Source organism: Microbacterium sp. EB106-03-03-XG65 (genome assembly GCF_058791955.1).
The window spans coordinates 839483-888273 of the sequence record NZ_JBYTEB010000002.1 but is presented as its reverse complement, the minus strand read 5'-3'; the positions used below and the strand labels follow the sequence as shown (position 1 = coordinate 888273).

At 69.3% G+C, this 48791-nt stretch carries 44 protein-coding genes and 1 rRNA gene; 26 read left to right on the top strand and 19 right to left on the bottom strand.

Annotated features, from left to right (window positions below; translation table 11 throughout):
* Window positions 1-70: ribosomal RNA gene (gene rrf / locus AC3WS6_RS17650) — 5S ribosomal RNA — on the top strand; the annotation flags it as partial.
* Between the two features lie 166 nt (window positions 71-236).
* Here the strand turns inward: rrf and galE are convergent.
* From galE to galT, 3 genes are all read right to left on the bottom strand, one after another.
* Window positions 237-1214 carry a UDP-glucose 4-epimerase GalE gene (galE, locus tag AC3WS6_RS17645; RefSeq protein ID WP_492502309.1) on the bottom strand — a complete coding sequence of 326 codons (978 nt, stop codon included), beginning with the start codon at window positions 1212-1214 and terminating at the stop codon, window positions 237-239.
* Window positions 1215-1351: 137 nt separating this feature from the next.
* Window positions 1352-2530: a galactokinase gene (galK, locus tag AC3WS6_RS17640; RefSeq protein ID WP_492502308.1), complete on the bottom strand. Its 1179-nt coding sequence runs from the start codon at window positions 2528-2530 to the stop codon at window positions 1352-1354.
* On the bottom strand, window positions 2527-3717 hold the full coding sequence (gene galT, locus AC3WS6_RS17635) for a galactose-1-phosphate uridylyltransferase (protein WP_492502330.1): 1191 nt from the start codon (window positions 3715-3717) through the stop codon (window positions 2527-2529). Before galT ends, galK begins: the two co-directional genes overlap by 4 nt.
* Window positions 3718-3884: 167 nt before the next feature.
* Between galT and AC3WS6_RS17630 the strand changes: the two genes are divergently transcribed.
* Complete coding sequence (locus AC3WS6_RS17630; protein ID WP_492502329.1) at window positions 3885-4835, top strand: LacI family DNA-binding transcriptional regulator; 951 nt, start codon at window positions 3885-3887, stop codon at window positions 4833-4835.
* Window positions 4836-5101: 266 nt separating this feature from the next.
* On the opposite strand, the gene AC3WS6_RS17625 is transcribed toward AC3WS6_RS17630, so the two are convergent.
* Both AC3WS6_RS17625 and AC3WS6_RS17620 read right to left on the bottom strand, forming a co-directional pair.
* Window positions 5102-6190: a LacI family DNA-binding transcriptional regulator gene (locus tag AC3WS6_RS17625; RefSeq protein WP_492502307.1), complete on the bottom strand. Its 1089-nt coding sequence runs from the start codon at window positions 6188-6190 to the stop codon at window positions 5102-5104.
* On the bottom strand, window positions 6187-7995 hold the full coding sequence (locus AC3WS6_RS17620; protein ID WP_492502306.1) for a heparinase II/III domain-containing protein: 1809 nt from the start codon (window positions 7993-7995) through the stop codon (window positions 6187-6189). The genes AC3WS6_RS17625 and AC3WS6_RS17620 overlap by 4 nt, the downstream gene beginning before the upstream one ends.
* A gap of 143 nt (window positions 7996-8138) precedes the next feature.
* Here AC3WS6_RS17620 and AC3WS6_RS17615 point away from each other — a divergent pair, with 143 nt between their 5' ends.
* The 12 genes from AC3WS6_RS17615 to AC3WS6_RS17560 all read left to right on the top strand — a co-directional run bounded on the left by AC3WS6_RS17615 (window position 8139) and on the right by AC3WS6_RS17560 (window position 21560).
* Window positions 8139-10088: a DUF2264 domain-containing protein gene (locus tag AC3WS6_RS17615; protein WP_492502305.1), complete on the top strand. Its 1950-nt coding sequence runs from the start codon at window positions 8139-8141 to the stop codon at window positions 10086-10088.
* A 55-nt stretch (window positions 10089-10143) separates the two neighbouring features.
* Window positions 10144-11424 carry an ABC transporter substrate-binding protein gene (locus tag AC3WS6_RS17610; RefSeq protein ID WP_492502304.1) on the top strand — a complete coding sequence of 427 codons (1281 nt, stop codon included), beginning with the start codon at window positions 10144-10146 and terminating at the stop codon, window positions 11422-11424.
* A gap of 70 nt (window positions 11425-11494) precedes the next feature.
* Entirely contained in the window at window positions 11495-12436 is a 942-nt protein-coding gene (locus AC3WS6_RS17605; protein ID WP_492502303.1) for a carbohydrate ABC transporter permease, read from the top strand.
* On the top strand, window positions 12436-13338 hold the full coding sequence (locus AC3WS6_RS17600) for a carbohydrate ABC transporter permease (RefSeq protein ID WP_492502302.1): 903 nt from the start codon (window positions 12436-12438) through the stop codon (window positions 13336-13338). The genes AC3WS6_RS17605 and AC3WS6_RS17600 overlap by 1 nt, the downstream gene beginning before the upstream one ends.
* A gap of 3 nt (window positions 13339-13341) precedes the next feature.
* Window positions 13342-14046, top strand: a complete 705-nt coding sequence (locus tag AC3WS6_RS17595) for a DUF624 domain-containing protein (protein WP_492502301.1) — start codon at window positions 13342-13344, stop codon at window positions 14044-14046.
* A complete protein-coding gene (locus AC3WS6_RS17590; RefSeq protein ID WP_492502300.1) occupies window positions 14043-15017 on the top strand; it encodes a hydroxyacid dehydrogenase in 975 nt (324 codons plus the stop codon). The genes AC3WS6_RS17595 and AC3WS6_RS17590 overlap by 4 nt, the downstream gene beginning before the upstream one ends.
* 198 nt (window positions 15018-15215) lie before the next feature.
* Complete coding sequence (locus AC3WS6_RS17585; protein ID WP_492502299.1) at window positions 15216-16379, top strand: Gfo/Idh/MocA family protein; 1164 nt, start codon at window positions 15216-15218, stop codon at window positions 16377-16379.
* A gap of 2 nt (window positions 16380-16381) precedes the next feature.
* Window positions 16382-17581: a dihydrodipicolinate synthase family protein gene (locus tag AC3WS6_RS17580; protein ID WP_492502298.1), complete on the top strand. Its 1200-nt coding sequence runs from the start codon at window positions 16382-16384 to the stop codon at window positions 17579-17581.
* Window positions 17578-18444 carry a sugar phosphate isomerase/epimerase family protein gene (locus tag AC3WS6_RS17575; RefSeq protein ID WP_492502297.1) on the top strand — a complete coding sequence of 289 codons (867 nt, stop codon included), beginning with the start codon at window positions 17578-17580 and terminating at the stop codon, window positions 18442-18444. The genes AC3WS6_RS17580 and AC3WS6_RS17575 overlap by 4 nt, the downstream gene beginning before the upstream one ends.
* A gap of 79 nt (window positions 18445-18523) precedes the next feature.
* Window positions 18524-19321, top strand: a complete 798-nt coding sequence (locus AC3WS6_RS17570) for a sugar phosphate isomerase/epimerase family protein (RefSeq protein WP_492502296.1) — start codon at window positions 18524-18526, stop codon at window positions 19319-19321.
* Between the two features lie 83 nt (window positions 19322-19404).
* Entirely contained in the window at window positions 19405-20463 is a 1059-nt protein-coding gene (locus AC3WS6_RS17565; protein ID WP_492502295.1) for a LacI family DNA-binding transcriptional regulator, read from the top strand.
* Window positions 20460-21560, top strand: a complete 1101-nt coding sequence (locus AC3WS6_RS17560; RefSeq protein ID WP_492502294.1) for a glycerate kinase — start codon at window positions 20460-20462, stop codon at window positions 21558-21560. The genes AC3WS6_RS17565 and AC3WS6_RS17560 overlap by 4 nt, the downstream gene beginning before the upstream one ends.
* Window positions 21561-21633: 73 nt before the next feature.
* On the opposite strand, the gene pgm is transcribed toward AC3WS6_RS17560, so the two are convergent.
* Window positions 21634-23277: a phosphoglucomutase (alpha-D-glucose-1,6-bisphosphate-dependent) gene (gene pgm, locus AC3WS6_RS17555; protein ID WP_492502293.1), complete on the bottom strand. Its 1644-nt coding sequence runs from the start codon at window positions 23275-23277 to the stop codon at window positions 21634-21636.
* A 61-nt stretch (window positions 23278-23338) separates the two neighbouring features.
* On the opposite strand from pgm, the gene pheA reads away from it, so the two are divergent.
* Complete coding sequence (pheA, locus tag AC3WS6_RS17550) at window positions 23339-24289, top strand: prephenate dehydratase (protein WP_492502292.1); 951 nt, start codon at window positions 23339-23341, stop codon at window positions 24287-24289.
* A gap of 139 nt (window positions 24290-24428) precedes the next feature.
* Here the strand turns inward: pheA and AC3WS6_RS17545 are convergent, their stop codons facing one another.
* The 8 genes from AC3WS6_RS17545 to AC3WS6_RS17510 form a co-directional block, all read right to left on the bottom strand.
* Entirely contained in the window at window positions 24429-24713 is a 285-nt protein-coding gene (locus AC3WS6_RS17545; RefSeq protein WP_492502291.1) for a DUF6457 domain-containing protein, read from the bottom strand.
* Window positions 24710-25387 (bottom strand): molybdenum cofactor guanylyltransferase, encoded by a 678-nt coding sequence (mobA, locus tag AC3WS6_RS17540; protein ID WP_492502290.1) that lies wholly within the window; start codon window positions 25385-25387, stop codon window positions 24710-24712. Before mobA ends, AC3WS6_RS17545 begins: the two co-directional genes overlap by 4 nt.
* Window positions 25384-26649 carry a molybdopterin molybdotransferase MoeA gene (locus tag AC3WS6_RS17535; RefSeq protein ID WP_492502289.1) on the bottom strand — a complete coding sequence of 422 codons (1266 nt, stop codon included), beginning with the start codon at window positions 26647-26649 and terminating at the stop codon, window positions 25384-25386. The genes mobA and AC3WS6_RS17535 overlap by 4 nt, the downstream gene beginning before the upstream one ends.
* A 93-nt stretch (window positions 26650-26742) precedes the next feature.
* Window positions 26743-26952, bottom strand: a complete 210-nt coding sequence (locus AC3WS6_RS17530) for a methyltransferase (protein ID WP_140038123.1) — start codon at window positions 26950-26952, stop codon at window positions 26743-26745.
* 251 nt (window positions 26953-27203) lie between these two features.
* Window positions 27204-28127, bottom strand: coding sequence for a putative endonuclease domain-containing protein (locus tag AC3WS6_RS17525; protein WP_492502288.1), 924 nt, complete (start codon window positions 28125-28127; stop codon window positions 27204-27206).
* Window positions 28128-28352: 225 nt separating this feature from the next.
* Complete coding sequence (locus AC3WS6_RS17520) at window positions 28353-29393, bottom strand: LLM class flavin-dependent oxidoreductase (RefSeq protein ID WP_492502287.1); 1041 nt, start codon at window positions 29391-29393, stop codon at window positions 28353-28355.
* A 64-nt stretch (window positions 29394-29457) separates the two neighbouring features.
* The gene (locus AC3WS6_RS17515) at window positions 29458-29694 is read right to left on the bottom strand and encodes a DUF2795 domain-containing protein (protein WP_492502286.1); all 237 of its coding nucleotides are present in this window, start codon (window positions 29692-29694) and stop codon (window positions 29458-29460) included.
* 61 nt (window positions 29695-29755) lie between these two features.
* Window positions 29756-30178, bottom strand: coding sequence for an Hsp20/alpha crystallin family protein (locus AC3WS6_RS17510; RefSeq protein ID WP_440737082.1), 423 nt, complete (start codon window positions 30176-30178; stop codon window positions 29756-29758).
* Between the two features lie 122 nt (window positions 30179-30300).
* Here AC3WS6_RS17510 and AC3WS6_RS17505 point away from each other — a divergent pair, with 122 nt between their 5' ends.
* Together AC3WS6_RS17505 and AC3WS6_RS17500 are read left to right on the top strand one after the other, a co-directional pair.
* Window positions 30301-30585 carry a MerR family transcriptional regulator gene (locus AC3WS6_RS17505; RefSeq protein ID WP_492502285.1) on the top strand — a complete coding sequence of 95 codons (285 nt, stop codon included), beginning with the start codon at window positions 30301-30303 and terminating at the stop codon, window positions 30583-30585.
* A 65-nt stretch (window positions 30586-30650) separates the two neighbouring features.
* Window positions 30651-32381, top strand: a complete 1731-nt coding sequence (locus tag AC3WS6_RS17500) for a cation:proton antiporter (RefSeq protein ID WP_492502284.1) — start codon at window positions 30651-30653, stop codon at window positions 32379-32381.
* 63 nt (window positions 32382-32444) lie between these two features.
* On the opposite strand, the gene AC3WS6_RS17495 is transcribed toward AC3WS6_RS17500, so the two are convergent.
* The 4 genes from AC3WS6_RS17495 to AC3WS6_RS17480 form a co-directional block, all read right to left on the bottom strand.
* The gene (locus tag AC3WS6_RS17495) at window positions 32445-33872 is read right to left on the bottom strand and encodes a dicarboxylate/amino acid:cation symporter (RefSeq protein ID WP_492502283.1); all 1428 of its coding nucleotides are present in this window, start codon (window positions 33870-33872) and stop codon (window positions 32445-32447) included.
* 126 nt (window positions 33873-33998) lie between these two features.
* Window positions 33999-34229: a helix-turn-helix domain-containing protein gene (locus AC3WS6_RS17490; protein WP_167948538.1), complete on the bottom strand. Its 231-nt coding sequence runs from the start codon at window positions 34227-34229 to the stop codon at window positions 33999-34001.
* A complete protein-coding gene (locus AC3WS6_RS17485) occupies window positions 34226-34870 on the bottom strand; it encodes a DUF2975 domain-containing protein (RefSeq protein WP_492502282.1) in 645 nt (214 codons plus the stop codon). Before AC3WS6_RS17485 ends, AC3WS6_RS17490 begins: the two co-directional genes overlap by 4 nt.
* A complete protein-coding gene (locus tag AC3WS6_RS17480) occupies window positions 34870-35511 on the bottom strand; it encodes a hypothetical protein (RefSeq protein ID WP_492502281.1) in 642 nt (213 codons plus the stop codon). Before AC3WS6_RS17480 ends, AC3WS6_RS17485 begins: the two co-directional genes overlap by 1 nt.
* Before the next feature lie 232 nt (window positions 35512-35743).
* On the opposite strand from AC3WS6_RS17480, the gene AC3WS6_RS17475 reads away from it, so the two are divergent.
* The 4 genes from AC3WS6_RS17475 (at window position 35744) to AC3WS6_RS17460 (ending at window position 40411) form a co-directional block, all read left to right on the top strand.
* Window positions 35744-38272, top strand: coding sequence for an ATP-dependent Clp protease ATP-binding subunit (locus AC3WS6_RS17475; RefSeq protein ID WP_492502280.1), 2529 nt, complete (start codon window positions 35744-35746; stop codon window positions 38270-38272).
* Between the two features lie 264 nt (window positions 38273-38536).
* Window positions 38537-39040, top strand: coding sequence for an amino-acid N-acetyltransferase (locus tag AC3WS6_RS17470; RefSeq protein ID WP_492502279.1), 504 nt, complete (start codon window positions 38537-38539; stop codon window positions 39038-39040).
* Between the two features lie 9 nt (window positions 39041-39049).
* Window positions 39050-39739, top strand: a complete 690-nt coding sequence (locus tag AC3WS6_RS17465) for a hypothetical protein (RefSeq protein ID WP_492502278.1) — start codon at window positions 39050-39052, stop codon at window positions 39737-39739.
* A gap of 261 nt (window positions 39740-40000) precedes the next feature.
* A complete protein-coding gene (locus AC3WS6_RS17460; RefSeq protein WP_492502277.1) occupies window positions 40001-40411 on the top strand; it encodes a dehydrogenase in 411 nt (136 codons plus the stop codon).
* A gap of 241 nt (window positions 40412-40652) precedes the next feature.
* Here AC3WS6_RS17460 and radA read toward each other — a convergent pair whose 3' ends face one another.
* Entirely contained in the window at window positions 40653-42020 is a 1368-nt protein-coding gene (gene radA / locus AC3WS6_RS17455) for a DNA repair protein RadA (protein ID WP_492502276.1), read from the bottom strand.
* Between the two features lie 100 nt (window positions 42021-42120).
* Between radA and AC3WS6_RS17450 the strand changes: the two genes are divergently transcribed.
* The 5 genes from AC3WS6_RS17450 to cydC all read left to right on the top strand — a co-directional run bounded on the left by AC3WS6_RS17450 (window position 42121) and on the right by cydC (window position 48769).
* Entirely contained in the window at window positions 42121-42804 is a 684-nt protein-coding gene (locus AC3WS6_RS17450) for an ArsR family transcriptional regulator (protein WP_492502275.1), read from the top strand.
* Window positions 42805-42911: 107 nt separating this feature from the next.
* Window positions 42912-44327, top strand: a complete 1416-nt coding sequence (locus AC3WS6_RS17445) for a cytochrome ubiquinol oxidase subunit I (protein WP_492502274.1) — start codon at window positions 42912-42914, stop codon at window positions 44325-44327.
* Window positions 44328-44341: 14 nt separating this feature from the next.
* Window positions 44342-45364, top strand: a complete 1023-nt coding sequence (gene cydB / locus AC3WS6_RS17440) for a cytochrome d ubiquinol oxidase subunit II (RefSeq protein ID WP_492502273.1) — start codon at window positions 44342-44344, stop codon at window positions 45362-45364.
* 109 nt (window positions 45365-45473) lie between these two features.
* The gene (gene cydD, locus AC3WS6_RS17435) at window positions 45474-47096 is read left to right on the top strand and encodes a thiol reductant ABC exporter subunit CydD (RefSeq protein WP_492502272.1); all 1623 of its coding nucleotides are present in this window, start codon (window positions 45474-45476) and stop codon (window positions 47094-47096) included.
* A 5-nt stretch (window positions 47097-47101) separates the two neighbouring features.
* On the top strand, window positions 47102-48769 hold the full coding sequence (gene cydC / locus AC3WS6_RS17430; protein WP_492502271.1) for a thiol reductant ABC exporter subunit CydC: 1668 nt from the start codon (window positions 47102-47104) through the stop codon (window positions 48767-48769).
* The last annotated feature ends 22 nt before the right edge of the window (window positions 48770-48791 follow it).

Below are 48791 nucleotides of genomic sequence, written 5' to 3'. Positions count from 1 at the left end.
GGAAGCTAAGCCTCACAGCGCCGATGGTACTGCAGGGGGGACCCTGTGGGAGAGTAGGACACCGCCGGACTTCTTTTCAAACAGAAAAGCCACCCAATGTTGGGTGGCTTTTCTGCGTTAACGCGATCGCTGCGACTGCGACTGTGGTGCAGCTGCAGCGGCGGTGCGTGTCGACAACACATAAAGGGCCCTTCCTCTCGCGAGGAAGGGCCCTTTATCGTCGTGGACTCAGCAGCTCACGACGCGTTGCGTCGTGCTTCCCAGCCGGTGCGCACCATCTCGTCGACCGAGTAGCGCATCTTCCAGTCGAGGTCGCGGGCTGCGAGTTCACCGGTTGCGACGATGCGGTCGGGGTCGCCTGCGCGTCGGGGGCCGATCTCGGGCGTGAAGTCGATACCGGTGACCCGGGCCACGGCATCCATGATCTGCTTCACGCTCAGGCCGTCACCGGAACCGAGGTTGTATGCCGGCTCGATCGACTCTCCCGCGGCGAGGCGCTGCGCCGCGGCGACGTGAGCGGCGGCGATGTCGCCGACATGGACGTAGTCACGCACGTTCGTGCCGTCTTCGGTGTCGTAGTCGTCGCCGTTGATGCGCGGAGTCTTTCCCGCCAGCAGCGCCTCGAACACGATCGGGAAGAGGTTGTGGGGGCTCACGTCATAGACCGTCGGGTCGGCAGAGCCCACGACGTTGAAGTAGCGCAGCGAGGTGTGGCGCAGCGGCCGTTCGGTCTCTGCGGTCGCGACCGCCTGGTCGCGCAGCAGCCATTCGCCGATGAGCTTGGATTCGCCGTAGGGGCTCGCGGGCCTCTTCTCGGTGCCCTCGACGACGAGCGGCACATCAGGAGTGCCGAACACGGCGGCAGACGAGGAGAAGACGATGTTGCTGACCCCCGCGGCTTCCATGGCCTCGAGGATCACGCGGGTGCCTTCGACGTTCTGCGCATAGGTGTGCAGAGGGCGCTGAACCGAGACGCCGGCGTACTTGAATCCTGCGACATGGATCACGCCTTCGGCGTCGTGGTCGCGCAGCGTCTTCTCGACGAGTTCACGATCGAGGATGCTCCCCGTGACGAACGGCACTCCCTCGGGAACGAATGACGCGACCCCACTCGAGAGGTCGTCGAGGATGACCGGGGCGAGCCCCGCATCCGCCAATGCTCGTACGACGTGCGATCCGATGTAGCCGGCGCCGCCGGTGACGATCCAGGACATGCTGCTCCTCAGGTGTTGGAGTGTTCAGTATCTCAGGACAGCGCGGCGGGTCGCTGGCCGTCGGATCGACACGGCGTCGATCTGTGGACAGTCCGACACGCGTCGTCCGACGACTGACCCGCAGCCGGCGCTGCGGGTCAGTCGTCGCGGTGCGCGCCCGCTGCCGCGGAGACCGTGAAGATCACGGGGGCGGCGAAACCGGCGTGGGCGAAGGCATCGGCGACAGCATCCGAGACCTGCGCGACCGAGTCCTGCTCGATGAGTGCGATCGCGGCGCCGCCGAAGCCGCCGCCGGTCATGCGCGCTCCGAGAGCGCCGGCTGTCAGTGCGGCTTCCACCGCGGTGTCGAGTTCGGGCACCGAGATCTCGAAGTCGTCGCGCATGGAGGCATGCGACGCCACCAGGAGGTCGCCGATGGCGCGCGCACCCTGTGCGCGAAGGCGCTCGACGGTGTCGAGCACGCGCTGATTCTCGGTGACGACGTGGCGTACGCGACGGAATGTCACATCGTCCATGAGTTCCTGGGCGCGCGGGAGGTCGTCGACCGACACATCTCGCAGGCTCGATTCGCCCATGATCGCGGCGCCTCGCTCGCACGCCGCGCGTCGCTCGCCGTAGCCGCCGGTGGAGTGCGCGTGCTTCACGCGAGTGTCGATCACGAGGATCGCGAGCCCCGCCTCGGCCATGCCCAGCGGCACGAGCGCCGTCTCGAGTGACCGGCAGTCCAGGAAGATCGCGGCATCCGGCTCTCCGAGCATCGAGGCCATCTGGTCCATGATGCCCGTGGGGGCGCCGACGGCCTCGTTCTCGGCACGGCGGCCGATGCGAGCGAGGGCCCTGCGATCGAGCCCGGCATCCCACAGATCGTTCAGCGCAGAGGCGGTCGCGCCTTCGATCGCGGCGGATGAGGAGAGCCCTGCGCCGACCGGCACATCGGAGGCGATGGCGATGTCGAGTCCGCTCCCGGCGGCGCCGGCCTGACGCAGAGCCCAGGCGACGCCCAGCGGGTAGGCAGCCCACTCGGGTACGGCGGGAGTCGCGCCGCTCGGAGTGGGGAAGAGATCGTCGAGTTCGCTGAGCGAGACCTCGACAGGAGCATCCGCGAACGTCGATGCGACCCGGATGCGTGCGTCGTCGCGCCGTGCGACCGCGGCGACCGTGCGGTGGGGGATGGCGAACGGCAGAACGAAGCCGTCGTTGTAGTCGGTGTGCTCGCCGATGAGGTTCACGCGTCCCGGTGCAGACCAGATTCCGTCGGGGGTGCGACCGGTCAGGTCGGTGAACAGGGCGCGCGCGGAGTCGTGTGCGGTGGTCATGCGGATGCCTCTCCTGCGTCGATCTGAGCGTTGTCGGATGCGTGTGCGCGGGCGATGGCCTCGCGGATGCGGGCGGCGCCCTGTTCGGGGGTGACCTCTGCGGCCCACGCCCACATGGCGGCTTCGGAGCCCGCCAGGAACTTGAGCTTGTCTGCGGCGCGTCGAGGACTCGTGAGCTGCAGGTGCAGACGCACGCTCTCGCGGCCGACGTTGACGGGAGCCTGGTGCCAGGCGGCGATGTAGGGGGTCGGGGTGTCGTAGAGCGCATCGACCCCGCGGAGAAGACGAAGGTAGAGGGGCGCGAGCTCGTCACGCTCGGCATCCGTCGTGGCGGCGAAGTCGGGCACATGGCGGTGCGGCATCAGGTGCACTTCGAGAGGCCAACGGGCGGCGAAGGGCACGAACGCGGTCCAGTGCTCGCCACGGAAGACGACGCGTTCCGAGGCCTGCTCGAACTCCAGGATGCGCTGGAAGAGATCGGGTGCGGTGCGGTCGATCGAGTCGAGCACGCGATTCGTGCGCGGAGTCACATATGGGTAGGCGTAGATCTGGCCGTGCGGATGCGGCAGAGTCACGCCGATCGCCTCGCCGCGGTTCTCGAACGGGAAGATCTGCTCGATGCCCGGAAGCTGGGAGAGCGCTGCGGTGCGGTCGGCCCACGCCTCGATCACGGTGCGGGCGCGGGTGACGGACTGGGTGCCGAAGGATCCGGTGTGCTCGGGGCTGAAGCACACGACCTCGCAGCGACCGACCGACGTGCGCGTGCGGCCGAGGCCGAGGGCCGCGAGGTCGTCGAGTCCGCGCGGGGGGTTGCTCGCAGCCGGCGCGATGCCGATCGCCTCCGCGAGGGCGGGGCCGAAGGCGGGCGAGCGGTTCTCGAACACCGCGACGTCATAGCGCGACGGGACTTCGGAAGGGTTGGTCGGCGACTGCGGGGCGAGCGGGTCGGCGTCGGCGCTCGGCATCATGACGCGGTTCTGCCGGTTGGCGGCGACGGTGATCCAGTCGCCGGTCAGCACATCGAGTCGCATCGAGGCGGTGTCGCCCCGGGGGTCGAGGGTGCGCGCGTCGACCGCGCGTTCGGCGCCCAGCGTCGTGTCGGGATCGTCGAAGTAGATGAGCTCACGGCCGTCGGCGAGCGTCGTCGCTCGCTTCGTGATTCCGGCGGAGAGGGTCCCGGTGCGCATCTCGGAGGATTCGTGCGTGTTCACGTAAACATGGTACGCACACTGCCGTGGTAACGTCAACATTGCTGAGTTGTGGACGCGAGACGGAGGTGCCTGCGGTGGAGGACGACCTGCTGCACGACATCGAGCCGACACGGCGCCGGCGTCCGTCATCCGGACGCGTCTCGATGGCGATGGTCGCCTCACGCGCGGGGGTCTCGGGGCAGACCGTGTCGCGCGTCGTCAACGACAGCCCCCGCGTCGATCCCGTCACGCGCGAGCGCGTCGAGAAAGCGATGGTCGAGCTCGGATATCGCCCGCATCGCGCCGCTCGAGCGCTGCGCACCGGCCGCTCGCAGACCATCGGACTCGTCGTCACGACACTCGCCACGGTCGGCAACTCGCGGATGCTGCAGGCGACCGCCGAGGCCGCCGCCGAGCGAGGCTACGCCCTCACCCTCGTGACAGCGGGCGACAGTGTCGCCGACGCCTTCGAACGCTTGGCCGAGCAGGAGGTCGACGGCGCGATCGTGCTCAATGAGGCATCCGCGCTCGTGCCGGCTGCCGAACGGCCCGCGGGGCTGCGCCTCGTGGTCGTCGATGCTCCGGGGACGGCAGACCTCGCCGTGGTGCACAGCGACCACGTCGGCGGTGCGGCCGCCGCGACCGCACATCTGCTGAGCCTCGGGCATGAGACGGTGCACCACCTCGCGGGGCCGGCCGATTCGTTCGCCGCCGCCGAGCGCGAGCGCGGCTGGCGCGAGACCCTCGTCGCCGCGGGCATCGAACCGCCGGTGATCGCGCGCGGCGACTGGTCGGCTGAAGCCGGGTTCGCGGCGGGACAGGCGTTGGGCGCAGCATCCGCCGTCTTCTGCGCCAACGACCAGATGGCGCTCGGGTTGCTGCGCGCGCTCGCCGAGGCTGGTCGACGGGTGCCCGAGGACGTCAGCGTGATCGGATTCGACGACGTGCCGGATGCCGCGAACTACCGCCCGCCGCTCACCACGATCCGTCAGGACTTCACCGCGCTCGCGCACCGAGCCGTCGAGTCGCTCGTCGCCGAGATCGAAGGAACGCCCGGCGTCGACGCATCCGCAGTCGTGCCGACGCTGTTGATCACGCGCGCCAGCACGCGCTGAACGGTCCGCTGCGCCGATCGGTTCTGCGCATCCGGGGGCATGCGGGGGCCGGTGCGGGGCGCGGTGCGGGGTCACTTCTGCATGCGGGGGCCGGTGCGGGGCGCGGTGCGGGGTCACTTCTGCATCCGGGGCGCGGTGCGGGGTCAAAAACGCACGGGAAACGGCCCTTTCGGATGCTCTTTTGGCCCCGCCTGGTGCGGGACTGGTGCGGGAGGTGCGGAACGGATGCGGGGCGGATGCAGAAGCGAATTTGCGACCGAGCCGGGTCAGGCGGGCGCTGCCGACGACTCCCGGGCGTTCATCGTGGGACTCAGCACCACGCGGTGCACCGGACGCGTCGGATCTTCGATGCGTCGGGCGAGGAGGTCGATCGCCGCAGCTCCGACGGCGGCGCGCGGCGGGCTGACCGCGCTGAGCGCCGGGGTGAAGAGCTGTGCCACCTCGTCGTCGTAGGCGACGACGGAGAGGTCCTCGGGGATCGAGAGTCCGCGGTTCAGCGCGATGTCGATGAAGGCCATCGCCTCGGGGTCGGAGTGGATGAGCAGCCCGGTCACCCCGGCGTCGAGTGCGGTGTCGATGGCGGCATTGACGGCCGAGGCGAATCCGGGTCCGTTGCGATCGGGGAACAGGCTCTCGAAGTGCTCCGACGGTGCGAGCCCGAGCTCTTCGCACGCGGTCGCCCATCCCGTGACGATCTTGCGGCCCGTCGGAGACTCGCGCGACAGGATGAGGCCGATGCGTCGATGGCCGAGACCCGCGAGGTGGCGCGCGGCGAGCACAGCGCCGAGCGCGTGATCGGTCGTGACGTTCTCGACGGGCGCGCGGTCGGGGAGCACGACGGCGTCGCGCTCGACGAAGACCGAGGGGATGCCGGAGGCGTCGAGCCACTGCACGACGTCTTGTGCATGCGTCACGTCCGGATTCGGGGCGACGATGAGTCCGCGGATGTCGTCGGCGGCGAGGAGGCGCTCCAGCACCGGTCGCTCGTCCTGCAGCTCGTACGAGGCGCCGCGCAGCACCAGGCGCAGGCCGCGCTTGCGGGCCTCGGCCTCCATGCCGCGCACGACTCCCGGCCAGTAGTACGCGAGTGACGGCACCAGCACGCCGATCGCGCCTCCTGTGCGGACGGGCGGATGCTCGTGTGCACCGGGATCCTGCGGAGCCACTGCTCCGCCGTGCACGCGCTCGAGACGCCCCTCTTCTTCGAGCTGCTGCAGGTCGCGACGCAGTGTGACGGGAGCGACGCCGAGCTCTTCCGTGAGGCGTGAGACGCGCACGATCCCATCTCGCTCGAGTGCCGCGAGGATGTGCGCGTGACGCGCGGGCGCCAGCGGAGCGTGCTGCTGATCGGTCATCGGTCGTCCTCGCTGTCGCCCGTCGCCGGGGTGACGTCGTCTCTTTCTACCCTGATCCACGCGTGATCGTGCGCGCTGACGTCGAGTTCGAGTCGGGTGAGTCGTGCGCCCCACACTTCGCTCAGCATCGGGTCGTCGAGCGTCCGCTCGGTCACAGCCACCCGGATGCCGGACGGCCAGCGGATGATGACGGGTGCGGCGCCGTCGAGAGGCACGACCCGCACGCTGTCGTCGCCCTGCGGGGTCACGTCACCCGCGATCATGAGGTTGAGCACGGTTCGCAGGCCGGCTGCCGAGACGGCGCCCCATCGGTCGGACACCTGAACGACGCCCTCGGTGCGGTCGAGCGCGGCCGTTCGTCGCCACGTCAGGTCGTCGAGCTCGTAGGCGGCATCCAAGTCGAGCGACAGCGACGACACCGCATCCGTGACGGACACCTCGACCGCGGCGGCCGCGCGATCCCGACCCGGAGACTGGTCGACGCCCGCGATCGTGGGGGTGTTGTGCCACGCGCTCTGCATGGTCCAGATCGCATAGCGCTCGGGTCCGAACGTGGCCTGCGTATACGTCGGCCGCCCGGGATCGACGACCACCGGCACGCCGTCGGAGGTGACGATGAACGAGCCGACGTCGTTGTGGTTGTGATGCTCGGCGTTGTGACCGCCCTTGACGACCAGGCCGAGTCCCGCGGCCGACCCCGCGTGCGCGCGGGCGAGGAGCACCTGCGTCGACGGCAGCCACACGTCGCGGGGCAGGGGAGGAGTGGCCGGCTCGGCGGCGAGCCAGTCGGCATCCGTCAGCTCGCGCACGAGTCTCCCGAGGCCGGCCTCTTCCGACGGCGCCGCCCCGCGGTGGGAGGCGGCGTGTGCCGCGGCATCCGCATCGCCCACGCGCCGGGCGGCGCGGTGCAGCGCATGCCAGGGGACCTGCGTCTGAGGACGCGCCTGCCCGTCGGCGAGGTTCGCGTACCACTCGCCGCCGAGGTGGCACCGATGCGGGAAGGCGACCGTCTCACGCACGGACAGGAGGTCGGGAAGACGCCGCCCGGCGCTGCTCTCGAGGATGTCGAGGGCTTCGAGCGCCCGGCACGCCCCGTTCCACCAGTACGAATAGCCCTCATCGATCGCGCCGTCGTCGGGCAGTGCCAGGAGGTAGCGATCGAGCCCTTCGACGACCAGGTCGATCACGGGATCGGGGTCATCGTGCAGCTGCACGGCTGCCGTGAGCACGGCGGAATGGATCCACGGATTCCAGTTGTGCACATCGCCGTCGAGGCCGAGCCAATGCCAGTCGCGGCGCTCGACGAACGGGCGGAAGACCCGCACATGGGCCTCGTGGCGGATGCGGGCGCGGATGCCGGGGGCACGCGCATCGAGCTGGGTGCCGAGCAGGTGATCGATCCACGCGAGCTGGCTGACGACCTCGCCCGCGCCGAGGTCGAGATAGGGGTCGGTGACCCTCGCGAGGACGCTGCGGTGCCTGGCGAAGGTGTCATCGTGGGCGGGCCAGCACCACGAGCTCTGCTCGCACAGCAGCTGCACGCCGTCGATGACCTCGTCGATGCGTCGGTCGTCGAGATGGACGGCGGCGGCGATCGACACGCGCGTGAGCCGATGCTGTCGGGCGAAGGCCGGATCCTCCCAGCTCACCCGGTCTCCGTCGCGATGCACGCGGGCGGCCTGGCTCGCCAGAGGCTGCGGCCAGGGAGTGCCGAGATCGGCGTCTGCCCGGGCGAGGATTTCGGCGGCGGCGACGCGCGACCAGGCGGCGCGGTCGTCGGCGGGTGGCGCGGGGAGCGGGTTCACGCCTTCAGCCTAGCTGATCGAAAATGATCGTTCTACGATTATTTAAGTCTTGTCTTGATCGATATGCGGTGATAATCTCCCAACGATCGCGAAGGAACGAATCCTCGCGGCCGACCTCGAAGCAGTCTTCAAAGGAGAACCCTGTGGCGAACGAGCGCACCGGAGCGGCACGGGCGACGATCATCCGTGACGCTCCCACATCGGCGACGGATGAATGGACCCGCGATGATCTGCTCGCCTACGCCGATCGTCTGCTCGACGCGGTGCGCCCCTGGGCATCCGAGAACGGCGCCCGCATCACACTCCCCGGCACCTCGGGCGGATACGGCGTCGACGTCGACGGCCTCGAGGGGTTCGTGCGCACCTTCCTGCTCGCGGGCTTCCGCATCGCCGGTGCACGGGGCGAGGGCGTCGACGACCTGATCGACTTCTATTCGCGGGGCATCGCGGCGGGGGTCGATCCGTCGGGCGCCGACCGCTGGGTGCGACTCGACGAGCACGCGCAGGCCAAGGTCGAAGCGGCGTCGATCGCGCTGATCCTCGACATGACGCGCCCCTGGATCTGGGACCGCCTCGACGCCGTCACGCAGCAGCGCCTGATCGACTACCTCGCCCCCGTCGTGGGCGACGACACCTACCCGCGCAACAACTGGCTGTGGTTCCGCGTCGTCGTGCAGACGTTCCTGCGGTCGGTCGGCGGGCCGTGGTCTCAGACCGACATCGAGCAGGACCTGGCGCAGCACGACTCGTTCATCCGCGAGGCCGGCTGGATCTCCGACGGCGACGACCGCTCGTACGACCACTACGTCGGCTGGGCGCTTCACCTCTACCCGGTGCTGTGGGCGCGGATGCAGGGAGCCGCCGAGCTGGCAGGTGAGCGCACCGCGGGCGATCTCGCTCGACTCGACAGGTTCCTGCAAGACGCGATCGCCCTGGTCGGCGCCGAGGGCTCGCCGCTGATCCAGGGCCGCAGCCTCGTCTACCGCTTCGCCGCGGCCGCCCCCTACTGGGCGGGCGTCATCGCCGGGGTGCCGTCGGTGCCCGCCGCGCAGCTGCGTCGCGCGGCATCCGACATCGTCCGCCACTTCGCCGAGAACGGTGCCCCGAACGATCAGGGGCTGCTCGACCTCGGCTGGCACGACGAGTGGCGGCGACTCGCGCAGAACTACTCGGGAACGGGCTCGCCGTACTGGGCTTCGAAGGGCCTGCTCGGCATCGCCCTTCCGGCGGACCACCCCGTGTGGTCCGCGGCATCCGTGCCGCTGCCCGTCGAGACGGCCGATGTGCTCCGCGTCGCAGAGGCGCCGGCCTGGATCATCTCGGCCACGGCCGACGACGGCATCGTGCGGGTGATCAACCACGGCACGGATCACGCCCGCCCCGGCGATCTGGTCGGCGATTCGCCCCTCTACGCACGGCTCGCGTACTCGACCGCGGCGAGTCCGCTGCTGAACGGCGATGCGTGGGTCGAGCCGCTCGAGCAGTCGGTCGTGCTGCTGCACGCCGACGGACGCGCGACGCATCGGGCCGGGATGCGGGTGCTCGGCATCCGTCGTGAAGGAGCCGCCGCGATCGCGGGTTCCGAGGCGGACGCGCACTGGATCGCTCCCGACAGCACGCAGACGCGACACGGCTCCGGCATCACCGGCGCGGTCGAGGTGGCAGGCACTGTCACCACCTGGTCGCTCGTGCGCGGCGCGTGGGAGGTGCGGCTCGTGCGCATCGATGCGGTCGAGGCGGATGCCGCTCCCGCAGCGCTGCGCATCGGAGGCTGGGCGCTCGCCGCAGACCACGTGGATTCTTCGGTGACCGCCGACGTCGCCGCCGCATCGGCACGCGGTCGTCACGCCGGCATCGTCGCACTCACCCCGGGAGGCACGCCGTCGATCGAGACCAGGCGTGCCGCGAGCCCCCTCGGCCCTCTCGCTGCAGTGCCGGTCGTCACCTACCCGATCACGACCGGCGAATGGATCGCGACCGCGGTGCATCTGTCGGACGGCGCCCCGGCATCCGTTCCCTCGGCGCGCATCGACGTCGACCACGTCGTGATCACCTGGCCCGATTCCACCACCACCGAACACCGACTCGTCTGAGTCGGACACCCCGACCCGTCCTGGGCACCCGTCATTGCAAAGGAGCAGTATCCCCATGAACCGCAGAATCCTCGCAGCCGGCAGCATCGCCGCCGTCGCCGCCCTCGCCCTCGCCGGGTGCTCGGGCGGTGCAGACGCCGGTGAGAGCGCCGACCCCGACGCCCCCGTCACGCTCACCCTCTCGGGGTGGAGCATCGACACCACTCCCGAGTTCCAGACCCTCGCCGACGCATTCACCGAGGATCACCCGAACGTGAAGATCGAGCTCAAGGAGTACGACGCGGCCGAGTACAACACCCTCGTCACGGCTGACCTCGCGGCAGGGTCGGGCCCCGACATCATCACGCAGAAGGAGGTCAAGTACGTCACGACCTTCCAGGAGGGCGGTCAGCTGCTCGACGTCTCGGACGTGGCGCTGCCCGACGGCATCAGCGGCGCCGACTCGTACGAGGTCGACGGTGCCGCGTATGCCGTGCCGTACCGCCAGGACTCCTGGGTGCTCTTCTACAACAAGGCACTGTTCGACGCCGCAGGTGTGGAGCAGCCCGACGGTTCGTGGACGTGGGACGACTACGCCGAGGCCGCGGAGGCGCTCACCACGGATGCCTCCAAGGGCACGTACCTGCACCGTTGGCAGTCGACTGTGCAGGGCTTCGCGAACGCGCAGACCGGCACGAGCGTGCTCGATGGCGACTTCGGTGACATGAAGGAGTACTACGACAACACGCTCGCGCTGCAGGATGCCGGAAGCCAGGTCGACTTCAACACGTCCACTGCCAACCAGCTGACCTACCAGGGTGAGTTCGGCACGCAGAAGGCCGCCATGATGCTGATGGGCACGTGGTACACCGCGACCCTCATCGCGCAGCAGGCGTCTGGCGAGGCGAACGACTTCGAGTGGGGCATCGCCCCCGCCCCGCAGCTCGACGCGAAGACCACCGGCACCGACAACACCCCGGTGACGTTCGGCGACCCGACGGGCTTCGGCATCAACGCGAACATCGACTCGGCCAAGGTCGACGCCGCCAAGCAGTTCCTCGAGTTCGCCGCATCCGAAGAGGCCGCGCAGGAGCTCGCGGCGATCGGCATCACCCCCGCGCTGACCAACGACGCCGTGGTCGAGTCGTACTTCGCCGTCGACGGGGCGCCGACCGACGACCTGTCGAAGTTCGCGTGGTCGTCGCATGACGTGCTGCCCGAGAACCCCACCTCGAGCAAGACGGCGACGATCCAGGGGATCCTCGCCGATCTGCACACCGCCGTCATGTCGGGCTCGGTCTCGGTCGACGACGCCATCAAGACCGCCGAGGACCGCGTGAAGAACGAGGTCGGCTGACCTGCCCGGGGGCCGACCGCCGGTCGGCCCCCGGACTCCGCCCTCGCGCAGCATCCAGGAGACGAGAGACATGACCATCACCGAGGCCCCGCGTCGCGACGACGCGGCCCCGCCGCAGACGAAGCCGCCCCGCCGACGTTCGGCCCTGCGCCGACGCAACGCCCTGATCGGCTGGAGCTTCATCCTGCCGAACTTCATCGGATTCGGGTTCCTCACCCTGCTCCCGGTGCTGATCCTCTTCTACATGGCGTTCACGAACTGGAACGTCTTCGGGAAGGCCGACTGGGTCGGCATCGCGAACTTTCAGCGCCTCCTCGGCGACGGCAGCTTCCACATCGCGTTCTGGAACACCATCTACTACTCGGTGATGCACATCCCGCTGACGATCGTCGTGTCGCTCGGGCTCGCGCTGCTGCTCAACAACAAGCTGCGCGGTGTCGCGTTCTTCCGCACCGCCGCCTTCTTCCCCTACATCACCTCGATCGTCGCGATCGCCGTGGTGTGGAACCTGCTCTTCAGCCCTGACTACGGCCCCATCAACGAGGTGCTGCGGGCACTCGGCATCGCGCAGCCGCCCGGGTGGCTCACGTCGTCGGAGTGGGCGATGCCCGCCGTCGTGATCGTCAGCACCTGGCGTGACATGGGCTACTACATGATCCTCTTCCTCGCGGGCCTGCAGACGGTGCCGCGCGAGCTGCATGAAGCGGCGCGCGTCGACGGTGCGAACGTGTGGCAGCGGTTCACGAACGTCACGCTGCCGTCGCTGCGGCCGACGATGTTCTTCGTCACGGTGATGCTCACCATCAACTCCTTCAAGATCTTCGACCTGATCCTCGTGATGACCGACGGCGGGCCGGGGCAGTCGACCCTGGTGCTGTCGCAGTTCATCTACAAGAAGGGCTTCGAGGAGTCGCAGTTCGGCTACGCATCCGCCGCCGCGGTGGCGCTGTTCTTCCTCTGCATCCTCGTCACCATCGGCCAGTTCCTCTGGAACAGGAAGCGGAGCGCATGATGACCGAGACACAGGTACTCGTCACCGGAGGGCCGCTGCGCAAGCTCAGCGCCCCCGTCCCCGCCGGCCGTGCGCGCTCGAAGATCACGATCGGCCGCACCTTCGGATACATCGCGCTCGTCATCGCGGCGATCGGCCTGCTCGCCCCCTTCTTCTGGATGGTGATGAGCTCGCTCAAGAACGCCAACGAGGTGTTCTCGGTGCCGGTCGTGTGGGTGCCCGAGACGTTCGTGTGGCAGAACTACATCGACATCTGGACGAAGTCGAACATGCTGGTGTGGATCCGCAACACCCTGTTCCTCGCCGTCAGCGTGACGTTCCTGCAGGTGCTCACCGGGTCTTTCGCCGCCTACGGCTTCGCCCGCATGAAGTTCGCCGGCCGCGACATCCTCTTCCTCGCCTACATCGGCACGATCGCGGTGCCGTGGCAGTCGTACATGATCCCGCAGTTCATCCTGCTGTCGAATCTCAAGGTGTCGAACACGCTGTGGTCGATCATCCTGCTGCAGGCGTTCGGCGCCTTCGGTGTCTTCCTGATGAAGCAGTACTACGAGACGATCCCCGAGGAGCTCAGCGAGGCCGCGCGCCTCGACGGCCTCAGCGAATACGCCATCTGGCGGCGCATCATGCTCCCGCTGTCGATCCCGGCGATCGCCAGCCTCACGCTGCTCACCTTCGTGAACACCTGGAACGACTACCTCGGGCCGCTCATCTATCTGCGCAACCCCGACCTGTGGACGATCCAGCTCGGGCTCAAGAGCTTCGTGTCGAACCTCTTCGACACGAACTACGCGCTGCTGTTCGCCGGGCTCACGATCTCGGTCGTGCCCATCGCGATCGTCTTCCTGCTCGGGCAGAAGTACTTCGTCGAGGGCATCGCCACCAGCGGACTGAAAGGCTGACCGATGAAGCGCATCTCTCACGACGCGTGGGCCACGATCCTCGGCGTCGTCTATCTGGGACTCATGGTGAACTTCCTCGTGCTCGTCACGGCATCGCCTCTCGTGGTGCTGCTCATGACCACCGATCCCGTGCTGTCGTGGCCGCTGCTGGCGCTCGCCGCGCCGCTGGCCGCGCCGGCCCTCACGGGCGCGTTCACCGCGTTCCGCGAGTTCGGTCGCGGTGAGCCTCAGGTGGTGCGATCGTTCCTGCGGGGGTGGAGGACGACGGCGGCCAAGGGCATGCTGATCGGCGCGATCGCCTCGGCATCCGTCGTGGTGCTGCTGGTCGACGTGCGGGCGGTGAGCGCGTCGCCCGCGTCGGTCATGATCGTGCCGGCGCTCGCCCTTCTCGCCGTGATCGCGGTGTCGACGACTCTCGTGGCACTCGTGGCCCTGGCCGAGGAGCCGGGCGCGCGGATGCGCGACATTGTCAAGGCCGCGCTGTATCTGTGCGTGCGACGGTGGTACCTCACCGCGCTGTCGCTCGTCGTGCTCGGCGTGCAGTTCGGGCTCTTCACCACGATGCCGGCGATCGCGATCGGCCTCACCTGCGCGCCCGCACTGTATGTGGCATGGGCGAACAGCCGGTACACGCTTCGACCCGTTCTCGACCTCGAGACCGTGCGCGACGCCGACGCCGTGCGTGAGCCCGTGGGGGTGCGCGCGTGACGGTTCGTACGGCGATGAGCCCCGAGGTCTTCGATCTGCTCTTCGACGACGCGCGTCTGGCTCGCCTGCGCGCGCTGTGCCCCTCCTCACCACGCGGGATCGACGAAGAGGACATCTCCGACACCGAGATCCTGCTCACCTCATGGGGAGCCCCTCGCCTCGACGCGCCGCTGCTCGATCGGATGCCGCGGCTGCGCGCCGTCGTGCACGCGGCCGGCAGCGTGCAGCAGCTCGTGTCGGACGAACTGTGGGAACGCGGGATCACCGTGACCTCGGCCGCCGACGCCAACGCGGTGCCGGTTGCCGAGTACACGTTCGCGACGATCATCCTCGCCTTCAAGCGGGCCTTCGTGCACATGCGCTCGCCGGCGACCGTGCTGGAGTGGCGCGATCTGGTCGGCTCGACGCGATACGGCAGCGTCGGGCGCACCGTCGGGATCGTCGGCTTCTCGCGCATCGGACGCAGAGTCGTGCGGATGCTGGGGCAGCTCGACGGCATCCGGATCCTGGTGGTCGATCCGTTCGTCTCGCAGCAGACCGTGGCGCAGGCAGGGGCCGAGCTGGTGTCGCTCGACGACATGCTCGGCCAGGTCGACGTGCTGTCGCTGCATGCGCCCGCCCTGCCCGAGACCCGGCACATGATCGGGGCGGCCGAGCTCGCGGCGCTGCGCGACGGCGCGACCGTGATCAACACCGCCCGCGGGTGGATCCTCGACCACGACGCCCTGCTCGTCGAGTGCGCGTCGGGGCGGCTGGATGCCGTGCTCGACGTGACCGAGCCTGATCCGCTGCCCGTCGACGCCCCCCTGCGCCGGCTGCCGAACGTCGCCCTGACGCCGCACATCGCGGGGTCCATGGGCAGCGAGGCGCGGCGGCTCGCGGATTCGGCGCTGAACGATGTCGAGGCGCTGTTGCGGGGCGGAGTGCCCTCGCAGGTGATCACGCGGCGTGACATGGAGATGAGCGCCTGAGTGCCTGTGCGGATGCGGAGGCGCATCCGCATCTGCATCCGGCGATGGAAACGGCCGTGCCGCAGGAGAACGCTTTCCGTCCCTGCTTGCGAACCGCCCCGCAGCATGGCATGCTAACGGAAAGCGCTTACCCGCTAGGGTGAGCGAAAGGTTTCCCCGCAGAGCATGCGGGATCTGAGAGAAGAGAACGGACCAGCAATGTCACAGGCGACAACCCGCGAGATCGGGATCATCATGAACGGCGTCTCGGGACGCATGGGCTACCGCCAGCACCTCGTGCGGTCGATCCTCGCGATCCGCGACGAGGGCGGCATCGAACTGCCCGACGGATCCCGCATCACGGTCAAGCCGCTGCTGGTCGGCCGCAATGAGGCCAAGCTCGCCGAGCTCGCCGCCAAGCACGGCATCGAGGACTACACGACCGATCTCGACGCGGCTCTCGCGGACCCGAAGTGGGAGATCTACGCCGACTTCCTCGTGACCAAGGCCCGTGCTTCGGCCCTTCGCAAGGCGATCGCCGCCGGCAAGGCGATCTACACCGAGAAGCCCACGGCCGAGTCGCTCGACGAGGCCCTCGAGCTCGCGCGCCTCGCCGACGAGGCGGGCGTCAAGACCGGCGTCGTGCACGACAAGCTCTACCTGCCGGGTCTGCAGAAGCTCAAGCGCCTGATCGACTCGGGTTTCTTCGGCCGCATCCTGTCGGTGCGCGGCGAGTTCGGCTACTGGGTCTTCGAGGGCGACTGGCAGCCTGCGCAGCGCCCGAGCTGGAACTACCGCACGGAAGACGGCGGCGGAATCATCGTCGACATGTTCCCGCACTGGAACTACGTGCTCGAGAACCTGTTCGGCGAGGTCAAGAGCGTCTACGCGCAGGCCGCCGTGCACATCGCCGACCGCTGGGACGAGAACGGCGAGCACTACACCGCCACCGCCGAAGACGCGGCATACGGCATCTTCGAGATCGAGGGGGGCATCATCGCCGAGATCAACTCCAGCTGGACCGTGCGCGTCAACCGCGATGAGCTCGTCGAGTTCCAGGTCGACGGCACGCACGGATCGGCCGTCGTGGGTCTGTTCGGCGCAAAGATCCAGCCGCGCAATGCCACGCCGAAGCCGGTATGGAACCCCGACCTCGAAGACACGCACGACTACGACGCCGACTGGCAGAACGTGCCCACGAACGAGGTCTTCCTCAACGGCTTCCGCCAGCAGTGGGAAGAGTACCTGGTCTCGTTCGTCGAGGGCACGAAGTACCCGTTCGACCTGCTCTCCGGCGCGCGCGGCGTGCAGTTCGCCGAGGCCGGTCTGACCTCCAGCGCCGAGGGCCGCAAGGTCTCCCTGTCGCCGCTGACGCTGGGCTGAGCATGTCGACTCTCCGACTTCTCGACGCCGTGGGTGCGGTGACGGATGCCGAGCTGCGCGAGGGCGGCGGGTACTCCCGTCCGACCTCGCCGCTGCAGAGCCGTGTCGCCTACGCCGCAGCCCACGTCGTGCCGAAGGTGCACGCCGACAACACCCCGGGGCAGCCCGCCGACATCGACTGGGACTCGACGCTCGCGTTCCGCCGCAACGTGTACTCGTGGGGTCTCGGCGTCGCCGACGCCATGGACACCGCGCAGCGCAACATGGGGCTGGATGCCGCCGCGACCCGTGAGCTCATCTCGCGCAGCGCCGAGGTGGCCCGCGAAGAGGGCGGCTCGGTCGTGGTCGGCGTCAACACCGATCACGTCGCCGAGTCGCACATCTCGCTCGACCAGGTGATCGACGCCTACAAGGAGCAGCTGCACTTCACCGAGGAGCAGGGGGCGGGTCCGGTGCTGATGGCCTCGCGTCACCTGGCCCGCGTCGCGGAGAGCGCCGACGACTACCGTCGCGTCTACCGCGAGGTGCTCGAATCGGCCACGGTGCCGGTCGTGCTGCACTGGCTCGGAACGGCCTTCGACCCCGAGCTCGCCGGCTACTTCGGAGCGGATGACTGGCAGACGGCATCCGCTGTGCTGCTCGATGTGATCGCTGAGCAGCCCGACAAGATCGCCGGCGTCAAGATGAGCCTGCTGAACGCCGAGTCCGAGATCTCGGTGCGCGAGCGGCTGCCCCAGGGCGTGCGCATGTTCACCGGAGACGATTTCAACTACGTCGGTCTCATCGGCGGCGACACCACCCGGTCGTTGAGCGAGGAGCGGAGCACCGAGACGAAACGCACCCATTCCGACGCGCTGCTCGGGGCGTTCGCCGCGATCACGCCGGTGGCCTCCGCAGCGATCCAGGCGCTGGACGCCGGAGACCACGCGCGTTACCTCGAGATCCTCGGTCCGACCGAAGAACTCAGCCGTCAGGTGTTCGCCGCGCCGACGTTCTACTACAAGACGGGCGTCGCGTTCCTCGCCTGGCTCAACGGACACCAGCCCGCGTTCCAGATGGTCGGCGGGCTCCATTCGGCGCGGAGCCTTCCGCACCTCAGCCGTATCGTCGAGCTGGCGAACGCGTCGCTCGCGCTCGAGGATCCCGAGCTCGCCCGCGAGCGCTGGCACGGGATGCTGCGCCTGAACGGACTCGACGCATGACCGCCCCGGATCCGCGCCTGTCGATCAACCAGGCCACGATCAAGCACGCCGACCTCGAGACCGCGCTGCGGGTGACGGCGGATGCCGGCATCCAGGCGATCGGTCTGTGGCGCGAGCCCGTGAACGAGGTCGGTCTCGATGTCGCCGCGCGCATGCTCGCGGACTCGGGACTGCGTTTCACGACCCACTGCCGCGGCGGCTTCTTCACCCTGCCGGACGGACCCGAGCGCGTCGCCGCGCTCGACGACAACCGCCGCGCGATCGAGGAGACCGCGACGCTCGCCGCCGCCGGTGCCGACGGGTCGACCGCCGTGCTCGTGCTCGTCGCCGGCGGCATCCCCGCGGGCTCGCGCGATCTGATCGGTGCGCGCGAGCGCGTGCGCGACGCGATCGGGGTGCTCGCGACCGACGCGAAGGCCGCGGGCGTCACGCTGGCGATCGAGCCGCTGCATCCGATGTACGCCTCGGACCGCGCGGTCGTCTCGACCCTCGGACAGGCGCTCGACATCGCGTCCGACTTCGACGCCGACGTGGTCGGTGCGGCGGTCGACACCTTCCACATCTGGTGGGACCCGCAGGTGCTCGAGCAGATCGCCCGTGCGGGCCGCGAGGGGCGCATCGCGACGTATCAGGTGTGCGACTGGAAGACCCCGCTCGCCGCGGACGTGCTGCTGTCGCGGCACTACACCGGCGACGGCGTGATCGACTTCGGCTCGCTCACCCGAGCCGTGATCGAGACCGGGTACGACCGCGACATTGAGGTCGAGATCTTCAACGCCGACATCTGGGCGGACGCTCCCGAGAACGTCGTGCGCCGCACGGCGGAGACCTTCGGGGCAGCGGTCTCGCCGCACCTGCGCTGACGGCTTTCGGTCGCTCCGGCATCCGCGCGGGATATCGGCTGGTCGGTGAAAGTCCGCCGACCCCTGAGAGGATGACTGCATGACGAAGATCAGGCCCGGCCTCTGTTCGGTGACCTTCCGTTCGCTCGATGCCGAAGAGGTCATCGGGCTCGCGGCAGAGGCCCAGCTCGAGGTCATCGAGTGGGGCGGAGACGTGCACGTGCCCGCGGGCGACATCGAACGCGCGGCGCAGGTGGCGACCGAGACGTCGGATGCCGGGATGATCTCGTGCTCGTACGGCTCGTACTTCCGTGCCGGAGCCGACGAATCGCTCACGCCGATCCTCGACAGTGCGGAGGCGCTCGGGGTCGACAGGGTGCGCATCTGGGCCGGGCACCTCGGCTCGACCGAGGCGTCCGACGAGCAGTGGGCCGAGATCGTCGCCCGGTTGCGAGACGCGGCGGCAGAGGCGGATGCTCGGGCCATCGGCCTCGCTCTCGAGTTCCACTCGGGCACGCTCGCCGATACCGCGCCGACGACCCTGCGACTGCTCGCCGAGGTCGATCATCCGGCCCTCAGCACCTACTGGCAGCCGACGGTCGGGGCCAGCGTCGAGACCGTGCTCGCCGAGTACCGCGCGCTCGCCGCGTACGCCACCGCCGCGCATGTCTTCTCGTGGTGGCCGGCGCAGGAGCGGCTGCCGCTCCGGGCCCGGGATGCGCTGTGGACGCGATTCTTCTCGGAGGCGACCGGAGCGTCGGCCGGCTCGGCGAGCCAGGTGCCGACAGACGCACCGGCGTCCGGGGTGCGGGATGCGCTGCTCGAGTTCGTGCCGGGCGACGATCCCGCGGTGCTGAAGACCGAGGCGGCGGCGCTGCGCGCCTACCTCTCGCTCTAGGCCGCCATGATGCTCGCCCACCGTCGACTCTCGACGTCGTCGTGCTTCCGGAGCTCGAGCCCTCGCCGCAGTAAGCTCAGGGCATGAGCCAGCCGGAAAGCCCTTCCCGCGTGCGCCAGCCGCGTCACGCGCGGGGCGCCGCCCCGACCCTGCACGACGTGGCCCGTGAGGCCGGTGTCTCCCTCGCGACGGCATCACGCGTCCTCAACGGATCCGAGCGCAAGGTCGCGGAGTCCTTCCGCGAACGCGTCGAGCTGGCCGCCGCAGAACTCGGCTACACGGCCAACGTGTCGGCGCAGGCGACCGCGCGCGGGACCTCTCCCGTGATCGCGCTGCTCGTGGCCGACATCGCCGACCCGTACTTCGGTCTCATCGCTGCGGGCGTCGCCCGGGGCGCCGACGAGCAGGGCCTCGTCGTGACGATCGCGATCACCGAACGAGACCCCGCGCGTGAGGCGCGCATCGTCAGGGCCTTGCGCGGGCAACGTCCGCAAGGGCTGATCCTCGCCGCATCCCGCACGACGCAGCCCGCCGACTCCGACACGACGCGCGAGCTGGCCGAGTTCGCCCGATTCGGCGGCCGCGTCGTGACGTTCGGCGCGGGCAGCGCTGCGAATCGGCACGTCGAGATCGACAACCGCGCAGGCTCCGAACTGCTGGGCCGGCGCATGGCGGCACTCGGCTATCGGTCGGCCCTCGCGATCGCCGCGGCCGAGGGTGTGCTGACGTCCGACGAGCGTCTCGCCGGATTCCGGGCGGGCTTCGAAGCGGGCGGCGGGTCTCTCGAGCGCGTGATCCGCGGCGACTTCCGTCGCGAGTCGGGCGTGCAGGCGATGGCATCCGCTCTCGCCGACGGTGTCGAACCGGGCACTCTCGTGTTCGGCATGAGCGACGTCGTCGCGATCGGCGCCATGGCCGCGATCCGCGAGGCAGGACGTGAGGTCGGCGCCGACATCGCGGTGTGCGGCTTCGACGACGTGCCCTCGAGCAGTGACGTCACCCCGGCGCTCACGACCGTGCACGTGCCGCTGAGCGAGGTCGGGTACCAGGCCTTCCGTGCGACGGTCGACGCCGACTGGCAGCAGGCCACGCTGCCGCTGGAGGTCGTGGTGCGGGCGAGCACGCCGGGCGTGCAGCGATGACCACAGTGGTCCTCGCGCCTGACAGCTTCAAGGGCACGATCACGGCGGCGGATGCGGCCGCATCGCTCGCCGAGGGGTGGGCATCAGTCGACCCGACCGCCACGTTCGTGCACCGGCCGATGGCCGACGGCGGAGAGGGCACCGTCGCGGCGTTCGAGGCCGCGGTGCCCGGAGCGCGTCGGGTTGCGGTGACCGTCGACGGCCCCGCAGGCTCGCGCATCGAGACGAGCTGGCTGCTGCTCCCGTCGACGACGGATGCTCCCGGAGGAACCGCGGTCGTCGACCTGGCCTCGACCTCGGGCATCGAGCTGCTCGACGAGCTGCGGCCCTGGGATGCCGATACCACCGGCTTCGGCCAGGCGATCGCCGCGGCGCTCGACCACGGCGTCTCCCGTCTCGTGGTCGGCATCGGGTCGAGCGCGTCGACCGACGGCGGCACCGGGATGCTGACGGTCCTGGGTGCACGGTTCTTCGACGCCTCTGGCATTCCGGTCGCGCGGGGGGCACGCGGACTGCTCGACATCGCGTCCGTCGATCTGACCGGACTGCGCGCGGTCCCGGACGTGCGGGTGCTCACCGACGTGACGAACCCGCTCGTCGGGCCGCGCGGTGCGGCGGCGGTGTTCGGCCCGCAGAAGGGCCTCGCCGGCGACGACATCACTCGGGTGGATGCCGCGTTCGCGCACCTCGCCGGGCTGCTGGCGCTCGATCCGGCTCTCGCCGGCACCGGGGCCGCAGGAGGCACGGGCGCAGCGCTGGTCGTGTGGGGTGCGACGCTCGCCCCGGGAGCGGCCGAGGTCGCCGAACTCATCGGGCTTGCGGATGCGATCGCCGACGCCGACGTCGTCATCACGGGCGAGGGCTCGTACGACGGTCAGTCGGGCGACGGCAAGGTGCCCTCGTTCATCGCGGGCCTCGCGTCTGCGGCGGGGGCGACCGCACTGCTCGCAGCAGGACGCATCACCGACGACTCCGACACGGCGCTGTTCACCGCATCCGCCTCGTTGACCGCGCTCGCCGGTTCGTCCGCGGCCGCACTCGCGGAGCCCGCGCGCTGGTTGCGCCATGCCGGGGCGCTGCTCGCCCGGTCGGTCTGACCCGCCGCACCCCGCACGCACTCTGCCCCCGCACGGAGGACGTACGGGGGCAGATGTCAGCCGACAGGTCGGATCAGGCGCCGAGTGCCGCCGACACCACGGCGCGTGCTTCGGCCTGCACCTCGGCGAGGTGCTCGGGGCCGCGCAGGCTCTCGGCATACAGCTTGTAGACGTCTTCCGTGCCCGACGGGCGCGCGGCGAACCATGCGTGCTCGGTCTGCACCTTGAGGCCGCCGATCGCGGCACCGTTACCGGGGGCGTTCGACAGCTTGGCGGTGATCTCCTCGCCGGCGAGAGAGGTCGCCGAGACGGCATCCGGAGCGAGCTTGCCCAGCGTCGCCTTCTGCGCGGGCGTCGCCGGGGCGTCGACGCGCTGGTAGGCCGACGACCCGAAGGCCTGCTCGAGCTCGGCGTAGCGCTCCGACGGTGTCTTGCCGGTCACGGCGATGATCTCGGCCGCGAGCAGGCACAGCAGGATGCCGTCCTTGTCGGTCGACCAGACTGTGCCGTCCTTGCGGAGGAATGATGCCCCTGCCGACTCCTCGCCGCCGAACGCGACGGATCCGTCGAGCAGACCGGGAACGAACCACTTGAATCCCACGGGCACCTCGAGCAGGCGGCGTCCGAGCGACTCGGCGACGCGGTCGATGATCATCGACGACACGAGGGTCTTGCCGATCGCGGCGTCGCGCGGCCACTCGGACCGGTGCGAGAACAGGTAGTCGATCGCGACGGCGAGGTAGTGGTTCGGGTTCATGAGCCCGGCGTCGGGGGTGACGATGCCGTGGCGATCCGCATCCGCATCGTTGCCGGTCAGCACGTCGTAGTCGCCCTTCTTGGCGACCAGCGAGGCCATGGCCGACGGCGACGACGGATCCATGCGGATCTTCTCGTCCCAGTCGAGCGTCATGAAGCGCCAGGTCGGGTCGACCTCGGGGTTCACGACGGTCAGGTCGAGGTCGTAGACGTCTTTGATGAGCGCCCAGTACTCGACGGATGCTCCGCCGAGGGGGTCGGCTCCGATGCGCACCCCGGCGGTGCGGATCGCATCGATGTCGATGATCGTCGCGAGGTCGCGCACGTACGCGTCTCGGAAGTCGTAGCCGGGGAGGGCGTCCCAGTCGATGTCGGCGAAACGCTCGCGCTTGACGTCGACGAGGCCGCCGGCGATCAGCTCGTTGGCGCGATCGGCGATCCAGCCGGTCGCGTCGGTGTCGGCCGGTCCGCCGTGCGGCGGGTTGTACTTGAAGCCGCCGTCACGCGGCGGGTTGTGCGACGGGGTGACGACGATGCCGTCGGCGCGGCCCGCGGCATCCGGTGCCAGGTCGCGGTTGAAGGTGAGGATCGCGTGGCTGAGCGCGGGCGTCGGCACCCAGGCATCGCGCGAGTCGACGCGCACGTCGACGCCGTTGGCGACCAGCACCTCGATGGCGCTGCGCTCGGCGGGCAGCGACAGGGCGTGGGTGTCGCGACCGAGGAAGAGCGGGCCGGTGATGCCCTGGCTTGCGCGGTAGTCGACGATCGCCTGGGTGGTGGCCAGGATGTGGTTCTCGTTGAAGCTGTTCGAGAGCGAAGAGCCCCGGTGGCCGCTCGTGCCGAAGGCGACGCGTTCGGCGGCGACCTCGGGATTCGGGATGCGGTCGTAGTAGGCGGCGATCAGCTCGTCGACATCGATCAGATCGGATTCTTCGGCGGGAAGGCCGGCACGGCTCGTCATGCACACAGTCTGCCCCCATCTCGGCATCCGCGCATCTTCTGTCCCCAGCCGGTGCCCTAAGGTGAAACGCGTGACTGAACGCCGCACCTACAGCTACCTCGGCCCCGCCGGAACGTTCACCGAGGCGGCACTCGACCAGGTCGCCGAGGCTCGCGGGCAGGAGCGACGCGCGGTGCACAACGTCGGTGAGGCGCTCGCCGACGTGCTCGAGGGGCGCAGCGACGCCGCGATGATCGCGATCGAGAACTCGGTCGAGGGCGGCGTCTCGACCACGCAGGACGCTCTGGCCACCATCCCCGGACTGCGGATCATCGGCGAGTATCTCGTGCGGGTGAACTTCGTGCTGGTGGCGCCGCGGGGCACGACCCTCGACGACGTGCAGGTGATCGCCGCGCACCCCGTCGCCTACGCGCAGTGCCACGGCTGGCTCGGTGCGAATCTGCCCTCTCACTCGCACGTGCCCGCGGCGAGCAACGTCGCCTCGGCGATCGGCGTGCTCGACGGCTCGCTGCCCGCGCAGGCGGCCATCGCCGCTCCCGGCGTCGTGAAGCACCTCGACGTCGACGTGCTCGCCACGGACATCGGTGACAACGTCCAGGCCGTCACGCGCTTCGTGCTCGTCACCCGCACCACCACGGCCCCGGCTCCCACCGGCGCGGACAAGACCTCGCTGATCGTCGAGCTGCCGAACGACCATCCCGGTTCGCTGCTCGAGATGCTGGAGCAGTTCTCGACCCGTGGCATCAACCTCTCGCTGATCCAGTCGCGGCCGATCGGAGACGAGCTCGGCAGGTACCGCTTCGTGATCGACGCCGACGGGCACATCGAGCACGAGCGCATGGCAGACGCGCTGCTCGGCATCCGCCGGTTCAGCCCGCGCGTGGTGTTCCTCGGGTCGTACCCGCGCGCCGATCGGCAGATCGTGCAGTACCCCGAGCGATACGACGACGATGTGTTCGTCGAGGCGCGCGATTGGCTGCGCGGCATCGTGAGCGGCGCACCCGAGGCCTGACCGCATCGGACGCCCGGTGCCGGACCACGGTGGCTGACCGCGCTGACCTGCATGAGCGCCCGCGTGGACTCGGGCACCGCAGTGACCCGTGACCGCACGATCGAGGACCGATCATTGCGGCCGAAGGATCGTGAGAACGTCAGGAATCCTCGCCGCGACCGTGCCAGGACTCGGCGAGCGCGGTGATGGCTGCGACCGCCGCGGCGGTGTCTTCGCGACTGCCGCCGGCTCGCCCCGCGGCGAGCCCGGCGAGGTAGGCGCTGAGCGGGGCGGCAGGGCGTGCGACGCCGTGCGCGACATCGCGGGCGAGATCGAGCAGCAGCGCGACGTCGACCACGTCGCGATCGATCCCGAGCGCTGTGCAGACGGCTGTCGTCCAGTCGTCCAGCGCGTCGACCGGAAGGTGCTGCGGCGTGTCGGTCATGTCGTCTCCTCATCTGGCGCGCTGTCTCGTGGGGGCCTCGATGCCGAGGCCCGGGCGCGCTCTCGCTCGAGATCGTCCCATGTGTCGATGTCCGCCACCATGTCCCCGGCGGGCATGGCGGTGAGGGTGAGGGGCGCGAGCAGCGACCGCATCGATGCGTCGCGGCCGTCGTCGGGCAGCGCCGCGGCAGACGCGCGGAGAGCTGCGGTGCGGTAGCGGCCGGTCAGCCACTGCATCCGCCCTGCGTCGTCGGTCAGGCAGACGCCGTCGAGGTCGTCTTCGTGATCCGTGCCGCCGACGAGGGGCGGATGCCGCCGCAGCAACGCGACGGCGTCTTCGGCGTTCGGCAGATCGGCAGCCAGCAGCACGACCTCGGCGGTGTCGACGAGGGCCAGCCCCGCGACGATGCCCGCGACCGGACCCCCGTACGCCGGAGCCTCGCGGGTCCAGACGACGCGGTCGTGGGTCGGGGTCTGCGGGCCGACGACGATGAGGGGACTGTATCCGTCGACGGCCGCGACGGCGCGGTCGAGCAGCGTGCGGCCGCCGACGTCGAGCAGCGGCTTGGCGGCACCGTCGAGCCGGGACGCCCGCCCGCCCGCGAGGATGATCGCGGCGGTCGCGGGTGTCGGGGGTGTCGGGGCTGTCGGGGGTGTTGCAGGTGGCTCGGTCATGAGAGCAGCATCACGTCGACGAGGTCGCCTGCCGAGACGGCCGACACTTCGGCGGGCACGACCGCGTAGGCATCCGCTCGGGCGAGTCCTGCGGCGAGGTGCGCGCCGGGCGACCCGTCTGCGGCTGCCGGACGCACCGACCAGGCGGCGGCATCGGATCGGTCGAGCGTGACCGGCACGTACTGCTGGCGTCCCGTCGGGCTGCGCCACCCCGCCGTGGTCGCGAGGCGGAGCATCGGGCGTTGCAGCGCCGCGCCGTCGTGAAGCGCGAGCAGCGCCGGGCGCACGAACGCCTCGAACGACGCCGCGACACCGGCGGGGTTGCCCGGCAGGCCGAACACGAGCGCGTCGCCGAGGCGTCCGAAGGCCTGCGGCTTGCCCGGCTGCATGGCGACAGCCCCGAACTCGATGCGATCGCGCAGCACGTTCTTGACGACCTCGCGGGCGCCGGCGCTGACTCCGCCGGACGTGACCACGACATCGACGTGGGCCTCGTCGAGCGCGTGGTCGAGGAGGGCGATGAATGCGGCATCCTCATCGGTCACCGTGTCCACCGAGACGACGTCGGCACCCGCCTCTGCGCACAGGGCGGCGAGCAGCACCGAGTTCGACTCGGGGATCTGGCCGCGCGCGAGGTCTGCGCCGGGAGGTGCGAGCTCGCTGCCCGTCGAGATGACCGCGACCCGAGGGCGACGACGCACCTGCACGGTGTCGACGCCCGTGGCCGCGATGGCCGAGAGCTGCAGTGGGCCGAGCACGGTGCCCGCTTCCGCGACGACCGAGCCCGCGCGGAGTTCTTCGCCGCGGCGGCGGATGCGGGCGCCTTCTCGGGGCGGGGCAGTGGTCACGATCGCGGGGGCGTCCCACGCCTGCAGCCCGTCACGGGTGTGCTCGAAGGGTACGACCGCGGTCGCGGTGCGCGGCAGAGGAGCGCCGGTCATGATGCGCGCGGCGACCCCCGCACGAAGCTCGGGTTCTTCGGCCGCACCTGCCGGAAGGTCGGCGATCACCCTGAGCTCGACCGGATGCTGGGCCGTGGCCGCCTCGACGTCGGCGAACAGGACCGCATAACCGTCCATCGCGGAGTTGTCGAACAGCGGAACGTCGAGGCGCGCGTGCACGTCGGCGGCGAGTGTGCGGCCCGCTGCGTGCGCGATCGGCATCGACTCGGCATCCAGCGGCCGAACCGCGGCCAGCACCTTCGCCTGCTGCTCGGCGACCGTACGCATGGTCGATGGCGCGAGGGAGGTGGCGGTTCGCATGCAGTCAGCGTACGACGGTCGCGGGGATGCCCCGCGACCGCGTCGCCCCCTCCACCCCTGCCCTCCCGTTTACCCCTGCCCTCCGTCCGCGAGTCAGTGCTCGCGGAACATCGGCCAGCCGCTGCCCGGCAGCATGTGCGAATGGAGCGCGCCCTTCGCCGATTCCAGGTTCGGGTACGTGCCCGTCGCGGCATCCGAGCCGGCCATGACCACGGTGTACCCCTCGTCGTCATGTCGGATGCTGCCGACGACGCCGTTCGTGCCGTAGGCCACCCAGAGTGCCAGAGTCTTGGTAGTGCTCATCATCGAACCCCTTCCGTTGCTGGTGACGCTACGCCCCGGAGTGCCGGAATACCAGCCCCGGATTCGGGCGCCCGGGATCCGTGCTCCCGCCGCGCTACTGCGTCGATTCGCGCGCCCGCCGTTTTGCGCGGGGCCACTTTCGCACCGGCACGGGGTGGTTTGGATGCGGAAGTGGCCCCGGCTGGTGCATCGGATGCGGAAGTGGCCCCGGCTGGGGGGAGGGGGCAGTAGGGATCAGGGGGAAGTGAGCGTCAACGGCGGGACGCCACCGCGCCCCGGATGCGGTCGAGCAGCATCCGGCCGCCGTCGTCGAGGTCGAGCTGCGTCACGCGGATGATGATCCATCCGTTGTCCTCGAGCTGGCGTTGCCGCTGGATGTCGCGCCGCCACTGATCTCGGCTCGTGCGGTGGCCGTCGCCTTCATACTCGATCGCAATCCTGAGGGAGGGATACGCCAGGTCGCTGCGAGCGAGGAGGATGCCGTTCTCGTGGATCTCGTACTGCACGACGGGTTCAGGAAGACCCGCGGCCACGATGCGCAGCCGCGTCTCCGTCTCCTTCGGCGATTCCACTCCATCTCGGGCGCGGTGCAGCGAGTCACGGATTCGTCGAGACCCGGGGAAACGACCCCAGACCTGCAGGCGTTGTTCGATGTCCGACACCGTGAGCGGTGGACGTCCTGCACGCAGACCGGGATAGTTGTCGGCTGTGCTGATGAGCGCCTCGAGGATGATGACCGCCTGATCATCGGTCAGCATCGCCGCGCACATGAACAGCGCCGCGACCGGATCGATCACCGGGATGCCGTCGATCCGCCACGCATGGGCTCGTCCCTCTGCCAGGCGTCGGCCGGTGACACCGCGGCTGCGGGCCCGGGCTGACCCCGTCGCCACAACCACGACGATCGGGGCTTCGACGCTCCACTCGCCGGGGTACGGATACCCCCACATCCGCAGCGCGGTCTCGCCGCCGATGAGCTGACCGCGGTGCAGGCGGGGCGCGAAGGCGGCGACCCGCTCGAGCGGCGTGTCCGCTGCAGTGACCGACCGCACGCCGCGGAACGGGCGGTCGAGATCGCGGGCGCCGGCTCGGCCCCGCCCGACCCCCACGGCCGCGGCCTGCGTCACGCTGAAATGACGGCCGAGTTCGTCGGGCAGGGGTATCCGATGGCGCATCCCCTCACGGTCGGTGAGCGCAGCGCGGCCGGGGATTCGTGCTCGGCGGCATCCTGAGAATTGTGGATAAGTCGTGCCTGTGGACAGCGTCTGTGGTGCGTTCCTTCGCCGCGAGCGGGGTCACTTCTGCATCCTTCGCCGCGAGCGGGGTCACTTCTGCATCTCGAAACCGCTTTTCGGATGCGAAAGTGGCCCCGCGTGGCGGAATGGATGCGGCGACCGCGTCTACAGCGCTGCGGCGATGAGTTCGAGCGTCTGTGCGCGGCCGGCGGCAGCATCCCGCGGCTCGGACTCGTACGCACCGGCGACCGGCGACAGCATGACCTCGTCGACGCCGTACTTCTCGGCGAACGCGCGGATCTCGGCGGCGACCGACTCGCCGGTGCCGACGAACCAGCGCGAGCGGGCGGCTTCGACGACCTGGTCGGTCGCGGCATCCGATTCCGCCGCGAGCGCTTCTTCGACGGTCTCGAGGGCGATGAGCGGCTTGTTCAGGCGCAGACGCGACATCATGCGCAGCTGGGGGAGGGCGCGGGCCTCGGCTTCTTCCTGCGTCGGCGAGGCGACCACGTTGATCGTGAGGAACGTGCGCGGCTCGGGGTGCTCTTCGCTCGGCTGATAACCGGTGCGGTAGAGGTCGAGAGCGCGTTCGAGGCCCTGACCCGAGAAGTGGTTCGCGAAGACATAGGGCAGCCCGTGGGATGCGGCGAGCTGCGCCGAATAGTCGCTCGATCCGAGAAGCCAGACCTCGGGGCTGCCGGTGGCCGACGGGGTCGCGTGCACCGTGTACTCGCCGCCCGAGGTGAAGCGCACCGTGGCGCCCTCGCCCGAGATGAGCGCGGCGATGTCCTGCACGTTGCGTGGGAACTGCTCGACGTCGCTGGTGGTGCCCGATCCGCGCAGCAGCTGGGTGATGACGGGGTCGCTGCCGGGGGCGCGGCCGAGGCCGAGGTCGATGCGTCCGGGCGCGATCGCCTCGAGAGCCGCGAACTGCTCGGCGACGATGAGCGGCGCGTGGTTCGGCAGCATGACGCCGCCCGAGCCGAGACGGATCTTCGACGTGCGCATCGCGGCGGCGGCGATCAGCACCGGGGGTGTGGTGGATGCCACGGCCGGCATGTTGTGGTGCTCGGCGAACCAGTAGCGGCGGTAGCCGAGACGGTCGGCGACGGCGGCGAGATCGAGGGAGGAGGAGATCGCCTCGGCACTGGTCTGGCCGGTGCGAACCGGGACGAGGTCGAGGACGGAGAGCGCGGTGGAAGTCATCCCCGAATGCAACGGCAGGGGCGGGCGTGACATTCCCGCCCGCCCCGATCGTTGTCGGTGCGACTCAGGCCGCGACGGGAACGACGGATGCTGACGGAGCGAGCTCCTCCGTCAGTGCGCGGCGCGTGAGGTGATAGCGGATGTGCCAGGCGGCGCTGAAGCTCTGCTCGGGAAGCTGAGCGAGGGCTGCTCGGTCATCGTGGCCGAGGCCGTCACGGGCAGCTTCGCGGAGCAGGTCGTCGCGCGTCGCCGGATACTCCATGCCGCGGAGGAACCGGTCGAGAGCAGAGGAGGTGTGCATGGGAATCGTCCTTTCCGGAGGGAGGAGGGGTGGGCCGAGGAATCCCGGCCCACCCCGCGATTCAGGCGGTGATCGACTGTCGGCTGTCGCTCGACTCGACCTCGATCTTGCGCGGCTTCGCGCGCTCGCTGACCGGGATGATCACCGAGAGCACGCCGCTCTCGTACGAGGCGCTGATCGCGTCGAGGTCGACACCGTCGCCGAGCGTGAATTGGCGCAGGAACGAGCCCGCCCCGCGCTCACGGGCGAGCCAGCGCACGCCTTCGCGGCCGTCGGCCGTGCGCTGGGCGCGGATCGTGAGCTGCCCGCCGTCGAGGTCGACGTCGATCGACCCCGGATCGATGCCGGGGAGGTCGGCGTGCAGGACGTACCTGTCGCCGTCGCGGAAGAGGTCCACCGGCATGAGACGCGGTGCGCGGACGGAGTCCAGCACGCTCGCGGCGAAGCGGTCGAGCTGACTGAACGGATCGAATGACATGGCCATGAGTGTCTCCTTTCGTGTGGCCCGGCTGGGCGCCTCCGGTGCAGATTATCTGCAACCGTTGCTATAGATTTTTTATAGAACAACGCGAGATAGAATGCAAGCCTCATGTGAAGGAGGTGCCGATGAACGATCGCGATCCGAGCATGCCGGTCTACGGCATCGCCGTCGCCGCGCAGCTCAGCGGGGTCCCCGAGGCCAGCCTGCGGCTCTTCGAGGCGAAGGGGCTGGTCACCCCTGCGCGCAGCGACGGGGGCACGCGCCGCTACAGCGACGACGACCTCGAGCGCATCCGCCGGGTGACCGGGCTGCGCGTCGAGGGCATCAACATCGTCGGCATCCGACGCGTGCTCGATCTGGAGGACGAGAACGCCGGGCTCCGCGACGAACTCGCCGACGAGCGCCCGTGACCGAAGCCCCCTGAGGGGCGCCGCGCTGCACTGCGACGGACGCGCGAGGGCAGTACTTTTAAGGCATGGATGCCGAGATCTTCTACGTGCTCGTCGGTGCTGTCGTCGTGGCGGCGATCGCCCGCTGGCGCGGGTGGCCGGCACCGCTGCTCGTCACGGTGGTCGCGCTCGCGGCATCCTTCCTGCCCTTCGTGCCCGAGGTCGAGATCGATGGCCACCTGCTGCTGAACCTCGTGCTGCCGCCGCTGCTCTACTCGGCGGCGCTCGACGTCTCGTTCGTCGGATTCCGGCGCAGCCTTCCGCAGATCCGTCGTCTCGGGATCACCCTCGTGCTGCTCACCGCCGTGGCCGTCGGACTCGTGGCGTGGTGGATCCTGCCGTCGCTGACGCTGCCCGGCGCGCTGCTGCTCGGTGCCATCGTCGCCCCGCCCGACGCGGTCTCGGCGGCCGCGATCGGCCGCAAGCTCGGCCTGCCGCGGCGCATCATGACGGTGCTGTCGGGGGAGAGCCTGATCAACGACGCGACCTCGCTCACCCTCTACCGCGTGTTCGCGGCGATCATCGCCGGCGCGACGCTGACCGTCTGGGACGGCATCTGGCAGTTCCTTCTCGCGGTCGGCGTCGGCGTGGCGGTCGGACTCGTCTTCGGCATCGTGCTGCACCAGCTGCGCATGCGCATCAGCGACCCGGTCGTGATCGGCACCTTCGGTCTGCTCGCTCCGTTCGGCGCGTACGCGATCGCCGAGCACCTGCTCGGGTCGGGAGTGCTCGCGGTGGTCGCGATGGGGCTCTATGTCGGATACAACTCGCCGCGCACCGACTACACGACCCGTCAGCAGGAGGCGCCGCTGTGGCTGTCGGCCGACCTGCTGCTCGAGAGCTTCGTCTTCGCGTACATCGGACTGCAGTTCCCGCGGGTGCTCAGCGACCTCGGGGGCGAGGAGGTCGGTCGCATCCTGGTGCTGTCGGGTGCGGTGCTGCTGGTCGTGCTGATCGTGCGACCGCTCTACGTCTATCCGGCGAATCTCTGGGCGAACTTCCAAGACCGCAGGCGGCTCGAACGCTGGGACCGCTCGGTCGAATCCGGTGCCTTCGACGAGCGACGCCGCGACTCGAAGCGCTGGAAGCAGTACAGCGCCGAAGAACTGCGGTCCAAGATCGTGCGCGACCGCATGGCCGGGCTGCAGCTGACCTGGAAGGACAACGCCGTCATCTCGTGGGCGGGGATGCGCGGAGTCGTCACCCTGGCGACCGCGCTCGCCGCGGCCGACCTCGCCGCGCTCGACACCGAGCCCTCGCACGCGATCGTGGTCGTCGCCTTCGTCGTGACGGTGGGCACGCTGTTGCTGCAGGGGCTCACTCTGCCGGTGCTGATCAAGGGGCTCGGTATCGCGAGCGACGTCGACGATCACGAAGACGAGCAGGCGATCGCCGAGGTCAAGGCCAAGAGTCGCGAGGCGGGCAAGGCGTATCTGGCTGAGAAGCGCGTCGAGTGGGAGGCGAAGTACGGCACCGTCGACATCGGGGTGTTCGACGCGTTCACGAAGCGCATGACCCGGGTCGAGAGAGACACCGACGAGGCGCAGCAGGTCGAGGATGCCGTCGCCCGGCCCTCGTACGAAGACCTCGCGGCCCTCACTCGGGGATGGCTGCAGGTGCGCCGCGAGATCCTGCTCGCCGAGCGCGACGCCGGCAACCTCGACGAGGAGGTCATGCGCGAGCTCATGACCGCGATGGATGCCGAGGAGCTGGCCCTCGACACCCGCGCCGCCACGCGCCAGCCCGGGCGCGCGTAGCAGGAACGACAAGCGCCCCGCCCCGGAGACGGGACGAGGCGCTCGGTCGGCGAGAGAAACCGGTCAGCGAGTGCCGGCCGGCTCGCGCTCGGATGCGGCGGCATCCGTCTCGGGTGCGTCGTCGTCGGCGGAGTCGTCGGCGAACGGCAGTCCCTCACGGGGCGCGTTGTAGAGCTCCTCGTCGAGGATGCCCTCGCGCTTGGCGACGATGGTGGGCACGAGCGCCTGGCCCGCGACGTTGACCGCGGTGCGGCCCATGTCGAGGATCGGGTCGATCGCGAGCAGCAGGCCGACGCCCTCGAGCGGCAGGCCGAGGGTCGACAACGTCAGGGTGAGCATGACGGTCGCGCCGGTGGTGCCCGCGGTCGCGGCAGAGCCGACGACCGAGACGAGCACGATCAGCAGGTACTGCACGAGGGTGAGCTCGATGCCGAAGAACTGGGCGACGAAGATCGCGGCGATGGCCGGGTAGATCGCGGCGCAGCCGTCCATCTTGGTGGTCGCGCCGAACGGCACGGCGAACGAGGCGTACGAGCGGGGCACGCCGAGGTTGCGCTCGGTCACCCGCTCGGTGAGGGGCAGGGTGCCGATCGACGAGCGGCTGACGAACGCCAGCTGCACGGCGGGCCAGACGCCCGAGAAGTACTGCCGGATCGACAGTCCGTTCGTCTTCACGAGCACCGGGTAGACCACGAAGAGCACGAGAGCGAGGCCGATGTAGATCGCGATCGCGAACCACCCGAGGGAGGCGAGCTTCTCCCAGCCGTACTCGACGACCGCGGCGCCGATCAGGCCGAAGGTGCCGATCGGGGCGATGCGGATGATCCACCACAGCACGCGCTGGATGACCTTGAGCAGCGACTCGGTGAACGCCAGGAAGGGCTCTGCCTTCTTGCCGGCCTTGAGCGCCGCGATGCCGACGGCGACCGCGATCACGATGACCTGCAGGATGTTGAAGTTCACGCTCGACGAGAACGTGCCCTCTGCGGCGCCGGGGTTGGTGCTGACGCTGAGGCCGAGGAAGTTCTGCGGGATCAACCCGAGAAGGAAGTTCCACCAGGTGCCCACGGTGTAGGGGGCGCTCGGGTCGAGATCGTCGCCCGCTCGCGAGCCGGGCTGGATCACGAGTCCCAGCACGATGCCGATGGTCACGGCGATGAACGCGGTGATCGCGAACCACAGCAGGGTCTGTCCGGCCAGGCGGGCGGCGTTCTGCACACGACGCAGGTTCGAGATGCTCGCCACGATCGCGGTGAAGATCAGCGGCACGACGGCGGTGCGCAGCAGTGTGACGTACGAGCTGCCGATCGTGTCGAGGGTGGCCGAGAGGCCGTTCGGCTCGTCGCCGGTCGCACCCAGCTGACGGGCGATCAGGCCGGCGGCGATGCCGAGGACGAGGGCTGCGAGGATCTGGAAGCCGAACGACGTCAGCAGCTTCCGGACGGGACCGCGGGTGTCTGGCGCCTTGGCGGCGCGGACGGTGGTGCTCATTGGATTGGGGACTCCAGAATCGGTGCGCGCCGTGTGCGCGCAGGTCCCCACGCTAGAAGGGCGATGCGAGACGCGGGGCCGACATGACGAAGGATGACGGATGCCGCGGCATCCGGAACCCGGAGATCAGGCGAGCACGAGCAGGTCACCGACCTCGCAGCCCAGCGCATCGCAGATGGCCCGCAGCGTCGAGTATCGGATCGCCCGCGCGCGATCGTTCTTCAGCACCGACAGGTTGACGATGCTGACGCCGACGCGCGCGCTCAGCTCGGTGAGCGTCATCCCGCGTTCGGCGAGCAGCTCGTCGAGCCGGCAGTGGATACCGGTGAGCTCGTCGTCGCTCTCGGCCGGCGTCATACGAGGCCCCTCGTGTCGTTCTCGAGGGCGGCGTTCGTGCGCTGCAGGCGGATGCCCTGACGGAACGCGGCGGCGATCAGTCCCACCGCCACGCCGGTCGCGAAGAGCGGCACGATCGTCCAGAACGCGATCGGGTGTGCGGGATCGCCCGATTCTGCGCCGATAGCCACGAGCACCCCGTTGCGCCCCATGTGCTCGAGCAGCACGATGAGCACGGGGGCAAGGGTGAGTGTCCACCCGATCGCGTCGAACGCTCTGGCGTTCCCCGGCACGAAGAAGCGCCCGCGCAGGAAGTTCCATGCCACGAGCATGATCCCGGCGATCACGATGAGCGGAGCGAGCGTCCACAGCACGAGCGAGCCGATGATCGCCGCGGTCGAGACGGCATCCACTCCCGTGGCGAACACCATCGCCTGCTGCGCGATGCCCTCGATGCTGGTGGCTCCCGAGTCGACTGTCGCACTGATCGGCTGCTCGTCGATGGGGATCGACCACGCGATGCCCTGGTCGCGGAACGTGCCGAGCACACGCAGCACCGAGCTGATGGCGGTGACCACCACGGCGGCGGCGCCGAAGAGGATCACGGTGATCGCATCCGCGCTCTGCGACCGGGTCGTGGTGCGGCCTGACGACGTGCTCATCAGACGAGTCCCTTCGTGTCGTCCTCGAGGGTGGTCTTCTCGCGCTGCAGCCGGTCGCCGATCGAGAAGACCGTGGTGATGAGGGCGATCACGAAGGCGGCGAGGATGAAGGTGAACGGCTCGACGGTGATGACCGCATTGTCGAGCCCGTTGTCGGTGACGGCGGCCACTGTGGCGTTCGCGAGCATGTTCTCGAAGAGCCGCACCGCGGCGAAGCCCAGCAGTCCGGTCATTCCGGCGGTCGCGACCAGGGCGGTGCTGCGACGGCTGAACACGCGGCCGTCGAGCGTGCGACGGGCGAGCAGGATCAGGCATCCGATCACGACGACGATCGTGACGATCTGCAGCACCTGGCCGATGATCCCGGGCACTGTCGCGACCGCGGGCAGCTCCGCCGCCGTCAGTGTCGCGCTGTCGAGCTGGGCGGAGACGCTGGTGCCCGCGGTGAGCGGCACGTCGACGGAAGTGTGGGGCCCGGCGAATTCGACCCGCACCGGAACATCCACGCCACGTGCGAGCTCGATGATGCGCATGATCGAGAACACGGTGATGTAGGCGGCGATCAGGGCTCCCGAGACGCAGAAGCCGATCATCGCTCCGGTGTCTCCGCGAGACAGCGTGCGGTTCTTCGTCGAGGTCATGATGTGCTCCTTATCGATCTTCGATATTACCGATAGTCGTTAACATAACGAGAATCGATAAGGAGCGTCAAGACCCCCGTCGGGGGAACCGCAGATATCGCCGGATGTCGTGGCGCTATGCCGACGGCGAACACGGGCATACGTCATCCGCACGGTGGTTACTCTCGATGTACAGGCGCGGAGACCGTCGCAGGACTCAGCGCTTCGCCCAGTGCGAATAAGGAGTCACAGCATGTTCGAGAGATTCACGGACCGAGCCCGTCGAGTGGTCGTCCTCGCCCAAGAAGAGGCGAAGATGCTCAACCACAACTACATCGGCACCGAGCACATCCTGCTCGGCCTCATCCACGAGGGTGAGGGTGTCGCAGCCAAGGCGCTCGAAAGCCTCGGCATCTCCCTTGACGCCGTCCGCGAGCAGGTTCAGGACATCATCGGCCAGGGTCAGCAGCAGCCGACCGGCCACATCCCGTTCACGCCGCGCGCCAAGAAGGTGCTCGAGCTCAGCCTCCGCGAGGCGCTGCAGCTCGGCCACAACTACATCGGAACCGAGCACATCCTGCTCGGTCTCATCCGCGAGGGCGAGGGTGTCGCAGCCCAGGTCCTCGTCAAGCTCGGCGCCGACCTGAACAAGGTGCGCCAGCAGGTCATCCAGCTGCTCTCGGGTGCCCCCGGCCGTGAGCCGGCAGCCGTCGGCGCGCAGTCGAACGACACCCCGAGCGCCCAGGGCGGCTCGCAGGTGCTCGACCAGTTCGGTCGCAACCTGACGCAGGCCGCACGCGACAACAAGCTCGACCCGGTCATCGGGCGCGAGAAGGAGATCGAGCGGGTCATGCAGATCCTGTCGCGCCGCTCCAAGAACAACCCCGTGCTGATCGGTGAGCCCGGCGTCGGCAAGACCGCCGTCGTCGAGGGACTCGCCCAGGCGATCGTCAAGGGCGATGTGCCCGAGACGCTGAAGGACAAGCAGCTCTACTCGCTCGACCTCGGCTCTCTCATCGCCGGTTCCCGCTACCGCGGTGACTTCGAAGAGCGCCTGAAGAAGGTCACCAAGGAGATCCGCACGCGCGGCGACATCATCGTCTTCATCGACGAGATCCACACCCTGGTGGGTGCGGGTGCCGCCGAGGGCGCGATCGATGCGGCCAGCATCCTCAAGCCGCTCCTCGCTCGTGGCGAGCTGCAGACCATCGGAGCCACCACGCTCGACGAGTACCGCAAGCACTTCGAGAAGGATGCCGCTCTCGAGCGACGCTTCCAGTCGATCCAGGTGAACGAGCCGAGCCTCCCTCACACGATCAACATCCTCAAGGGCCTGCGCGACCGCTACGAGGCGCACCACAAGGTGCAGATCACCGACGGCGCGATCGTCGCGGCATCGAACCTCGCCGACCGCTACGTGTCGGACCGCTTCCTGCCCGACAAGGCGATCGACCTGATCGACGAGGCCGGCGCCCGCCTGCGCCTCAGCATCCTGTCTTCGCCGCCGGAGCTGCGCGAGTTCGACGAGAAGATCGCCAAGGTGCGCGAGCAGAAGGAGCTTGCCTCGGAAGAGCAGGACTTCGAGAAGGCCGCGTCGCTGCGCGACGAGGAGAAGAGCCTCCTCGCGGAGCGCCTGCGCCTCGAGAAGCAGTGGCGTTCGGGTGACGTCGCGACCCAGGCGGTCGTCGACGAGGGCCTGATCGCCGAGGTGCTCGCACAGGCCACCGGCATCCCGGTCTTCAAGCTGACGGAAGAGGAGTCCTCGCGACTCGTCTTCATGGAGAAGGCGCTGCACCAGCGCGTCATCGGTCAGGAAGAGGCCATCGCGGCTCTCTCCAAGACGATCCGTCGTCAGCGCGCCGGTCTCAAGGACCCGAAGCGTCCCTCGGGCTCGTTCATCTTCGCCGGCCCCACGGGTGTCGGAAAGACCGAGCTCGCCAAGGCGCTCGCCGAGTTCCTGTTCGACGACGAGGCTGCGCTGATCTCGCTCGACATGAGCGAGTTCGGTGAGAAGCACACGGTCTCGCGTCTGTTCGGTGCCCCTCCCGGATTCGTCGGATTCGAAGAGGGCGGCCAGCTCACCGAGAAGGTGCGCCGCAAGCCGTTCAGCGTGGTGCTGTTCGACGAGATCGAGAAGGCCCACCCCGACATCTTCAACTCGCTGCTGCAGATCCTCGAAGAGGGTCGACTGACCGATGGTCAGGGCCGCGTGATCGACTTCAAGAACACCGTCATCATCATGACCACCAACCTCGGTGCTCGTGACATCGCCGGTGGTCCGGTCGGATTCCAGATCGAGGGCGTCAACTCGACGAACTACGAGCGGATGAAGGGCAAGGTCAACGAAGAGCTCAAGCGCAACTTCAAGCCCGAGTTCCTCAACCGTGTCGACGACATCATCGTGTTCCCGCAGCTGTCGAAGGAAGAGCTCGTGCAGATCGTCGATCTGTTCACGAAGCGCCTCGGCGAGCGTCTGCTCGACCGCGACATGACGATCGAGCTCTCGCAGGCCGCCAAGGAGCGTCTCATCGAGATCGGGTTCGACCCGGCGCTCGGTGCTCGACCGCTGCGTCGCGCGATGCAGCACGAGGTCGAGGACCGTCTGTCCGAGAAGATCCTGCACGGCGAGCTGAACCCCGGCGACCACGTGAAGGTCGACGCGAAAGACGGCGAGTTCCTCTTCGAGCACGGTCCCCGTGGCGAGAAGGTCGCAGTCGGCGTCAACACCGGCGGCGGCGCGATCTCGGGCACTCCCGACCTGGCGGTCGCCAGCGGGGAGTAGTCCTCACGACAGAAGGGGCGGATGCTGCGGCATCCGCCCCTTCTGTCGTGTCCGGTGGGGGCCGTTCCTCCCGTTCGAATCGCGCACTATGCAGTTTTCGGCCCCGACTTTCTGCAAAGCAGGCGATTCGAACGGCCGGGGGGTGTTTCGAACGGCCGGGGGTGGTTTCGAACGGCCGGGGGCGGGGGGCGAACGGCCGGGGGGTGGGCAACGGCCGGGGGTGGTTCAGGTTCCCGGGAGGTCTCGGGTTCTAGGCTTGAGGGTGTGAGCGACTACATCGTCCGTGCGGCGCGCAGCGCCGACGTCATCGGCATCCGGGCCCTTCTGCAGCCGATGGTCGAGCAGCGCATCCTTCTCGGCAAGGATCTGGCGGTGCTCTACGGCGCCGTGCAGGAGTTCGTCGTCGCCGAGGCCGACGGAGAGCTCATCGGATGCGGCGCGCTGCACGTCTTCTGGGAGGACCTGGGCGAGGTGCGCACGCTCATGGTGCGCGACGACTGGCTGCACCACGGCGTCGGCGGTGCGATCGTCGGGCATCTCGAGCAGAACGCCCGCGTGCTCGGACTGAGTCGGCTCTTCTGCCTGACCTTCGAGGTCGATTTCTTCGGTCGCCGCGGCTACACGCCTATCGGCGAACAGGTCGTCGACCCCGACGTGTACTCGCAGCTGCTGCGCAGCGGTGACGCCGGTGTCGAGGAGTTCCTCGACCTCGCGCACGTCAAGCCGAACACCCTGGGGAACACCAGGATGATCAAGAGCCTCAACTAACCTGGACTCATGCCTCGTCAGTCTGCCGCCGTCTATCGTCGTCGGCGCCTGGTGACCCTGATCGCGTTGATCGTGGTGCTCGCCGTCGTCGGCGTCTCGGTGTGGTTGCTGGTCGCGCGGCCCTGGGCTGCGGCGTCCGAGGCGTCACCGGTTCCGACCTCGTCGTCGACGCCGTCGACGGCCCCGACCACGGGTGCGGAAGCGAGCGAATCGCCCTCTCCCTCACCGTCGCAGACGCAGGAGGGCGAGACGCCGACCGACGGTCCCAGCGTCGAAGAGACGCCCGGACTCGTCGCGTGCCAGGCCGGCGACATCGATGTGACCGCGGTCACGGATGCTGAGTCCTACCCCGCGGGGGCACTGCCGAACCTCTCGATCTCCCTCACGAACCGCGGATCGGCCGATTGCACGATCGATGTCGGATCGACGACGCAGCGGTTCACCGTCTCGAGCGGTGACGATGTGTGGTGGCGATCCACCGACTGCCAGGAGAATCCGAGCAGCATGATCGCGACCCTCGCGGCGGGGGCCACCGTCACGAGCAAGGAGCCGGTGGTGTGGGATCGCACGCGGTCGAGCGTCGACACCTGCGCGCAGGAGAACCGCCCACGTGCTCCCGGCGGAGGCTCGTCGTATCACGTGTCGGTCGAGATCGGCGGGTTCCCCGCGGCGACCACCGCGCAGATCCTGCTCTACTGATCGGTCGGGCTCTCGCCCGTGCTGACACTGCCGGTTCTTTGGGATACCATAGAGGTGGCTCTCTAGATCTTGCGGCGCCATGCCATCCCCAGTGGCGTCGAACCATAGCGTCCCCAGCGCTTCGACACTGCCGCCCGAGAGCCCCGGGCCCTTTCGACTGCATCCATCCCCAATGGTCATTCGAGAGGGCCCAATTTCGTACCCCGCATCGTCGTCGCTCTTCGCGCCGGGGGATGCTCGGTCCGGGAATAGGCTGGAGCCATGGCATCGAAGAAGGCGAAGTCCGGTAAGAACAAGCCCGCGCCCGAGGACTTCCGGTCGGATGCTCTCGCGCAGGCGCTCGAGAAGCAGGACATCGCCGCCGTCGCCCTCGCGCTGCGCCACGGCACGACCGTGGTGCCGCTGATCAAGCCCGGTGCGCGCGACAACCCGCTCGACAGCGGCGAGGTGTGGACGTATCGCGACCCGAACACCGGCGACCTCGCGCTGCTGCTGTTCAGCGACGCGAAGAACAAGCCCGCGAACCTGCCTCCCGGCGTCGGGATCTACAGCGCGGACTGGCTGCGGGCTTTCCTCGCCACGCATCCGATCACGACGGTCTTCTTGGACATCGCCGGCCCGCATCCGATGCAGGCGTCTCCCGAGGAGATCCTCAAGGCTCTCGACGCCTGACGCGGGCGGTGTCGTCGGGGCGTTTCGTCTCGGTGCTTCGCTCCTCGCTCAACGACCGGGGTGGGGTGACGCACGTCGTTCGTTGAGCGAGGACGGCGGAGCCGACCGAGACGAAACGTCGCTCACCGACCGGGGTCGGGTGACGCTCAACGACCGGGGTGGGGTGACGCACGTCGTTCGTTGAGCGAGGACGGCGGAGCCGCCCGAGACGAAACGTCGCTCACCGACCGAGGGAAGCGGATCAGAAGGGCGGAATGTCGCGCTCGGGGCGGCGTGAGGTGTTGCGGGCGCGGACGTCGTTCAGCGCGGCGCGCAGGGTCTTGGACCGATCGTCGACCACCTGCTCGTAACCCAGGCGCGAGGCCTCGGATCGCCGCTGCGCCGACTGCGTGACGGGGCGGATCTCGCCGGCGAGGCTCAACTCGCCCACGGCAGCGACCGTGCGCGGCACCCTGATCTGCTGGATGGAACCGGCGACGGCGACGGCGATGGCGAGATCGGCCGCGGGCTCGGTGAAGCGCACACCGCCGACGGTCGACACGTAGACGTCGAGGTTGCTCGTCCTGATGCCCGCGCGTCTCTCGAGGATCGCCAGCACCATCGCCACGCGCGAGGCATCGAGACCGTGCACCACACGTCGCGGGTTCGGGGCCGAGGTGTCGATCGTGAGCGCCTGCACCTCGACCGGCAGAGCACGGCGGCCCTCAAGTGAGATCGCGACGCAGGTGCCGGGCTCGGTCTCGCCCTGCGAGAGGAACAGCCCTGAGGGATCGGGCACTTCGGCGATGCCGTCGCCGGTCATCTCGAAGCATCCGACCTCGTCGGTGGGGCCGAACCTGTTCTTCAGCGCGCGGATGAAGCGCAGCGATGTCTGCCGGTCGCCCTCGAAGTGGCAGACCACGTCGACCAGATGCTCGAGCACACGCGGGCCCGCGACCTGGCCGTCTTTCGTGACATGCCCGACGATGATGACGGGCAGCCCGCGGTCTTTGGCCACGCGGATCAGCGTCGCCGCCACCTCGCGCACCTGACTCGGCTGACCGGCCGCGCCGTCGATCAGCGACGACGACACCGTCTGCACCGAGTCGACGATCACGAGCTGCGGCTGCACCGCGTCGATGTGACCCAGGATCGTCGCGAGGTCGGTCTCGCTCGCGAGGTAGAGCTCGTCGTGCAGGGCTCCGGTGCGTTCGGCGCGCAGACGCACCTGGCCCGGGGACTCCTCGGCACTCGCATAGAGCACGCGGCGGCCGCCTCGCGCGGCCTGCGCCGCCACCTCGAGCAGCAGCGTCGACTTTCCGACTCCCGGCTCACCGCTCAGCAGGATCGCGGCCCCCGGCACGATGCCGCCGCCGAGCACCCGGTCGAATTCGCCGACGCCGCTCGAGCGTCGAGGCGCGTCGGCGGTCGTGATCTGCGTGATCGGGCGGGCGGCGCGGTCGGCTGTCGGTGCGAGCGGCGCGACCCGGCTCAGGATGCCGGTCTGTGCCCCCTGCTCCTGCACGGTTCCCCACTGCTGGCACTCGGCACAGCGGCCCACCCACTTGGCGGTCGTCCACCCGCATTCCGTGCAGACATAGGCGGGGGGAGCGGGTTTGCGGGTGGCCATGCAGCCAGGCTATCGCCGGTATCCGACATCCCTATTGCAGCGGGCATTATTCACGGCCGAATCGCTTCCGGCCCTTGTCGCACAACGGGATACTGGGTTCATGGCCACCCCCGGGCCCGTCTACGGGCCGATCTCGAGCTTCTCGCGAGTGCGGATACTGCACGCGCTGTTCGATGACGGTTCGGCGGCCGGGAGCGGCATCCGCCCCGTCGACGGCAGCGCAGCGCAGATGCGCGCGCAGCGCACGATCGGCGAACTGTGCGAGGCCACGGGGCTGCACCCCAACACCGTGCGCGAGCACCTGCAGCGGCTCATCGAGGGCGGCTACGTCTTGCAGACCACCGAGCACCGCACCACCCGCGGGCGCCCGCGCACCCTCTACAGCGCCGCAACCGGCACGAGCGACGCCTCGAGCCCCATCGCCCGCGACAAGGCGAAGGCTGCCGCCGCGCGCGGCGACCTGCTGCGTCGGGTCCTTCCTGCCTCGGCATCCGCTCTCGGTCGTGACGCGACCTACCAGCTGGATGCCCTCATCGAACACCTGGAGGAGAGCGGCTTCGAGCCCGTCGTCGACGACGAGCAGCTCACCGTCGATCTCAGCCCGTGCCCGCACGCCGCGGGGCGCGTCGAAGACCGTCCGATGCTGTGCTCCGTGCACCTCGGCCTCATGCAGGGGGTGCTCACCGAAGCCGGTGGGCCGCTCGCCGCCGAGGCCGTGCGCACCTCCGCCCTCCCGGCGGATTGCACCGTGCAGCTGCGTCTGTCGGAGATGACCGCCGCCTAGGCGAGCATCTGTCTTATTCACGGTCGGCGGCCCATCGGAGGCGGCGGGCCCGTCGTTAGCGTGTCACCCGGCGCTGGATCACCAGAGCACGGAAGAAGGAGTGGCTCATGGAATGGCTTGACCCGCTGGTCCTGTCTCGATGGCAGTTCGGTCTGACGACCGTCTACCACTACCTGTTCGTGCCCCTGACGATCGGCATGGCGCTGGTCGCCGCGATCTTCCAGACCGCGTGGGTGCGCACCGGCAAGGTGCAGTACCTGCATCTGACGCGCTTCTTCGGCAAGATCTTCCTCATCAACTTCGCCATGGGCGTCGTGACGGGCATCGTGCAGGAGTTCCAGTTCGGCATGAACTGGTCGGACTACTCCCGCTTCGTCGGCGACGTCTTCGGCGCCCCGCTGGCCTTCGAGGGTCTGCTCGCGTTCTTCTTCGAGGCCACCTTCATCGGCCTCTGGATCTTCGGCTGGGACAAGCTCCCGCAGAAGCTGCACCTCGCCACGATCTGGTGCGTCTCGATCGGCAGCATCCTGTCGGCGTACTTCATCATCGCCGCCAATGCCTTCATGCAGAACCCGGTCGGCTACGTCTTCAACCCCGAGACCAACCGCGCCGAGCTCACCGACTTCTGGGCGCTGCTGACCAACCCCGTCGCGCTCGCCGCCTTCCCGCACACGATCTTCGGTGCGCTGATGTTCGCCGCCGGTGTCGTCATCTCGGTGTCGGCCTGGCACCTGGCACGCGGCCAGCACTTCGACACCATGCGCATCTCCCTCAAGTTCGGCCTGTGGGCGATGATCGTCTCGACCGCCGGCGTCGTGCTCACGGGCGATCAGCTGGGGCTCGCGATGTACGCCGCACAGCCGATGAAGATGGCCGCCGCCGAGGCGACCTTCAACACGGTGTGCGGGCCGGATGCCTCGTTCAGCCTCTTCACCCTCGGCACCCCCGACGGCAGCTCCGAGCTGTTCAGCATCCGCGTGCCCTACCTGCTGTCGCTGCTGTCGACGCACACGTTCGACGCGTGCGTGCACGGCATCAACGACCTCAACGCCGAGTACGCGACGACCTTCGCCGACACCGGCCTCACCGAGTTCGCCCCGATCCTCTGGGTCACCTACTGGGCGTTCCGCTGGATGATCGGCCTCGGCATGGCCGCCGCTCTCGTCGCCGTGGTCGGCCTCTGGGTCACCCGCAAGGGCGCCAAGAAGCCGCCGGCGCCGTGGATGTGGAAGCTCGCGATCTGGTCGTTCCCGCTCGCGCTCGTCGCCAACATCATGGGGTGGGTCTTCACCGAGATGGGCAGGCAGCCCTGGATCGTCTTCGGCCTGATGACCACGCAGGACGGCGTCTCGCCGGGCGTCAGCGGCGTCGAGGTGCTGATCTCGCTGATCGCCTTCACCGCGATCTATGCCGCGCTCGCCGTGGTCGAGATCCGCCTCATCATCCGCGCGGCCCAGAAGGGCCCGGACACCGAAGAGCAGCCCCACGAGGAGACGGCCCAGCTGCCGTCGGTCGTGTACTGAGAAAGGGAACAGTCATGGAATACATGTGGTTCTGGATCGTCGCCTTCCTCTTCGTCGGCTACTTCGTGCTCGACGGATTCGACTTCGGTGTGGGCATGTCGCTGCCGTTCCTCGGCAGGAACGACGTCTCGCGTCGCCAGGTCATCAACACGATCGGCCCCATCTGGGATCTCAACGAGACCTGGGTCATCGTCGCGGGCGCCTGCCTGTTCGCGTCGTTCCCCGAGTGGTACGCGACGCTGTTCAGCGGGTTCTACCTGCCGCTGCTGCTCATTCTGCTGGCGCTCATCCTGCGCGGGGTGTCGTTCGAGTACCGCCACCAGCGCGAGGGCAAGCAATGGAAGGCCGGCTTCGACCGGATGATCGTGATCGGCTCGGCCGTGCCCGCGCTGCTCTGGGGCGTCGCCTTCGGGAACATCGTGCAGGGCGTGGCGATCAACGAGAACCACATCTACGTGGGCGGGTTCTTCGCGCTGCTCAACCCGTACTCGCTGCTCGTCGGCGTCACGACCCTGCTGCTGTTCTTCCTGCACGGCGTGCTGTTCGTCTCGCTCAAGACCGACGGGCAGGTGCACGCGGATGCTCGTCGCCTGGTCAAGCTCGCCGCCGGGCCGACCATCCTCGCGGCGGCCGGCACCGTGCTCTGGACGATCGGCATCGCCTGGGGTCGCGAGTCTCCGCTGATGCTCATGGTCGTCGGATGCGGGCTCGTCGCCGCCCTCGCCCTGATCGCCTCGGTGCTGTTCTCGATGCGCGGACGTGACGGTCGGGCCTTCACCGCGGGCGCCGTGACCGTGGCATCCGCTGTCGTGATGCTGTTCGCGGCGCTGTTCCCCTATGTGATGCCCTCGACCATCGACCCGGCGTTCAGCCTCACGATCGAGAACGCCTCGAGCACGCCGTATACGCTGACGATCATGAGCTGGACCGCCTTGATCGCCCTGCCGCTGGTGCTCGCGTACCAGACCTGGACGTATTGGATCTTCCGCAAGCGCGTCACCCGCAGCTCGATCGAGGGGGCCCCGGCGCACGCGTGAGACTTGTCATCGTGGGCTGCGTTTCGTCTCGCTTCGCTCGCTCAACGACCGGGGGCTGGTCGTTGAGCGAGGCCGCGCGGAGCGTGCCCGAGACGAAACGAGGTGACGCATGAAGCCGGTCGACATCCGCCTCCTGCGGTATGCGAGCGCCGCCCGCGGATTCCTGCTGCTGTCGGGCCTGATCGGCGTCGTGCAGACGGCGGTCACGATCGCCTTCGCCTGGATGCTGACGGATGCCGTCACCGGCGCCCTCGCGGGGCGGGATGTCACGACCACACTGCTCTGGTTGCTCGGGCTCGCCGCGCTGCGGGGCGTGCTGATCGCCGCGTCCGATGCCGCCGGGACCCGCGCCGCGGCGAAGACCGGGATGCAGCTGCGCGCTGCGCTGATCGCCGCCGTCGGCCGCCTCGGACCCGGGTGGCTCGCGCAGCGCAATCAGGCGGAGCTCGCCGTCACCGCCGGTCACGGCCTCGAGGCGCTCGACGCGTACTTCGCGCGATACATCCCCCAGCTCGTGCTGACGGTCGTCGCGACGCCGGTGATCGTCGCCGTCATGTGGTGGCAGGACTGGCCGAGCGGCCTGACGGCCCTCATCACGCTGCCGCTCATCCCGCTCTTCCTGATCCTGATCGGCATCGCCACCCGCACGGTGCAGCGGACGCAGTGGCAGACGTTGCAGCGGCTCGCCGCGCGATTCGCCGACACCGTGCAGGGACTCTCGACGCTGCGACTGTTCGGCCGCGAACGCCGGGCCGCCGCGCAGATCGAGCACACCGCCGACGAGTACCGTCGCGAGACCATGAAGGTGCTGCGCTTCTCGTTCCTGTCGGGGTTCTCGATGGAGCTGCTCGCGTCGATCGCCGTCGCGCTGATCGCCGTCGCCGTGGGATTCCGGCTGCTGTCGGGCGATCTGTCGCTCGAGGTCGGCCTGTTCGTGCTGCTGCTCGCGCCCGAGGCCTTCCTGCCGATCCGCCAGGTCGGGGTGCAGTTCCACGCCGCATCCGAGGGCGTCGCGGCGACGGAGGACGTGTTCGAGGTTCTCGACGCGGCCGAGGCCCGGGACGACAGTGTGCAGCATGCAGCGGGCGGTTCTTCTGCGAGTGTGCGCAGTGCGAGCGCGCGGGACCTCGTGGTGACCGAGCTGCGCGTGCGCGACCTGCCGCCCGTCTCGTTCACCGCGCTGCCCGGCGCCATCACCCTGATCGAGGGGCCGAGCGGTGCGGGCAAGTCCAGCCTGCTCGCCGCCCTGCGGGGCGGGGCCGAGTTCGAGGGCGCGGCCACGCTCGGTGGCGTCGACGTGCGCGACCTCGCCCCATCGGCCTGGCTGGCCTGGGCGGGGCAGCGGCCGCAGCTCAGCCGGGGCACGGTCGCGGCGAACGTCGCCCTCGGCGACGACGAGCCGGATGCGGACGGCATCCGCCGTGCGCTCGACGACGCGTGCGCGAACGACATCGACTCCGCACTCGAGCTCGGTGTGCAGGGGAGTGGGCTCTCGGGCGGCCAGGCGCAGCGCGTCGCGGTCGCACGGGCGCTGTATCGGCACGCTGCTCAGACGGATGCCGTGCTGGCCCTCGACGAGCCGTCGAGCGCTCTCGACGCCGACACCGAAGCACGGCTCTGGGCCTCGCTGCGGGAACGGGCGGATGCCGGGGCGACGATCCTTCTGGTCTCGCATCGCCGATCGGCACGGACCATCGCCGATGCGGTCGTCGAGCTGGGGGTGCACGTATGAGCACGATGAACACCTCCGCGCGCGTCCGCGGCATCCTGCGGTTGGCGCAGCCGCCCCTCCGCCGCTTCCTCCCCGGCCTGATCTGGGGGTTCCTGTCGGCGGGCGCCGCGGTGAGCCTGTTGGCGGTGAGTGGCTGGCTGATCGTCAGCGCGTCGATCGTCGACTCTCTCGTGCCGCTGTCGATCGCGGTGGTCGGCGTGCGGTTCTTCGCGGTGACTCGAGCGGTGACCCGGTATCTGGAGCGGCTGAGCGGACACGATGCCGCGCTGCGTCAGCTCGCCTCGACCCGTGCCGATATGGTGCGGCGCCTCACTCCGCTGTCGCCGGCTGGCCTCGGTCGCACGGACCACGGGCGGGTGCTCTCCGCCCTCGTCGATGACGTCGAGAACCTGCAGAATCTGCCGCTGCGGGTCGTGCAGCCGCTCGCGGTGTCGGGACTCGTCGCGCTGGGGTCGGTCGGGTTCCTCGCGTTCGTGTCAGTGCCGGCCGCGCTCACTCTTGCCGCCTGCCTCGTGATCGCTGCCGCTGCGGCGATCGGACTGGGCTGGGTCTTCGGCTCCCGCGCCGAGGCCGCCGTGTCGCGCCGACGCGGCGACCTGTCGGCCGCACTGACCGACTACTTCGGCACCCTCGACGTACTGCTCGCGTACGGAGCCGAACCGCAGGCGCGCGAGCGGGTGCGGCACGCGGATGCCGAGTTGCGCCGCGCCGTGAGCACGGCATCCCTGGCCCAGGCGATCGCTGCGGGCGTCGTCTCGGCCGTGGCGGGGGCGGCGTCGGTCTGGGCGCTGGCCGTCGCGGCTCCGGGCCTCGGTACCGGCGCGATCGACGGTCCGTGGCTCGCTGTCGCCGTGCTCGTGCCGATGGTCGTGTTCGAGGTGTTCGGCGCGGTGCCGATCGCCGCGGCATCCTGGCGCAGCGTGCTGTCGAGCGCCGAGCGCATCGTCGACGTGCTGCCTGATGACGTGCCGGTCGAGCTGCGGTCGGATGACGGCGAGGATGCCGAGATCGTCGGTGTTCCCGCGCTGCGGCTGCGAGACGTGCGAGCGTGGTGGCCGGGTGGAACGCCTGCACTTCGGGGAGTCGATCTCGACCTGAGCCCGGGGGAGCGCGTGCTGGTCGCGGGTCCGAGTGGCGCGGGGAAGAGCTCACTGGCCGCGGCGCTCGTGGGATTCCTGCGGGTCGAGGGCGAGTACTCCGTCGGAGGCGTGGATGCTGCGGCGCTCTCAGGCCCCGCACTGCGTCGCACGATCGGGCTGTGCGAGCAGAGCCCGCAGCTGTTCGACGAGGACATCCGCCAGAACCTGCTGTTCGCTCGGGAGTCGGCGACCGACGACGACCTGCTCGCGGTGCTCGAACGGGTCGGCCTCGGGCCGTGGGTGCGCGAGCGCGGGGGACTCGATGCGCGCGTCGGCGATCGCGGCGGGCTCGTGTCGGGAGGTCAGGCGCAGCGCATCTCCCTCGCGAGGGCACTGCTGCGAGGCTTCCCGGTGCTGGTGCTCGACGAGCCGACGGCGGGCGTCGATCCGGATGCCTCGGATGCGCTGCTGCGCGACCTGCTCGCCGCGACGGGGGAGCAGTCGGTGCTGTTGATCTCGCACGTCGCCCCGCCCGCGGGGACGGTCGATCGGGTCGTCAGGCTCGAAGACGGGCGCACGGTCCTGGTGCGTTGAGGGCGTTTCGTCTCGGTCGGCT

Coding starts and splice junctions, on each gene's coding strand:
- cydB (WP_492502273.1), top strand. CDS start 44,342: ATGGAATACATGTGGTTCTGGATCGTCGCCTTCCTCTTCGTCGGCTAC.
- AC3WS6_RS17605 (WP_492502303.1), top strand. CDS start 11,495: ATGACCATCACCGAGGCCCCGCGTCGCGACGACGCGGCCCCGCCGCAG.
- AC3WS6_RS17595 (WP_492502301.1), top strand. CDS start 13,342: ATGAAGCGCATCTCTCACGACGCGTGGGCCACGATCCTCGGCGTCGTC.
- galT (WP_492502330.1), bottom strand. CDS start 3,717: ATGCGCACCGGGACCCTCTCCGCCGGAATCACGAAGCGAGCGACGACG.
- AC3WS6_RS17450 (WP_492502275.1), top strand. CDS start 42,121: ATGGCCACCCCCGGGCCCGTCTACGGGCCGATCTCGAGCTTCTCGCGA.
- AC3WS6_RS17585 (WP_492502299.1), top strand. CDS start 15,216: ATGTCACAGGCGACAACCCGCGAGATCGGGATCATCATGAACGGCGTC.
- pgm (WP_492502293.1), bottom strand. CDS start 23,277: ATGACGAGCCGTGCCGGCCTTCCCGCCGAAGAATCCGATCTGATCGAT.
- AC3WS6_RS17625 (WP_492502307.1), bottom strand. CDS start 6,190: ATGACCGATCAGCAGCACGCTCCGCTGGCGCCCGCGCGTCACGCGCAC.
- AC3WS6_RS17505 (WP_492502285.1), top strand. CDS start 30,301: ATGAACGATCGCGATCCGAGCATGCCGGTCTACGGCATCGCCGTCGCC.
- AC3WS6_RS17485 (WP_492502282.1), bottom strand. CDS start 34,870: ATGAGCACGTCGTCAGGCCGCACCACGACCCGGTCGCAGAGCGCGGAT.
- AC3WS6_RS17575 (WP_492502297.1), top strand. CDS start 17,578: ATGACCGCCCCGGATCCGCGCCTGTCGATCAACCAGGCCACGATCAAG.
- AC3WS6_RS17580 (WP_492502298.1), top strand. CDS start 16,382: ATGTCGACTCTCCGACTTCTCGACGCCGTGGGTGCGGTGACGGATGCC.
- galE (WP_492502309.1), bottom strand. CDS start 1,214: ATGTCCTGGATCGTCACCGGCGGCGCCGGCTACATCGGATCGCACGTC.
- mobA (WP_492502290.1), bottom strand. CDS start 25,387: ATGACCGAGCCACCTGCAACACCCCCGACAGCCCCGACACCCCCGACA.
- AC3WS6_RS17525 (WP_492502288.1), bottom strand. CDS start 28,127: ATGCGCCATCGGATACCCCTGCCCGACGAACTCGGCCGTCATTTCAGC.
- AC3WS6_RS17565 (WP_492502295.1), top strand. CDS start 19,405: ATGAGCCAGCCGGAAAGCCCTTCCCGCGTGCGCCAGCCGCGTCACGCG.
- AC3WS6_RS17510 (WP_440737082.1), bottom strand. CDS start 30,178: ATGGCCATGTCATTCGATCCGTTCAGTCAGCTCGACCGCTTCGCCGCG.
- AC3WS6_RS17630 (WP_492502329.1), top strand. CDS start 3,885: ATGGCGATGGTCGCCTCACGCGCGGGGGTCTCGGGGCAGACCGTGTCG.
- AC3WS6_RS17530 (WP_140038123.1), bottom strand. CDS start 26,952: ATGAGCACTACCAAGACTCTGGCACTCTGGGTGGCCTACGGCACGAAC.
- AC3WS6_RS17610 (WP_492502304.1), top strand. CDS start 10,144: ATGAACCGCAGAATCCTCGCAGCCGGCAGCATCGCCGCCGTCGCCGCC.
- AC3WS6_RS17515 (WP_492502286.1), bottom strand. CDS start 29,694: ATGCACACCTCCTCTGCTCTCGACCGGTTCCTCCGCGGCATGGAGTAT.
- AC3WS6_RS17500 (WP_492502284.1), top strand. CDS start 30,651: ATGGATGCCGAGATCTTCTACGTGCTCGTCGGTGCTGTCGTCGTGGCG.
- AC3WS6_RS17570 (WP_492502296.1), top strand. CDS start 18,524: ATGACGAAGATCAGGCCCGGCCTCTGTTCGGTGACCTTCCGTTCGCTC.
- AC3WS6_RS17465 (WP_492502278.1), top strand. CDS start 39,050: ATGCCTCGTCAGTCTGCCGCCGTCTATCGTCGTCGGCGCCTGGTGACC.
- AC3WS6_RS17600 (WP_492502302.1), top strand. CDS start 12,436: ATGACCGAGACACAGGTACTCGTCACCGGAGGGCCGCTGCGCAAGCTC.
- AC3WS6_RS17475 (WP_492502280.1), top strand. CDS start 35,744: ATGTTCGAGAGATTCACGGACCGAGCCCGTCGAGTGGTCGTCCTCGCC.
- galK (WP_492502308.1), bottom strand. CDS start 2,530: ATGACCACCGCACACGACTCCGCGCGCGCCCTGTTCACCGACCTGACC.
- AC3WS6_RS17535 (WP_492502289.1), bottom strand. CDS start 26,649: ATGCGAACCGCCACCTCCCTCGCGCCATCGACCATGCGTACGGTCGCC.
- radA (WP_492502276.1), bottom strand. CDS start 42,020: ATGGCCACCCGCAAACCCGCTCCCCCCGCCTATGTCTGCACGGAATGC.
- AC3WS6_RS17545 (WP_492502291.1), bottom strand. CDS start 24,713: ATGACCGACACGCCGCAGCACCTTCCGGTCGACGCGCTGGACGACTGG.
- AC3WS6_RS17560 (WP_492502294.1), top strand. CDS start 20,460: ATGACCACAGTGGTCCTCGCGCCTGACAGCTTCAAGGGCACGATCACG.
- cydC (WP_492502271.1), top strand. CDS start 47,102: ATGAACACCTCCGCGCGCGTCCGCGGCATCCTGCGGTTGGCGCAGCCG.
- AC3WS6_RS17495 (WP_492502283.1), bottom strand. CDS start 33,872: ATGAGCACCACCGTCCGCGCCGCCAAGGCGCCAGACACCCGCGGTCCC.
- cydD (WP_492502272.1), top strand. CDS start 45,474: ATGAAGCCGGTCGACATCCGCCTCCTGCGGTATGCGAGCGCCGCCCGC.
- AC3WS6_RS17480 (WP_492502281.1), bottom strand. CDS start 35,511: ATGACCTCGACGAAGAACCGCACGCTGTCTCGCGGAGACACCGGAGCG.
- AC3WS6_RS17445 (WP_492502274.1), top strand. CDS start 42,912: ATGGAATGGCTTGACCCGCTGGTCCTGTCTCGATGGCAGTTCGGTCTG.
- AC3WS6_RS17460 (WP_492502277.1), top strand. CDS start 40,001: ATGGCATCGAAGAAGGCGAAGTCCGGTAAGAACAAGCCCGCGCCCGAG.
- AC3WS6_RS17490 (WP_167948538.1), bottom strand. CDS start 34,229: ATGACGCCGGCCGAGAGCGACGACGAGCTCACCGGTATCCACTGCCGG.
- AC3WS6_RS17520 (WP_492502287.1), bottom strand. CDS start 29,393: ATGACTTCCACCGCGCTCTCCGTCCTCGACCTCGTCCCGGTTCGCACC.